We start from the raw sequence: 56,318 nt of genomic DNA, 5'->3' as shown, positions 1-56,318 counted from the left end.
GTGTTCGATACTTCCTGGGTGCAGCCAACCTTCGTCGAGGATTGGCGTGCCACCGTTGTTGACGGTCATTCGGTAGTCGAGGCAGGCCAGCCACAGCGGTCGCATGGTCAGGATCCGGGGGAGTCGCTGGAGTTCGTCGTCGGTGAGCTGGACGTGCTCGCGGTAGCCGCGCACGACGGCGTCGATGTTGCCCGGGTTGCCTTCAGCGGTGGTTCGGATGAGCCAGGCGAGTGCAGGGAGTCGCGGTCCTCGCCCGGAGCCGGCCCAGCCTACGATCGCGAAATCGCCGGGATGACCGACGGCGGCCCAGAGATGATAGTTACTGTGAGTGAGTGCCTCGGGCAGTCCTTCGGCGTCGTCGGCGTTCTCGATCTGATCGCGCAGCCAGTCGAACTTCTCCCGGCCGGCGGCGCTCACTTTGTCCTCGACAGCAACGAGAAAGCTCATCGCCGCGGCCAGATCCTGTTTCGGTCGACCCACGTAGAAGCCGCCGTCGGCTTCCTCGGCACCGCCGTCTCTGGCGATCGCGCCGTCGGCCCGGGGGAGTGCGTGCAGTCGGCCGAGCAGGCTGCCCAGTTCCTGGGCGATCTCGGCGTGTTTGCTGTTGCCGTGCTCGCCACCCGGGCGCCCACCTTCGATGAACTGGGTCACGATCACGCCGCTGTCCTCGAACAGAGATACCGGATCAGCGTGAGCGATCCGTTCAGCGGGGAAGTCGTGCGCAGCCAGGAAGCGCAGGATCTCTGCGTCGCCTTCGACCCGGGCGAGCTGATCGGCCGGCGACGAGAACACGCGGGCGATCCATGGCGGACCGTCCTCCCGACGGACAAACAAGGTCGACGGGTAGTGGCCGGGCCACGAGCCGTTGGGCCTGGTGGCCGGGTCGTCGTCGATGGGCGCCAGCGAGCTGATCTGGATGCCGTACCGCGTCTCGAGATGGTTCTTGAGGTCGGCGTGCTCGAACGGGCGGGTCCGGGCGAACGGCGATCGATTGATCTGCTCCAGATCAGCCAGTGCTTGCGTATACCGCTGACCGGTCTGGCGGGCGCGGTCGCGGACGGCGCGTTTGAAGCTTCCTTGCTTGGTCATGACAAGCCTCCTCGACATGTCTTCGCCCCCCAGCGACGTGACATTCGATCCAGGCCTGGACACCAACGGTTGGCCTTGAGGGCGGATTCCCCTTCGCCATCTCGAAGACCCGGCTGGGGCAGATCTACAGAGGCTGGGCGTCGGCCGACGCCAGAACCTCATCCTAGGAGAGGGGCCGATTCCGTACTAGTTGACATAATGTCAGTTATCGGACATTCAGGGAGAAGGCTCAGGAGAGCGGCCAGGAGCTGTCTTCCAGGCTGATGATCAGCTCGGCGCCGTACGACGAGTTCTGTCAGCGGCTCTCAGAGCGTCCTGCTGTGGGAGCCGTCCCGAGGTTCGTCGTAGCTGGGCCGTCTGGAGGGCCCGGGACTCGGCGGCGGGACGGCGAAATGACGATGACCATCGAAGTTGATGCATTTATCCCCCGAAGACAGCCCGGCGGCCGGCGCCGGTTCTGTCATGCATAATCACCATTATGCAGCAGGTTTCAGCCGAGATTGTTGCCTGATGCAAGGAAGCTGACCAGGGGAGTCGGGCACCGATCGCAAACTGTCGGTGGCGGCCGGTACAACTCCCCCATGAAGGTTCTCGCAGCTCAGTCGGCGTTCTTCGCTGCCCGGCGTCCTCGCAAGGACTCCCCCCACACCACCGACGCCTACCGCCGCGACCTGGCCGGCATCACCACGTTGCTCTGCGCCCACCTCGACATCGAGGCCGAGCACCTCGAGGTCGACGACCTCACCGCCCATGCTCTACGGGCCGCGTTCGGTGCGTTCGCCGACAGCCACGCCAAGAGTTCCGTGCTCCGCGCTTGGTCCACCTGGAACCAGTTCCTCACCTTCTGCGTGTCCGACAGCCTCCTGGCCGGCAACCCGATGGGGGCAGTGGCCAGACCCAAAACCCCTCCCCTCTCCCCCAAGCCTCTCCGCGGCGAGGACACCCCGGAAGTCCTACTCCGCTCGGTCGCCGACGGTGCCCGACAATCGCGTGACCCCTGGCCGGAGCGTGACGTCCTCGTCATCGCGCTCGGTCTCGTCGCCGGGCTGAGATCCGGCGAGATGCGCACCCTGACAGCGGATTCGCTGGCCGGCCGCGCCGGCGAGATGCGCCTGCACGTGCACGGCAAAGGCAGCCGCGACCGCTCGATCCCGGTCGAGCCGATCATGGCCAAGATCATTGAGACGTACGTCGATTCGTGCGTACAACGCTTTCCACGCAAGCGATTCGGCCGCTCCACCAAGCTCCTGCTGGACCGCACCGGCGAGCCGATCGGTCGTGGCGGCCTCGAGTATCTCGTGAAGTCCTGCTACCGCTGGGCCGGTCTGCACGATCGTGTCCCAGCCGGCGCGAATCTCCACGCTCTGCGCCACACGTTCGCCACCAGGCTCGCCGAGGACGGCGCGACCGCCTCCGAGATCATGCGGCTGCTCGGCCACGCCAGCCTCGCCACCAGCCAGAACTACATCGAGGCCACCGGCCGAGAGCAACGTGCTGCGGCCGCAAGCAACCGCACCTACCGCTCGCTCGACCAAGCAATCGGTGAGAATGAAGCGTGATCAGACAAGACTTCCTCGCCGTCGGTAGGTCCGCGGCGCAGCTGCTGCGCGAGCCGGCGGTCATCGAGGCATGGTCGAAGCCGAGCGCGCTGGAGGAGTTCACTGTGAGCGGTCTGGCGGGTCACCTGGCCTTCCAGGTTCTCGCGATCCCGGAGATCGTCGCGTCACCGATCCCGACCGAGCCGACGATCTCGGTGCTCGACCACTACGCCAGGGTCGAGTGGATCGACGCCGGCCTGGACGACGAGATCAGCCTGCGGATCAGGTCCGGTGGCGATCTCGTCGCGGCGGACGGTCCCGTAGTACTGGCGGATCGGCTGGATGCGGCGCTCGACCAGCTCACCGCCGAGTTGCCGCAGATCGCCGACCGTCCGGTCCGGATCTCGTTGTGGGGGCCGTGGTCGCTGATGCTCGACGACATGTTGCTGACCAGGCTGATGGAGCTGGCCGTGCACTCCGACGATCTGGCCGTCAGTGTGGGGCTGCCGACGCCGGAGCTGCCGCCGAGCGCGGTGGAGACGGTGGTGGGTCTGCTGACGCGACTCTCCGTCCGGCGGCACGGTGCGAGCGCAGTACTGCGTACGCTGTCCCGGGCGGAGCGGGCACCGCGGACGATCACCGCCTTCTGACCCGCGCCGTCCATCTGTGCTGTGAGGAGCTCCGATGTACCGAAGGCTTGTCATCAAGTTGTCCGGCCAGGCGATCGCGGGATCGGCCGAGTTCGGCTTCAACAGCGACAGCCTGACGCATCTGGCGCGTGAGGTGATCGCCGTGCACGAGACCGGCGTCCAGGTGGCGGTGGTCGTCGGCGGCGGGAACGTGTTCCGCGGCAACCGGGCCGAGGACTGGGGTATCGACCGGGTCGAGGCCGACAACATCGGCATGCTCGGCACCGTCATCAACGCGGTGTTGCTGCGCGGCCGGCTGTCGGCGCTCGGTGCGAAGAACGTCCGGCTGATGACCGCGATCCCGATCAACAACCTGGCCGAGCCGTACATCCGGCTGCGCGCGCTGCGCCATCTGGAGAAGGGCGGCATCGTCTTGCTGGCTTGCGGAAACGGCCAGCCGTTCCACACCACCGACTATCCGTCGGTCCAGCGCGCGATCGAGCTGAGCGCGGACGCGCTGCTGGTGGCGAAGAACGGCACCGACGGCGTGTACGACGCCGATCCGAACCAGGTCGCCACGGCCCGCCGTTTCGACCGCCTCAGCTACCAAGAGGTCATCGACAAGGGCCTGGGCGTGATGGACCAGAGCGCGTTCATCCTCGCCCGCGACCACGCACTCCCCCTGCACGTCTTCGACATCGACCACGACGGCGCCGCCGCGGCGATCAGCTCCGGCGCCCACATCGGCACTCTCATCGCTTGACCTCAAAGAGCACGGACCTGGAGCTCCGTCGACAGCGGTAGGTCCGATACCGACGAGCCGACGCGGAGCGTGAAGGTGCCGGGCTCGGTGGTCCAGGTGTTGTCCCAGTACTCGAAGGTATGGGCGTGCAGGGGGACGGTGATCTCGCTGGTTTCGCCTGCCTCCAGGCGGACGACGGCGAAGCCGGCCAGCCAGCGGATCGGGCGATCCACCGTGCTTTCGGGGCGTTCGGCGTACACCTGGATCACATGTTTGCCGGATCGCCGGCCGGTGTTGTGGACGGTCACCGTGACAGAGGTCGCGGAGGCGCGGAGGTTGGACAGCGACCAGGTGGTGTAGCCGAGGCCGTGCCCGAAGGCGAAGGCCGGTTCGGTCCCGGCGCGGAGCCAGGCGCGGTACCCGATGTGGACGCCTTCGTCGTACCTGACCGTGCCGTCCCGCGGAGTGACATCGATGACCGGTACGTCGGACTCCTCGCGCGGCCATGTCGTCGGGAGCCTGCCACCGGGCTCGACGACGCCCAGCAGGACGTCGGCCAGTGCGTTGCCGTACTCCTGGCCGCCGAAGTAGGTGACCAGGAGTGCGGCGACTTCGTCACGCCAGGGCATCAGGACAGGCGAGCCTGCGTTGACGACCACGACAGTCCGTGGGTTCGCTGCGGCAACGGCTCGTACCAGCTCGTCCTGATGGCCGGGGAGCGCGAGGGTGGTCCGGTCGTGGCCTTCGGACTCGACCTTGGAGTTGGTGCCGACCACCACGACCGCTACGTCCGCGGCCCGGGCGGCCGCGACGGCCTCGTCGATCAGCGCCTGCGGGTCCGAGCGGTCCGGCTCGACGCCGACGGTGATGCTCAGGGCGTTGCCGAGACCGCCTTCCGATCGCTGCAACTCCAGTTCCACGCGGACGTCGACCGGACGGCCGGCGATCACGTCGAGCGGGGTGGAGATGGATGGCGGTGACAGCAGCGCGGCGCCGAGGTCCGCCCCGACCGGTACGGCGGTGTCCTCGCGGAGAAGCTTGCCGTCGGCATAGATGCGGCCGCGGCCGACCGAGGCGAACCCGAGCAGCACAGCCCCGGACTCCCCCGGCGTGTACGTCGTACGGAACTCGAAGACCGACGTGTCGCCGACCGGCGCGTTCCCGCCGAGATAGACGAGCGCGCTGGAGAAACGATCCTCGGCGAACAGCTCGGAGCCGTCCTCGGCCAGGAAGCGGGTCCGGGCGCCGGGCTCGCCGGTCTCTGGGTTGGTCATCGTCGACAACGGCAGCTCCGCGACACCTTCTTGCACCACCGCGCCGATCGAGTAGGTCACCTCGGTATCCGGAAGGGCCGCACGGAGTCCGTCGAGCGGTGAGACCACTGACGCCGGGATGACGGTCGCGCTGCCGCCGCCCTGGGTCCGCGCGTCCCGTGCGTTGTGCCCGATCACCGCGATCCGCCGGAGAGTGCTCGCGTTCCAGGGCAGCTCATCGGAGTTGAGCAGCAGAACCGATCCTTCGGCCGCCGCCGAGCGCGCGAAGGCGACGGTGTCGACCTCCGGAACCGCCGCCGGCTTCTCGAACCCTTCGAGGGCGCCGACCCGGGCCGCGAGCGCGAGCAGCCGCAGCACCTTCCGGTCGATCGCCTTCTCCTCGACTTCGCCCGACCGCACGGCCTCGACCAAGGCATCCCCCCAGGCCCCGATCGGGCCCGGCATCGCCAGGTCCTGCGAGTGTTTCGCGCTTTCCACGCTGCGTACGGCGGTCCAGTCGCTGACGACGACGCCGTCGAAGCCCCACTCGCTGTTCAGCGGAGTCTCGAGCAGTTCGTTCTCCGACGCGGTCGCGCCGTTGATCGAGTTGTAGGCGCTCATCACCAGCCACGCCTCGGCCTCGGTGACCGCCTGCTCGAAGGCGAGCAGGTACACCTCGTGCAGTGCGCGCTGGCTGACCACGACGTCCGCGGTGAAGCGGTCGGTCTCGAAGTCGTTCGCGACGTAGTGCTTCGGGGTGGCACCGACGCCGAGCTCCTGCACGCCGGCCACGTAGGCGGCGGCCAGGCCGGCGGTCAGTACAGGATCCTCGCTGAACGCCTCGAAGTGACGCCCGCCGAGGGGCGACCGGTGCAGGTTGATCGTCGGACCGAGGACGACGTCCACCCCTTTGCGGCGGGCTTCGAGTGCGGACACCACGCCGTACCGGTGCGCGATGGCAAGGTCCCAGGACGACGAGAGCGCGGTCGCGGACGGGAGGTTGAGCGATGGGTCGCGCTCGTCCCAGACCGGGCCGCGGACACCGCTGGGACCGTCGGACAGAACCATCGACCGCAGCCCGATGCCGGGCAGCGGGTGGGTCGACCAGAAGTCCTGGCCGGTGAGGAGCTGGACCTTCTGCTCGAGTGTGAGGCGACCGAGGAGATCGGTGAAGTCAGCGGGAGTCGGGCTCATGGGTGTCACTGTAGGCGTGAAAACCGAGTGATGCTAGGTTTTGGGACATGGCACAAAGAGGGCCGTACGCGAAGGGCGTCGCCAAGCGCGAGGAGATCCTGACCGTGGCGCTCGAGGTGATCGCCCGGCAGGGCTATCGCAAGACGTCGACGCGCGAGCTGGCCGGCGCCGTCGGGCTGAGCGAGGCGGGCCTGCTGCACTACTTCGGGTCGAAGGAGAAGCTCTTCGAGGAGGTCCTGCGGGCGCGGGACGAAGCGGACACGACGCGCCTGGGCGACGAGTCCGACGCGGTCGGCAAACTCGGCGCCATCGTGCGGCACAACGCCGACGTTCCGGGTCTCGTCCAGTTGTACTCGACGTTCTCGGCGGAGGCCGGCGATCGGCAGCATGGCGCGCACGAGTACTTCGTGGAGCGTTATCAACGGCTGCGCGAGGCGCTGGCCGAAGGCATTCGGGACCGGCAGACGCGCGGAACGATCAGCACGGCAGCAGATCCGGAGAAGATCGCCACCCTCCTGATCGCCTTGTCCGACGGCCTGCAGATCCAGTCCCAGTTCCGGCTGCCGGACGAGCCGGCAGACCTGTTGGACCATCTGATCGAGCTGTTGCACCCCACGCCACGCAGCTGACAGCCGCCTGCACGCGGAAAACCGATTGCTGCACCGGAGCGGTCTCTGCTGTACTCCGGGTTGCGGCACCTCAGCCAAGTAGTTCTCACCAAGGAGCGCACGGAATGCGACCTCACTTCATGTTCACCCAGGAAGGCCATACCTCCTCTTCAAGGGACATGAAGCTGCGTGCGAACACTGAACTTGGGAATCCTGGCGCATGTCGACGCCGGTAAGACCAGCCTGACCGAGCGGCTCCTCTACGCCGCCGGGGTCATCGACGAGGTCGGCAGCGTCGACGACGGCAGCACCCAGACCGACTCGCTCGCGCTGGAACGCCGGCGCGGGATCACGATCAAGTCCGCGGTCGTGTCGTTCGCGATCGACGACGTCACGGTCAACCTGATCGACACTCCCGGCCACCCGGATTTCATCGCCGAGGTGGAACGGGCGCTCAGCGTGCTCGACGGCGCGGTGCTGGTCATCTCGGCGGTCGAGGGCGTCCAGGCGCAGACGCGCGTCCTGATGCGGACCCTGCAACGGCTCCGGATCCCGACCCTGATCTTCGTCAACAAGCTCGACCGCCGCGGCGCCCGGGCGCCCGAGTTGCTGAAGAGCATCGGGGAACGGTTGTCGGCCGGTGTCATCGCGATGGGAGCGGCGACCGGTCTGGGCAGCCCGGGCGCCGGCTTCACGCAGTACGGACAGGCCGATCCCGACTTCTTGCAGATGTTGATCGAGGTACTTGCCGTCAATGACGATCAACTGTTGACGGCCTTCGTCGAGAACGAGCATGCGCTGTCGTACGACGTCCTGCGAGGCAAGCTGGTCGAGCAGACGCGGCGGGCGCTCGTGCATCCGGTGTACTTCGGATCGGCGATCACCGGCGCCGGGATCGACGAACTGCTCGCGGCGATCCGCGAACTGCTGCCCGCGGCCGAGGGTGACGTCGACGGACCTGTGTCGGGGTCGGTGTTCAAGGTCGAGCGTGGACGGGCCGGGGAGAAGATCGCGTTCGTGCGGATGTTCTCCGGTGCGATCCGGACCCGGGATCGCCTGCGGTTCCACGGCGACCGGGAGTCGAAGGTGACGTCGATCAGCGTGTTCGACGGTGGTTCCGTGCTGACCCGGCCGGAGGTCACCGCTGGGCAGATCGGCAAGCTGTGGGGACTCGGCGAGATCCAGATCGGTGATGTGATCGGGGTCGAGGGCAGCAGCGCCGAGAGCGGCTACTTCGCTCCCCCGACGCTGGAGACGGTGATCGCGCCGGTGCGGCCGTCGGACAAGGGCAATCTGCAGGTGGCGCTGTCTCAGCTCGCTGAGCAGGATCCGTTGATCAACCTGCGGCAGGACGACATCCGCCAGGAGACCTTCGTGTCCCTGTACGGCGAGGTACAGAAGGAGGTCATCCAGGCGACGCTGGCCGGCGAGTTCGGGATCGACGTCACGTTCCGGGAGACGACGACGATCTGCATCGAGCGGCTGGACGGGATCGGGACCGCGGTCGAGTTCAACAAGCAGGACCCGAACCCGTTCCTCGCGACCGTCGGGCTGCGGGTCGAGCCGGCGCCGGTCAACGAAGGGGTCAGCTTCCGGCTCGAGGTCGAGTTGGGCTCGATGCCGTACGCGTTCATCAAGGCGGTCGAGGAGACCGTTCACGACACGCTGCGGCAGGGCATCCACGGCTGGCAGATCCCGGACGTGCAGGTGGTGATGACCCACTCGGGCTACTCGGCGCGGCAGAGTCACGCGCATGCGGTCTTCGACAAGAGCATGTCGAGCACGGCCGGCGACTTCCGCAATCTCACGCCGCTGGTCTTGATGACGGCGCTGCGGGAGGCCGGTACGACGGTGTACGAGCCGATGCATCACTTCCAGTTGGAGATCCCGACGGACACGGCTCGCGGCGTACTGGCAGCGCTGGCTCGGCTCCGGGCGATCCCGCAGGTGCCGGCGTTGGGCGCTGAGACCTCTGTCCTGGAAGGGGAAATCCCGGCAGCTGCTGTCTACCAACTGGAGCAGCAGTTGCCCGGGCTGTCCCGTGGCGAGGGTGTGCTGGAGTCGTCGTTCGAGCGGTATCAGCCCGTCACGGGTCCGATTCCCAACCGTCCACGCACCGACAACGATCCGCTCAACCGTCGCGACTACCTGCTGCACGTCCTCCGGCGAGTGTGACCAAGGCCTTCTCGACCTCGGCGAGGCGGAGGTCTCGTACCTCGCGGAGGCTGAAGGCGCCGCCGCGGTGGGGGCTGAGGACGACGTTCGGGAGTTCGTGGAAAGGCTCGGCCGATGCTGCTACTCCGGTGGCGGCGTCGGCCGAGGACGCCTCGGTCCACCAGACGTCGAGGCCGGCGGCGATCTCGCCGGTCAGCAGGCGGTTGTAGAGCGCCTTCTCATCGACCAGGGTGGCGCGTGCGACGTTCACCACCACACTTGGCGTTGGCAACCCGTCGATCACCTCGGCACTGAGCAGCCCGGCTGTCCTTGGTGTCGCGGGTGCAGCCAGTACGACGACCCGCGCGCGGCTGGCGAGAGTGGCGAACTCGTCCGTCGGGTGCACGAGCACGTCGCCATCGGCGTACGGCGAACTGGTACTCCCCCGGATCGCATGCACCTCCATGTCGAGCGCAACCAGCGACCGCGCCACCCGCCGGCCGACCTCGCCGTACCCGACGACCACCGCCGGATGCTCGGCCAGAATCATCGTCGGCGTCGGAGGTACGAACCGGGGCGTCCAGTCACCGACACGCATCGCCTGATCCGCCGGGACCAGAGCACGGGCGGCGGCCAGCACCAACCCAAGCGCGAGCTCAGCCGTCGGCCCGGCCGTGTGGTGAACAGTCCGCACCGCGATCTCCGGGTGAGCACGCAGCAGCTCGGAGGTGGTCGCAGGCACTCCCGCGAACGGAATCACCAACGTACGCAACCGCTTCGATGCCGTCAGCAACTGAAGACTGGGCCGCCCCGCCACCAGCACGTCGTACGCCGCCCCCTCCGGCGGCACGTCGCCATCGCTGAACCACCACTCCGGATGCACCGCCGCCAACCGAGCAGCAGCATCGTCATCCAGTGCGTCCACCCCATGCACCCAGAAGTCGCTCACCGGCGCAAACTACCAACCCCACCCCTCCGGGGTCGGTAGTATGCAGCAGCCGCTCCCGGCGGTGGAGTCACGTCAGCGGGCCGCCCTGGAGCCGCTGGTGGCGGAGTTGGCTCAGCGGTTCTTGGCCAGATAGGACTCGAGGGCGTCTGCGGCGCCGGGTGCGCCGCCTGCGGTGTGGATGTGAGCGGCCATTTCGGCGAGGTTCTTGCGGATGGTCTCGTCGGTGCTGATCTTGTCGACGGTGGCTCGCAAGGCGTCGGGGGTTACGTCGTTGGGGAGGCGGTGGCCTAGGGCTAGCTCGATGACTCGGTTGGCGTTGGCGGATTGTTCGGCGGTCTGGGGGTAGGTTGCCAAGGGCACCTGGTTGAGGAGGGACTCCATCACGGAGTTCATTCCGGCGTGGGAGAGGAAGACGTCCGCGTGTTGCAGGACGAGCGGCTGGGGGAAGTACGGGCGGATGTCGAAGTTGGGTGGGATCTCGCCCAGGTCAGCCAGGTTGACCTCGTTGCCGATTGCCATTGCTACGTTCCAGTTGGTGTTGCCGAAGGCTTTGGCGCAGGTGGTGAAGAAGTCGGGGCGGTCGTTGACGGCGGTACCGAGTGAGATGAAGAGCAGCGGTGAGCCGGGTGAAGTCCAGTCGGAGACGGCGGTACGGGCGCCGATCGCGGGTCCGGCGAAGTGGAAGCGGCCGTCGAAGGTCTCCCCCGACAGCTGGAACTCGCGTGGGATGAAGACCAGGTTCATCGGCGCGATCGCACCCGCGGTGGCGACCGTCTCGAGTGGTACGTCGAAGTCCTTCGCGTACTGCGCTCGTGCGGCCAGGAACTCCTGGAACTTCGGATGCGTCGGGTCGAAGTCGGCCGGCACCAGCGCCTGCGTGAGGTTGAAGTGCTCGTTCCCGGCGAAGTTCGCGACCGTGGACGCTTCCAGCAGCCCGAGCTTGGCGGCGAGGGCTGGGCCGATGAACGTCATCATGTCGTAGACGAACAGGTCCGGCCGGTCGTCGACCAGCCACTTCTCAACCGCCGGCGTCACTCGTCGCGCGCTGTTCACGAAGCTGGACAGCATCCTGGCGAGGTCCTCGGTCGTCTGCCCGGTCCGGGCGACCTTGATCGCCTTCGGCTCCCAATCCAGCTCCACCAACTCGGCCCCGGCCGCTCTGACCGCGTCGCCGAACGCTGGTCCGGTCGCATAAGTCACTCGATGCCCGCGCCGGACAAGCTCGGCGACCAAGGGAAGAGTCGGGTTGATGTGCCCCGCGGCCGGGATGGTCAGGAACGCGATGTGCTCAGCCATTAGACCCACATCGTCTCCACCGCACGCCCCGACCTCCAACCCTTTTACCCGATCAGGCAGTACTACGTACCCGGATCAAGGTCGACGGCCAGCGTCACCGACTTCGGCGCGAACCCCCGGCTCTCGTACAGCCGCAGCGCCGCAGCATTCTCCGAGTACGCCGTGACGTGCATCCGCGCGGCTCCACGCCCCTTGGCCCACTCGACAAACGCATCCACCAATCGCCCGCCAACCCCTTGCCCTCGTTGGTCGCTGCGTACGTACATGCTCACCAGCTCAGCCTTGCTCCCGACCCACATATCCGACGCCTCGGCGAACATCCCGACCAGATGCCCGACGACTGCATCGCCGGCTGGCTTGGTTGCGTCGGGCTACTTCTCGGTGAGGTTGACTCCAGTGGCATCGGGCTACTGCTTGGTGCCGATGACCGCGGTGGCGTAGAGCTCTTCGGAGGTGGTGATGCGGGGGGTGAGGCCGGACTCGGTGAGGAGGGCGGCTGCGATGGGGGCTTGGGCTTCGGTTGTTTCAGTCAGCATGGTGCCTCCGGGGGCCAGCCAGGTGAAGGCTCCGGCGGCTACCTGGCGGAGGATTTCCAGGCCGTCGGTGCCGCCGTCGAGGGTGGTGCGGGGTTCGTGGAGGCGGGCTTCGGCGGGAAGGAAGGGGATTTCGTTGGTGGGGACGTAGGGAACGTTGGAGAGCAGGACGTTGATGCGGCCGCGCAACGCGGGTGGCAGGGCGGCGTACAGGTTGCCTTGGGTGACGTGGCCGCCGAGGGGTTCGACGTTGCGGCGGGCGCAGGCGACTGCCAACGGGTCCAGGTCGGCGGCGTACAAGGTGATGTCGGGTTGACCCGCGTGGACGGCGACGCCGAGGGCGCCCGAGCCGCAGCAGAGGTCTACGACGAGCGAGCCTGGGTGGGTGAGCTGGAGGGCTTCGGCGACCAGGTGTTCGGTGCGGCGGCGTGGGACGAAGACGCCGGGGTCGAGCAGGATGCGCAGGCCGCAGAAGTCCGCGTAGCCGACGATGTGTTCGATGGGCAGCCCGGCGACGCGTTGCTCGACCATGTGGGCGAGCTCGGCGTCGTCGCGGGCTGCCGCGATCAGCAGGTCCGCCTCGTCCTCGGCGAAGACGCAGCCGGCGGCGCGGAGGGCGCTGACGATCGTTGAAGTAGTGATGCGGTCAGATTACTGGAACGCGTCGACCCCGGTCAGCTCGGCGGACAACGTCCACAGCCGGGCGGCCGACGCAGGATCGACGGCATACGGCCGTACTCCGGGCGCATCGTCCGTCGACAACTCGGCGACCTCGCAGTCCTCACAGAAGACCCCGCCCTGACCATCGAGCTGCGGCGATGTAGCCGCCCACACGGACGTCGACGCGCCGCCCTCTGGAGTCTTGAACAGATCCGGCCGCGCCAGGTTGCCCTCTTCGTCGATCCACCCGAACCCGACCATCTCCTCCCGCTGCAGGTGCCGCTGCAACGGCGTCAGGATCCCACCCGGGTGCACCGCGAAGGCCCGTACGCCGGAATCCTTGCCCAAGGCATCGAGCTGCACCGCGAAGAGCGAGTTGGCCGTCTTGGCCTGCCCGTACGCCGCCCACTTCTCGTACCCCTGGGTGAACTGCGGGTCGTCCCACCGGATGTCCGACCGCCGATGACCCGACGACGACAACGACACCACCCGCGCACCACCGTCAGCGGCGAGTGCCGGCCACAGCTGGTTGGTCAGCGCGTAGTGCCCGAGGTGGTTGGTGGCGAACTGCGATTCCCAGCCCGGCCCGACCCGCGTCTCCGGGTTGGCCATCACGGCCGCGTTGTTGATCTGGATGTCGATCGACCGGCTGGAGTCGAGAAAGCCCGCGGCGAAGGCCTGCACACTGGCCAAGTCGGCCAGATCCAGCTCACAGACCTCGACACCGGAGATCTCAGCGAGCGCTTCGCGAGCCGCGTCCGGCCGCCGAGCCGGTACGACGACCTCGGCGCCCGCCTTCGCCAGCGCGCGGGTCGTTTCGATCCCGATGCCGGAGTAGCCGCCGGTGACGAGCGCGAGTTTGCCGCTGAGGTCGATGCCTGCGAGGACCTCGTCCGCCTTGGTGCCGTGCCCGAAGCCCGAGCCGATCTTGTGCTGTGGGGTGGTCATGGAACCGACAGTACGAACTAGAGCCGACTCTAGGTCAAGCTCGACTGTCAGGCATCCAGATGTGGATCTGCCTTCAGTGACTCGGCGAGGCGCTGGAGGGCTGGATTCGGGCTGTCCGGACTCCACGCCGCGTGCAGCGTCACCGAGTGCGCGTCCGCCGCGTCCAGCTCGCGGTACCGCACCCCCTGCACGCCCATCGCCATGATCGACCGCGGGATCAGCGCGCACCCCAGCCCGGCCCGCACCAGCGCGAGCATCGTCGGTACCTGCGACGCGAGCTGGCTGACGGCGTACCGGTTCATCCCGATCATCGCGGCGCAGATGTCGTGCAGGTACTGCGACCCTTCGGGGCTGTAGCCGATGTAGTCGTCCGTCACGTCGGCCAGCGAGACAGCGCTCTGTCCGTCGGCCAGCTTGTGATCGGCCGGTACGGCGAGCACGAGATCCTCCGAATGCACCAGCACCGAGTCGAACTGCGCCGGAATCGGCGGCCGGACGATGCCCAGATCGATCTCCAGATTCGCCAGCGCCTCGAACTGATCCGGACTCACCAGCTCGGTCAGCTCCGCCGTCACCGCCGGGGTCCGCTTGCTCACCATCGTCAGGAAGTCGGCCAGTACGGCGTACGCCCCGATCGCCGTGAACGCGATCCGCAGCGTCCCGGTCTGCCCGTCGGCCGCGCGCCGAGCCGCATCGGGCGCGACCTCGAGCAACGCGAGCACCCGCCGCGAGTGCTCGAGGAAGACCTGGCCGGCCGCCGTGAGCCGCACTCCCCTGCCGGTCCGATCGAACAGGCTGACGCCCAAAGAGCGCTCCAGCCCCTGGATCTGCCGGGTCAGCGGCGGCTGGGTCAGGTTGAGCCGCTGGGCCGCGCGACCGAAATGCTGCTCCTCGGCGACCGCGACGAATCCACGCAACTGCTGCAGGGACAGATCCATGGCGATGCCCTCACGGTATCGGTCGATGCGGAAATGGGTTTGGACGAGCATAACGGAAAGCCCTTACCGTCGGGTCAACGAGATCCGACCTGAGGAGTCAGCTTGTCCACACTTGCCGTGGTGATGACGCCCGACCGCGCCGACGACGTCTGCAGCCCACAGACCCGGGAGCTGCTCAACCAGCGGTTCGACGTCAGCTGGGCCGGTTCCGACCTGAGCCCCGAGGTGGTCGCCGAGCTCGCCGCCGGGAGCGACGTGCTCCTGACCAGCTGGGGCACGCCGCATCTCGACAAGGCGCTCTGGGCGGACGGCAACGGACCGAAGGTGGTCGCGCACGCGGCCGGCTCGGTCAAGAAGCTCGTCGACCCGGCGATCCTCGGCCAGGGCGTCGCCGTCTTCTCCGCCGGCACCCGGATCGCCTGGTCGGTCGGCGAGTACTGCCTCGCCTCGATGCTCACGCTGGCCCGCCGGCTCCCCCAGGTCGACCAGGCACTCCGCGCCGGCGGCTGGAAACAACCGCAGCTCAGAGGTGGCGAGCTCGCCGGCCAGCAGGTCGGCATCCTCGGCGCCAGCTCGACCGCCCGCGCGCTGATCACGCTGCTCAAGCCGTTCGGTTGCGACGTCGTCGTCTACGACCCGTACCTGACCAGCGAGCGCGCGCAGCAACTCGGCGTACGGGTGGTCGAGCTGGAGGAGGCGTTGCACTCCCGGTTCGTCTCCATCCATGTGCCGGATGTGCCGGAGACGCGTGGGCTGGTGACGCGGAAGCTGATCGAGCAACTGCCGGACGGCGCGATCGTCGTCAACTCTTCTCGCGGACCGGCCGTCGACCAGCCGGCGTTGCTGGAGCACTGCCTCGACGGGCGGCTGTTCGCGGCGCTCGATGTGTACGATCCGGAGCCGCCGAAGTTCGGACCCGATGTGCTCGCGGCGTCGAACCTGCTGCTGACCCCGCACATCGCGGGCGACACGGTCGAAGGGCATCTCGCCTTGGCGGGCTACGTCGTCGAGGACGTCATCAGGTGGCTCGAGGACGGCGTTCGCGGGCCGGGCTTCGTGGATCCCGCGGTCTGGGCGATCGCGGCATGAGCAGGATCAGGTCGGTCGAGGTCTTCCCGGTCGCGGTGCCGTTCGCGCGGCAGTTCGTGCTGGGCAGCGGTGCGGTCGGTTCGCCCGACAAGACGCAGGACCAGGCGGCGGCAGTGGTTTTCGTGAAGCTCACGACCGAGGACGGGGTGGTCGGTTGGGGTGAGCAGAGAGCGCTGCCCAGCTGGAGTTACGAGACGGCGGAGACGATCGCGGTGGTGATCAAGCGTCATCTCGAGCCGATTCTGCTGGAGCTGACGCCGTTCGACGTCGAGTTGTTTCACCAGCGGGTGACGAAGCGGTTGAGTCCTGCGGTCTCGAACGGCTTTCCGTTCGCGCGGGCAGCGGTCGACCTTGCCATGCACGATGCTGCGGGGAAGCTGGCCGGCGTACCGGTGCATGCGTTGCTCGGCGGGAAACTGCATGACGAGATTCCGCTCTGCTCGGCGATCGGCGTCGGGGCTCCGGACGTCGTGCGGGAGCACGCTCAGCAGTCGTCGGACTATTCGGCGTACAAGGTGAAGATCGGGGGCGACCTGGACTCGGACGCGGCCGCGATCGAGACGGTCGCGGAAGTGGCCGGCGCCAAGCCGCTGTGGCTTGACGCCAACCAGTCGTACCGGCCGAGTGCGCTCAAACAACTCCTCGACCGGACCAGCCATGTCCGGACGATTCATTGCGTCGAGCAACCGGTACCGAGTACCGACACCCTCGCCATGCATCGGCTGCGCGAGCTGATCGACCTGCCGATCGCGATCGACGAGGGCAGCTTCACCGCGCAGGACCTGGCCCGGGCGGTCCGCCTCGACGCCGCTGACCTGGTCGTCGTGAAGATCTGCAAAGCAGGCGGCCTGCGGAACGCGCTGAAGACCGCTCAGGTCGCGCTCTCCAACGGCATCGAGATCCTCGCCAGCGGCCTGACCGACTGCGGCATCGGCTTCGCGGCCGCCCTGCATCTGTTCAGCCAGCTCGAGCTGGCACTGCCCGCGGAGCTGAACGGTCCCGAGCTGCTGGAGGACCTGTACGTCGAGGGGCTCACCATCACCAAGGCCGTCGCAACGGTCCCCACCGCGCCCGGTCTGGGCGTCCAGGTCGACGAGGAGCGCATCCGCGCCGAGTCGATCACCCTGCTCTTCACCTAGAGGAGTACAGCAATGTCCCCTGAGCTGTCCCGCCGCAGCTTCCTGAAATACACGGGCGCCGCGGTCGCCGCATCCGGAGTACTCACAGCCTGTTCATCAACGCCCAAGAACGCGGCCACCTGGTCGATGTGGTCCAGCAGTCCCGCCGAACGCAAGGTCTGGAACGCCTTCAGTCAGTACGTCGAGCAGCAACTGAGGGTCGAGTCGATCCCGACCCTCACCCCGTCCGGCCCCTACCCGACCAAGCTCGACCTCCAACTCGTCAGCGGTACCGCGAGCCTGGTCACCGCACTCAACGGCACCCTGATCCCGACGTACGCCTCCCGCGGCGCCCACCGGCCGCTCGACGACCTGATCGCCGCCGACGCCGACTTCAAGACCGACGACTTCTACCCGCTGAGCCGGAAGATCTCGTCCTTCAACGGCAAGACCTACGCGATCGGCTTCGACGTCGCGCCGACGGTCCTGTACTACAACAAGACGATCCTGACCAAGGCCGGGATCGAGCTGCCGTCGAAGACCGAGCCGATGACGTGGGAGACCTTCCGCGATCTCGCCAAGGAGCTGACGAAGCCACCGGACCAGTACGGCTTCACCTGCGCGCCGGCGATCGACGATCTGGTCTCGTGGATCTACTGCGCCGGCGGCAACGTGATGAACGACGACCAGTCGGTCAGCACGCTCAACCGGCCGGAGGCAATGCAGGCGATCCAGTTCGTGATCGACCTGTTCGTCAAGGACCAGGTGACGCCGCCGATCAGCAACCTGGTGACCGAGAGCTCGCTGGCCAACTTCATGGAGGGCAACGTCGCCTTCATGCAGAACGGACCGTGGCAGGTGGTCAACGTCCGGAAGGCGAAGTTCGACTGGGACGTCATCCCGTTCCCGGCGGGGGCTGCCGGCAGTACGCCGAGAGTCTCCGGCTCGTCCTTCGCGATCCCCTCCGGTGTCAAAGGCAAGGATCTCGAGCTGGCCTGGCGACTGCTCAAGACCCTGACCAGCACCGGAGCCCTCGACATCTACGCGAAGGCCGGCCGCAACAACCCAGCCCGCCTGTCCGCGGGCAGCGCGTTCAAGCCGCCGCCCGACAACCTCGGAGTCGTGCAGGACATCCTCGCCGGCAAGGTGGCCGGCGGGCACGCGTTCGACGTGACGACCAACTGGAACCAGGTCAAGCAGCTGCTCGGTCAGGACCTGCCGCGAACGTTCCTCGGCCAGGTGTCCGTGCCGGACGCCATCGACGGGCTGACGCCGCGTCTCGACGTACTGATGAAGCAGCACCAGGACAACATCCGCCAAGCCGAAGCCCGGAAGGGGTGATCCCGGATGGCTGTCGACACCCTGCCGGCAAGACTTCCCAGCAAGCCGAAACCTTCACCGACCGGACCGACGCCACGCTGGCGGAACAAGGAGACGCTGGCCGCCTGGCTGTTCATCCTGCCCAGCCTGATCGGCTTCCTGATCTTCACCGCCGGGCCGGTGGTCGCGGCCGGAGTGATCTCGTTGCTGAACTGGAACCTGTTCAGCAGCCCGACCTGGGCCGGCCTGAAGAACTTCACCCGGCTCGGCCCTGACCCGACCTTCTGGTCGGCGCTGGGAAACACGGCGTACTTCACCTTGGTGAGCGTTCCGTTGACGATCCTGGTGAGTCTCGGGCTGGCCTTGCTGCTCAACCAGGGGCTGCGCCGGATCGCCGTCTTCCGATCACTGCTGCTGTTGCCGTATGCAACGATCACGGTGGCGGTCGCGTTCGTCTGGATCTGGCTCTACATCCCCCACGGTGGCCTGGTGAACACCGTGCTGGGATGGTTCGGCATCGACGGGCCGGCCTGGCTGATCAGCGACCACTGGGCGATGCCCGCGCTGATCGCGATGAGTGTCTGGAAGAGCTTCGGCTTCGGCATGGTCGTCTTCCTGGCCGGCCTGCAGGCGATCCCGCAGCAGCTCTACGAGGCGGCCAGGGTCGACGGCAGTTCGGCCTGGCAGAGCTTCCGCAGCGTCACGCTGCCGATGCTGTCGCCGGCGCTGTTCTTCGTGATCGTGACCTCGATCATCGGCTCGTTCCAGGTCTTCGACCAGGCGCTCATCATGACGAACGGCGGGCCGGGATCGCGCACCACGACGCTCGTCATGTACATCTACCGGACCGGCTTCGAGAACTACGACCAGGGGTACGCCGCGGCGCAGTCGCTGGTCCTGTTCGGGTTCATCGTCGTCATCACCGCGGCACAGTTCGTGCTGCAGCGGAGGCTCGTCCACTATGACAACTAACGCCCTGACCCCGCTGCTCAAGAACCCGGTGGCGACTCGCAAGCTGGTCGTGTTCGCCTGCTACCTGGTCACCGCTCTGACGCTGGTACCGGTCGTGATGATGGTGCTGGTCGCGTTCCAGTCCGATGCGGAGTCGATGGCTGCGCAGCCGTCGTTCTGGCCGAGCAGTTGGCATCCGGAGAATCTGAAGCGGGCCTTCGAGCTGGTCCCGCTCGGCCGGTACCTGCTCAACACGATCATCTTCGCGGCCGGTACGACGCTGCTGGAGACCGTGACGGCCGCGCTGGCGGCGTACGCGTTCGCCCGGCTGAACTTTCCCGGCCGGAACTGGCTGTTCGGGATCTACCTGGCGACGCTGATGATCCCGTCGCAGGTGACGCTGATCCCGCAGTTCATCCTGGTCGCGAAGCTGCACGGCATCGACACCTGGCCGGGGATGATCCTGCCGCACGCGTTCACCGCGCTCGGCGTCTTCCTGCTGCGGCAGTTCTTCCTCGGCATCCCGCGCGACTACGAGGAGGCCGCCCGGCTGGACGGCGCCAATCGGTGGCAGGCGTTCACCCGGGTGATCGTGCCGCTGGCGGTGCCGGCGATCGCGACGCTCGCGGTGTTCAAGTTCATCGGTCAGTGGAACAACCTCCTGTGGCCGCTTGTCATCTCCAACAGCGACTCCACCCGTACGGCGGCCGTCGGGCTGCAGGTCTTCCAGGACACCAACGGCACGCAGTGGAACCTGCTGTTGATGGCCGCGACCATCACCACCGTCCCGTTGATCGTGCTCTTCTTCCTCACCCAACGCTGGTTCGTCCGAGGCATCACCATGAGCGGGCTCGGAGGCCGCTGAAAACATGACCTATACCTGGTCCGTCTTCACCAAACCCTGGTCCGGCCTGCCCGGCGACGAGCTGGGCAAGCTCGTCGCCGGCCTCGGCTTCACCGGCGCCGAGATCCCCGTCCGCGACACCGCCTTCGTCACCCCGGCCACCGCCGAATCCGACTTGCCACCCTTCGTCGAGCAACTCCGCGCCGAGGGCGTCGAGCCGATCAGCATCGCCAGCGACCTCTCGGAGAGCGCGTTCTCGGCAGCGGCCAAGGCGGGTGTCCCCATGATTCGCATCATGGCCCCCGTTGGCCCCGACGGTTATGCAGCTTCGGTACGCCGGATCCGCCAACAACTCGAGGACGCGGCGGCCCTCGTGACGCAGTACGGCGTACAGGTCGGTGTGCAGCAACACCATGGCAACTTCGTCACCTCGTCCCTCGGCGTCCTGCACTTGCTGGACGGCCTGCCCGCCGAGTTCAAAGTCGTGTGGGACGCGGCCCACGACGCTCTCGCCGGCGACGACCCCGCCATCACGCTCCCCCTGGTCAAGCACCGCCTCGGCATCGTCAACCTCAAGAACGCGAAGTACCTCCGGACCGGCGAATGCTGGAAGACGTGGTTCGGCCAAGCCGGCGAAGGCCTGGCCGACTGGTCAGCCGTCTTCGCCAACCTCCACGACTACACCGGCCCGATCTGCCTCACCGGTCAGTACTCCGACCCGTCCGTGCCGGTGGAAGAGCGGCTCAGAATCGATCTGCGCACCGCTGTCACATCTGCCGCGGCCGCTGCGTCAGGGGAGTATGACTGAACGGATGAAGAACCCGGCGATGATCCTGCCGGACGCGATGACCGGGATCCAGAACATCTACAAGGCGACGTACAAGGGCGGTGTCCCCGCCACGACGATGGAGCTGGTCCACTTGCGGGCCAGCCAGATCAACGGGTGCTCGGCCTGCATCTTCGGCGGGATCGACAGTGCGAAGAAGCACGGTGAGACCGATGAGCGGTTGCATCAGGTGGTGGCCTGGAGGGAGTCGAACCTGTTCACCGACGCTGAGCGCGCCGCCTTGGCGATGACCGAGGCGGCGACCCGGCTGGCCGACCGGCCCGACGCGGTCACGGACGAGATCTGGGACGCCGCGACCGACCACTTCGACGAGCAGCAGCTGGCCGCGATCGTACTGATGATCGGGCTGACGAACCTGTTCAACCGGCTCAACACCACCGTCCGCGCGCAGGCCGGAGCCACCTGGAGCTGACGACCATCCAGGCGCCGGCCTGAGAACCGCACGGGCCTTGAGCCTGGCGACTACACGGATGCCCTGGACCTGCGGGTCGGCTGCAGTGCGGCCCGCAGGGCGGGGGCGATGATCCGGCGGACGTCCGCGTCCGACATGGTTGCCGCCGGGCGCAGCGGGTTGAGGTAGCGGGTGAAGATCAGGCCGCCGATCACTGCGACGGCGGCGGTGGCGCGATCGGTGGCGTCGGGTCCGCGGAGAAATTCAGCAATCCGGCCGTGGATCTCCCGTTCGAGGAATTCCTGCAGGACCTGCATCACGTCCGCGTCCTGCGGCGCCATCCGGGTCAGCTCGGCCAGCGGCTCGGCGTCGGCCCACATCTCCAGTACGGCCTCCAGCAACCGGTCGGCGAAGCCCGGCTGGTCGCCTTCGAGTGCGCGTACCATCGCGGCGGACTTCCCGCACCGGAACTGCATCGCCTCGCCGAACAGGCCTTGTTTCGAACCGAAGTGATAGCTGATCAGCGCCGAATCCACCTCGGCCGCCGCGGCGACCTTGCGGACCGTCGTGCCGCGATAGCCGTGCTCGAGGAACAGGTCGTAGGCAACAGAGCTGATCCGGTCCTTGGTGGCCGGGTTGCCCCGCGGCCGCCCACGCGATTTATTCATCAGCGTTGAATATCCCTGCCCGTCAGGCGCACTGTCAAGCACGTCACCGGATCGCCCGGCGACAGTGAGGGAGCAGCATGCGCATCGTCGTTTTCGGGGCAGCAGGATCGACCGGCCGGATCCTGGTCGGGCAGGCACTGGCGGCCGGTCATGAAGTCGTCGCCGCGGTCAGACGGCCGGAGTCGGTCCCACCCAGGGCTGGGCTCGAAGTCGTACGAGCTGATGTGACGGACGCGGCGTCGGTTCGTACTGCGATCGCGGGGGCCGACGCGGTCTATTCGGTTGTCGGTGGCAAGCCGTCGCGGAAGCCGGTGGAGCTCTACTCGACGGCGGCGCGGAACCTCGTGGCCGCGATGCACGAGACCGGTGTGAAGCGGCTGTTCGTGATCAGCTCGGTGGTGCTCGAACCGGGGTGGCGACCGAGCAATGCCTTCTTCTTCAACAACGTTCTCGACCCGCTGGTGAATCGCGTGGTGGCGCGGACGACGCACGAGGACATGCGCCGGATGGAGCGGATCGTCCGGGACAGCGGGCTGGACTGGACGATCGCGCGGCCGAGCGGGTTGTTCGGCAACGGTGAGGTGACGGCGTACGAAGTACAGGAAGACCAGGCCGACGGGCTGTTCACCGCGCGTGAGGATCTCGCGGCGAGTCTGCTCGCGCAGATGGACAGCGACGCGTACGTCGGGCGCGCGATGGCCGTCATCACGACCGCGGTGAAGCCGAACGTGGCCAAGCTGATCTGGCGAGAGGCCATCATGTCCTCATGAAGTACATGCTGTTGATCTATGGGAACACCGATACCTGGGACGCGCTGGACGCGGACGGGATCGAGGCGGTGTACGACGTACATCGCGCGATCCTGGCCGAGACCCGGGCCAGCGGCGAACTGCTGGCCTCCGACGGGCTGACCAGTGACCATGCGCGAGTGGTCCGGGTCACGGACGGCATGGCGGCGGTCACCGACGGGCCGTTCACGGAGGCCAAGGAGGTGCTGGCCGGCTACTACCTGCTCGACTGCACGCTCGAGCGCGCGACGGAACTCGCCGCGAGGCTTCCGGAAGCCCGCTACTCCCCGATCGAGGTCCGTGCGCTGACGGAACCGATCAAGGAATAGCTTCCGGCGTTCCAGCGACTTGCCGGTCTCAGCTCGGCGTTGACCTGAGACCGGCGAGCCACTGATGCGGCCGGCGTCCCCAGCCGCAGGCTGGGGTTCATCCGGTCTTGTCAGCCCAGCTCGTTCAGCTGGGGTGGCTCGGCGCGAGGGTGACCCCACCTGAGGCGGGTTGATCACCCATCCCCCGGCCACCCCGGACGAACAGTGTCGCGCCCGGCTTGGGCGCCGGAGCACCCTCGTCGAGACGCAGGGTGGTGGTGAGACCGTTACTGAGCCTCAGCACCGCCACGCGGCGCGGTTGCCCGGACAGGATCGACGAGTTCACCTCGTGGACGCCGGTACAGACCGCCGGTTGAACCGCAGCCCGGCCGAGTTGCGAAGTACCGTGACTCCTCACACCACGGCACTGCTCGGCGAGCTCTTTCAACGCTGACACACATCCCCCTCTCATTGTTCCCCCGAGGAACAGTTGTTGACGGGACAACTGCAGTCCTGCGGTTTCTGCCGCTGATGACGGAGCAGCAGTTGCCACAATTCCGGGCCTGACGGGGCACGGAAGTGATCCCGGAAGCCTTGCTCACAGTGACGGTCTTTTCAAGGGATGGCGCGGCGAATCCCGCCTGCCGGAACTGTTGTCTCGCGAACCAGGGCCCACTGAAACCACTGACAACGATTCCAACGGCGATCGCCTTGGAAAAAAGGGGGAAAGTAGGTCAGCGCGCCGTACTCGCGCGGGTGATGATCCGGTGCGGAATCATCACCCGCCGAGGGGTTGCGTCCTTGTCCGACATCCGTTCGGCGAGCAGGTCCAGCGCCGATTCGACGAACAGCCGGCGGTCGAAATCGACCGTCGTGAGCGGTGGAACCGTGTACCGGCTTTCGCCGATGTTGTCGAAACCGGCGACCGCGCAGTCACCCGGTACGGCGACGCCCGCCGTCCACAGTGCCGACAATGCGCCGACCGCGATCGTGTCGGTGAAGCAGAAGAATGCGTCCGGCAATTCATGACTGTCGATGTAGCGCCCGACGACCGCGGCCGCACCCTCCGGGCTCCAGCGGTCGAGACCGATCTCGAGCTCGCGGTCCGGCCCGATGCCGGCTTCGGCGAGGATCTCGCGATAGCCCTGGGTCCGCAGGCGCGCGGCCGCCGTACCGGGAGCATCGGTCGAGCCGCCGATCCGGCCGGTGCCACTGGAACCGCTGGGGATCTCCGGGGTGCCGACGGCCGCGATCCGCCGGAAGCCCTGGTCGAGCAGATGCCGGGTCATGTCGCGCGCGGCAGCAACGTTGTCGATCGCAACTTGGCTGACCATGTCCTGATCGACATCACCGATCAGCACGACCGCCGGCAGCGGACCGGCCGTCATCACCGCGCTGTCGTCGAGGTTGACCGGGTTGAGGATCAGCCCGTCGACCAGATGCGCGCGTGCCTTGGAGAGCAGTTCGAACTCGCGCTTCGGTTCGGCGGCCGTTTCCTCGATCTGCACACCCCAGCCGCGCCGGTGGGCCAGCTCGACGACCAGGTGGGTGACTTCCGCGGAGTACGGCCGGAGGAGGTCCGGCAGTGCCAGCCCGATCATCCCGGACCGGCCGTTCCGCAACCCGCGGGCGCTCATGTTGGGCACGTAGTCGAGCTCGACCAGCGCCTGCTCGACCCGCTCGCGCGTCTCCGGCCGGACGAACACGACACCGTTGATCACGTTCGACACCGTCTTGGGTGAGACCCCGGCCAGCTTGGCGACATCCTTGACCGTGGCACGCATGGCCCCATTGTCACCGACGTCCCGCGATTCCGTGCGATGCCTACGTTGTCAGCACGCCGGGGCGGCGCGGCTCAGCGCGTCGTGAGCGCGCCGCCGTTGCTGTGCAGGGTCTGGCCGGTGATGTATCGCGCGGCCGGCGAGGCGAGGAAGTGGATCGCGGCCGCGATGTCGGTGACCTCACCCTGCCGCTTCACCATCGTTGCCGTGAGCAACCGTTCGCGCCGCTGGGGGGTGAGCCGGTCCTGGAAGAACTCGGTGCCGGCGGTGAAGCCCGGCGCGACCACGTTCGAGGTGATCCCGCGCGGACCCAGCTCGGCGGCGACGTCCTGGTTCCAGGTCGCCAGCGCCGACTTCGCCGCGCCGTACGAACCCGCGCCACGGGTGCCGGCGATCGAGCCGAGGTGGACGACCGCTCCCCCGTCGGCCAGCCGGGGCGTGAGCGCAGTCGTCATCAAGACGGCGGTCAGCACGTTGGCGTCGAAGTTGGCGATCCAGTTGCTCTTCAGGACCGCGAGATCCTGCTCGTCGCCGGGCGCACCGAAGTCGGTGTTGCCGCCGGCATTGTTGACGAGCACATCCACCTCCCCCGGCAGCTCGAGGACCAGCCGGCGTACCTGCTCCGGATCGGTTCCGTCGCAGACGAACGCCTGCGCGCCGAGCTCCGCCGCGGCCTTCTCCAGTACGCCGGCCCGCCGCCCCGTGATCACCACCTGATCGCCGTCCGCGCGGAACCGCTTCGCCGCCGCCTTGCCGATTCCGGTCCCGCCGCCGGTCACCACGATCGTCCTGGCCACGCCACGCTCCATCGTTTAGGTCTAAATGTTTAGACCTAAACGTAGCATGGGTGCGTGGACGCCTACCCTCTCGATACGCCGAGCCCTTACCCGCCGGCCGCCATCGCCGCGGCCTGGCAGCGCGAGCGGCCGGGCACCCCGACCGATTCGATCGGCATCGTCACTCCCCTGTGGCGGCTGGCCAAGCTCTTCGCCGACGACCGGCGCCGGCTGCTCGCCGACCTCGGGGTCGACGGAGCCACCCTCGACCTGCTCAGCGTGCTGCGCCGCGCCGGTACGCCGTACGAGCTCACCACCCGCCAACTCACCGAGCGCACCCTCGTGACGGCCGGCGCGATCTCCCAGCGCGTCGGCCGGGCCGAGCGCTCAGGACTCGTTGAGCGCCGCACGGCGACCGACGGCTCCCGAGCCGTCGTCGTCTCCCTCACCGCCGCCGGTCACGCCCTCGTCGAGCAGACCGTCGAGCAGGTTCTCACCCGCGAGTCCGAGCTGATCTCATCCCTCACCGCCGCCGAACGAGACCTCTTGGCCGGCAAACTCCAGTCGCTGCTCGACGACGTGACTGGCCGAGTGAAGTCAGATCCGGGCAAGACGGCGGGCGGCCGTTGACAGCTCGGCCGCATCCGCGGCCGCGGCGAAGTTGAAACGCAGCCACGAGCCCGCCTTCTCGGTGGCGAAGTAACGGCGACTGCCGCTGACCACGACCCCGAGCCGCTGGGCCTCTGCCGCGGCGGCCGTCTCGTCGAGGTCCGATGGCAGCCGTACCCACAGATGGAGCCCGCCAGTCGGCGGGCTGACTACCGACCACTCTGGTTGTGCCTCGGCGAGCGCCGTGACGAGGGCGCGGGACCGCAATCGGAGCGCGATGGCCAGGCCGCGCAGATGGCGATCCCAGCCGGGCGAGCCGACAAGTTCGAGGGCTGCCTCCTGCAGAGGTCGGGGGACGAAGAAGTCGTCGACCTGGCGGATCGCCCGTAGGCGTTCGAGGACAGGGCCTCGGGCAACCAGCGCGCCGATGCGGAGACTCGGTGCGGCGGGCTTGGTCAGGGAGGTAAGGTAGACGACCGTACCGTCACGGTCGTCGGCCAGCAGCGGCTTCGGTGTTGATGCGCCATGACCCAGCAGCCGGGCGAAGTCGTCTTCCAGGATGAATGCGCCCGCAGCGCGGGCTACCTCCACGACGCGTCGCCGGCGGTCTGCGGCGAGCACTGTGCCGGTTGGGTTCTGGTACGTCGGCTGGCAGTACAGCAGCCGGGCGCCCGACCGTGCGAACGCCTCTTCGAGCAGGTCGGGGCGGAGGCCGTGCTGGTCGATCGGTACCGGCATCGGGCTGAGACCGGCCGCGCGCGCGGCCGCCAGCGCGCCTGGATAGCTCGGCGACTCGACCAGGACAGGGCTGCCCGGCCCGGCGATCGCGCGGAATGCGATGGAGAGCGCGCTCTGACCGCCGGCAGTGATCAGTACGTCGTCCGCGGTCACCCCGGCGCCGGCCAGCCGGGCGAAGACCGTGCGCAGTGGGGTCAGCCCGTTGGCGGGAGCGCGATCCCACGCGTCCGGGCGGCGGGCCGCTCGAGCCAGGGCGGCACTCAGCGCGCGGGTGGGCTGGAGAGATGGATGCAGGTAGCCGCCGTCGAGGCGGATCGCGCTGTCCGGGATCGGGCCTGACGAGTCGCCGAGCGCTCGGGCGTCGACGCTGCGGTCGGCGAGCGTGACGGTCTGCCAGCCGGTGTCGATGGCGACCTCGGGCTGCTGCGGCCTGGGCGCGACGTACGTTCCGCTGCCGGGGCGGGTGACGACGACCCCTTCGGCCGCGAGCTGGGCGATGGCCCGGGACACCGTCCCCGGGCCGACGTGATGGCGCTCGATCAGCTCGCGGCTGCTCGGCAACTTGTCCCCCGGCACCAGCTGCTGGACGACCGTCCGGAGCACTCCAACGAGCTCCTCGGAAGTGCTACTGTCGTTCATGAAGGCACAGAGTAGCGCTACTGCCCCGAACTGGGAATCACTACCCGCCCTGCGAGCGGACACCCCCGGCGCCGGGAACGTGATCCACTTCAACAACGCCGGCTGCGGACTGCTCCCCCGGCCCGTCCTCCAGGCGATGCACGACCACCTCGACCTCGAGGCGCAGATCGGCGGCTACGAGGCGTCCGCCGCCCGGTCCGTCCAGGTCCGCGAGTTCTACACCGGGCTGGCTGCCCTGATCGGCGCCGGCCCGGACAACATCGCGTTCTCCGGCAGCGCGACCCACGCCTATGCGACGGCGCTGTCGGCGATCCCGTTCGGGCCGGGCGACATCATCCTGACCACCCGCAACGACTTCGTCTCCAACCAGATCGCGTTCCTGTCCCTGCGCCGGCGCTTCGGCGTCGAGATCATGCACGCACCAGACCTGCCCACCGGCGGCGTCGACGTGGAGGCGATGGCGCGCTTGATGAAGGAACACCGGCCCCGGTTGGTCGCGGCCACCCACATCCCGACCAACTCAGGGCTGGTCCAGCCGGTCGCCGAGATCGGGCGACACTGTCGCGAGCTCGACCTGCTCTACCTCGTCGACGCCTGCCAGTCGGTCGGTCAGTACCCGATCGATGTCGAGGAGATCGGCTGCGACCTGCTCACCGGGACCTGCCGCAAGTTCCTGCGGGGTCCGCGTGGGTCGGGTTTCCTCTTCGTCTCGGACCGGGTCCTGCGCGCCGGCTACGAGCCGTTGTTCATCGACATGCACGGAGCCGACTGGAGTGCGGCCGGCGAGTACCGGCCGAGTGAGACCGCGTCCCGGTTCGAGGAATGGGAGTTTCCCTACGCCACCGTCCTCGGTTGTGCGGCCGCCGTTCGGTACGCCCGTGGCGTTGGCCTGGAGTTGATCTCACGACGGACGCCCTACCTGGCCGGGTTGTTGCGGGATGGGTTGGATGAGCTTTCCGGCGTACGGGCGCTTGATCAGGGCGAACAGCTGGGGGCCTTGGTCACCATCGAGGTCGAGGGATGGGAAGCCGTGGAGTTCAAGGCGGCGATGGATGCCCGGGGCATCAACTCGGCGCTGAGCTACCGGCGGCTCGCCCAGTTCGACTTCGGCGACAAGGACGTCGACTGGTGTCTGCGGTTGTCGCCGCACTACTACAACACCGAGGACGAGGTCGCCCGCGTGGTGGCTGCCGTCGCCGACCTCCGAGCGGGCCGATGACGACGCTTGCCGAACCGCCGACGTTGTGGCGCAACGGGGACTTCGTCTGGTTCTGGTTCGGCGAGAGCATCTCGTTGCTCGGCACGCAGGTCACGACGCTGGCCCTGCCGCTGACGGCAATCCACGCCTTCGGCGCGACGGACAGCCAGGTCGGCGTACTCCGCTTCCTCCAGCTGGCGCCGTACCTCGGCTTCGCGCTGGTCTTCGGCGTCTGGGTCGATCGCGCCCGGCGCCGGCGCGTGATGCTCGGCGCGAACCTGATCCGGATGGTCCTGCTGGCACTGATCCCGATCCTGCACTGGCTCGACCTGCTCACCCTGCCGTCCCTGCTGGCGATGGCGTGCGCGATCGGCGTCGCGTCCGTGCTGTACGACGTGAGCTGGATGGCCTACGTCCCAGCCTTGGTGAAAGACCCGCGCCAGTACGTCGACGCGAGCTCCAAGCTGGCGATCAGCTCATCCGCCTCGGACGTCGCCGGTCCGGGACTCGCCGGCCTCTTGATCGGGTGGCTCACCGCACCGGTCGCCCTGATCGTCGACGCCGTCTCCTACGCACTCTCCATCGTCTCGCTGCTCCTCATCCGCCGTCCCGAACCGCGCCCGGATCCAGCGGCCCGCCGGCGGCTGAGCGTCGAACTCCGCGACGGATTGCGCTGGTCCTCGGTACGCCGGTCCTGCGTGCGCTCGCCGTCGCCGGCTTGTGCTGCAACTTCTCGATGATCACCGTCTGGACGATGTTCCTGCTCTACGCGACGAACGACCTGGGACTCGGATCCACCACCCTCGGCCTGATCTTCGCGACCGCCTCGGCCGGTGGACTGATCGGCGCGAGCCTCGCTCGGCGAATCGTCGCCCGTTTCCCGGTCGGGCGCGTCTATCTGGTCGCCCAGTCGTTGTTGCTGCTCGGGCCGGGCCTGATCGTGATCACGCCCGGCCCACAGGTGGCCCTGTTCGTGCTGTCGTTCTTCGTCAGCTATCTCGGTCTCGGCGTCGCCGGGGTCATCATCGTCAGCCTCCGGCAGAGCACGACCCCGCAGGCGATGATGGGCCGGATGACGGCTGTCTTCCGCACCCTCTTGTTCGGTGGCGGAGCACTGGGCGGGCTGACTGCTGGGTTGCTCGCGGCAGCGATCGGTGCTCGGGGTGCGTTGATCGCTGCCGCGATCGGGTCGGCTGCGGTGGTACCGGCGCTGTTGCTGTCACCGGTCATCCGGTTGCGTCGGTTGCCCACGCAGTGAGGGTCAGCCGACGGTGGCGGCCTCCGTGGTGGCGATTTCGGGGGTCGCACCGGAACGGCGGGTGGGGATGAGGGCGGCGATGAAGAAGGCGACCAGAGCCGCGGCCGAACCGATGGCGAGGATGACCCGGAAGCCGTCCTTGGAGGGGACGCTGACCGGGCCGAGGCTGATCGTGAGGTGAGCCAGGATGACACCGGCGACGGCGCTCGAGATCGACGTACCGATCGAGCGGCTGAGCGTGTTGAGGCTGTTCGCGGCGGCCGTCTCCGAGACCGGGACGGCGCCCATGATGAGGGCCGGCATCGCGCCGTACGCGAACCCGATACCGGCGCCGATCACGGCCGAGACGATGATCAGGTGCCAGACGGCGCCCATCGCGACGATGCCGAGTCCGTAGCCGGCCGCGACGATGAGCGCGCCGATCATCAGCGTCACCTTCGGTCCACGGGCCTTCGAGACCGATGCCGAGATCGGGGCGGTCGCCATCATCACCAGACCGGACGGACCCATCACCAGGCCGGCGGTCAGCATCGACTGGCCGAGGCCGTAGCCGGTTGCCTTGGGCAACTGCAGGAGGGTCGGCAGGACCAGCGACATGGCGAACATCGCGAAGCCGAAGACCGCCGACGCGACGTTGGTCAGCAGCACTTGCGGCCGGGCGGTCGTCCGCAGGTCGACGAGTGGCTGCGGCGAGCGCAGCTCGAACCAGCCCCAGACCAGGAACACCACAACGGCCGCGCCGAGCAGGCCGAGCGTCGAGGCAGAGCCCCAGCCCCAGTCGGCACCCTTGGAGATCGCGAGCAGCAGGCAGATCAGTCCGGCTGAGAGCCCGGCCGCGCCCACCAGGTCGAAGCGACCGCCGGTACGGACCGCGGACTCAGGTACGAACGTCAGCACCAGCGCAAGCACGATGACACCGAGCCCTGCCGAGGTCCAGAAGAGCACATGCCAGTCCGCCCGATCGGCAATGAAAGCCGCGGCCGGCAGACCGAGCGCACCGCCGACGCCGAGCGAGGCGCTCATCTGCGCCGTCGCTGAGCCGAGCCGGTCGGCCGGCAACTCGTCACGCATGATGCTGATGCCGAGCGGGATCACCGCGGAGGCCATCCCCTGCATGACGCGGCCGATGAGCATCGGTGTGAGCGAGTCGCTCAAGGCGGCGATGACCGAGCCGGTGATGAGCAGGCCGAGGCTGACCAGCAGCATGCGGCGCTTGCCGTACATATCGCCCAAGCGGCCGACCACCGGTACTGCGACTGCGGCGGCGAGCAGCGTGGCGGTGATGACCCACGCCGTACCGGACGCCTTGGCGTGCAGCAGCTTGGGGAGTTCGGGGATCAGCGGGATGACGAGGGTCTGCATCAGCGAGACCACGATGCCGCCGAAGGCGAGCACCGCCACGACGGCTGCGGGCTTCGGCGGACGGGACACCTCGGCCGGATCGGCAGGGGCAATGGGCACGAGGGCCTCCGGTTGGGCGAAAGCGACGGAAACAACGTTGACGACGTTAAGTCAGTCAGTTGACTTAAGCAAGTGAGCTGACAGACTGGACCGGAGGACGAGACGAGAGGTGCATCCATGACGGCGGCCGAGAAGACCGCGCGGGCCGACCGGGCCGGCGCCACCCGTGACGTGATCCTGGCGACCGCCGAGCGGCTGTTCGCCGAGCACGGCGTGTTCGGGGTCTCCAACCGGCAGATCAGCGAGGCGGCCGGGCAGGGCAACAACGCCGCGGTCGGCTACCACTTCGGCACCAAGACGGACCTGGTCCGCGCGATCGTGCGCCGGCACACCGACCAGATCGAGCAGCTCCGGGTGCGGATGCTGGCCGAGCTCGGCCCTGAGCCGGACGTCCGCGACTGGCTCGGGGTGCTGATCCGCCCGCAAGCTGAGCACCTCGCCGAGATCGGCCCGCCGACCTGGTTCGCGCGGTTCAGCGCGCAGCTGATGACGGATCCCGGGCTGCGCCAGATCATGGTCGAGGAGTCGCTGACCTCACCGTCGCTGCAACAGATCATCGACGGGCTCCGGGGCGGCCTGCCCGACCTCCCTCCCCCGGTACGCCGTGAGCGCGGCGACATGGCCCGGCTCCTGATGGTGCATCTGCTGGCCGAGTACGAACGCGATCTCGACGCCGGTACGCCGGTCGCGCGGGCGTCCTGGCAGGAGACGGCGGCCGGGCTGATCGACGCCCTGGTCGGCCTGTGGACCGCACCGGTGACGAGCTAACCCGGCACTAGTACCTTCAACCGCCGATAGCACCTTGCGGGCAACGCGTGCGCTCGGCGGCGGAGCGTAGTACGGGAAAAGTCTCTACAGGCGGCTCAATGAGAGACTGGAATGCATGCCTGCCACGATTTCGCCTGACATTTCAGCCCTCGAAGCCGCCGACAGCCACGACGTCATCCAGGTCCGCGGAGCCCGGGAGAACAACCTCGGCGGGGTCTCCGTCGACATCCCGAAGCGCCGGCTGACCGTCTTCACCGGAGTCTCCGGCTCCGGCAAGTCCTCCCTCGTCTTCGACACCATCGCCGCCGAGTCCCAGCGGCTGATCAACGAGACCTACACGGCCTTCGTGCAGAACTTCATGCCGAGCCTGGCCCGCCCGGACGTCGACGCGCTGCGCAACCTGAGCGCCGCGATCATCGTCGACCAGGAACGGATCGGCGCCAACGCCCGCTCGACGGTCGGCACCGCGACCGACGCGCACACGATGCTGCGGATCCTGTTCAGCCGCCTCGGCAGGCCGTACGCCGGACCGCCGTCGGCGTTCAGCTTCAACCGGGCCGAAGGGATGTGCCCGACCTGCGAAGGACTCGGCAAGGCGTCCGAGATCGACCTGGACGAGTTCGTCGACCGGTCGCTGAGCCTGAACCAGGGCGCGGTGAAGGTGCCCGGGTACGGCGTCGGCACCTGGTACTGGCAGCTGATGGCCAAGTCCGGACTGTTCGATCCGGACCTGCCGTTGAAGGACTATCCGGCCGAGGGGTGGGAGCAGTTCCTGTACCAGCCGGCCACGAAGGTGAAGATCGGAACCAGCAATCTGACCTTCGAAGGCCTGGTCAGCAAGGTGAGACGCAACCTGCTCGCCAAGGACCGCGAGTCGATGCAGAACCACGTCCGGGTGTTCGCGGACCGGGCGGTGAAGCTGGTCCGCTGTCCGTCCTGCGACGGTGCGCGGCTGAACGCGGCAGCCCTCGCGGTGCGGATCGACGGGGTCGGGATCGCCGACTGCTCGCGGATGCAGATCAGCGAGCTGGCGCAGTTCGTTGGCGGGATCAAGGACCCGACAGTCGGGCCGATGCTCGAAGGGCTGCGCGGGACGCTGGAGTCGATGGCCGACATCGGACTCGGGTATCTCAGTCTGGATCGGGAGTCGTCGACGCTGTCGGGTGGCGAGGCACAGCGGGTGAAGCTGGTCCGGCATCTCGGGTCGTCGCTCACCGATGTCACCTATGTCTTCGACGAGCCGACGGTCGGCCTGCATCCGCATGACATCCAGCGGATGAACGAGTTGCTGCTCCAGCTGCGCGGCAAGGGCAACACGGTGCTGGTCGTCGAGCACAAGCCGGAGACGATCCAGATCGCCGACTACGTGGTCGATCTCGGGCCGGGCGCCGGCCAGGCCGGTGGGCGGCTTTGCTACGCCGGTGATCTGAAGGGGTTGAGGAAGTCCGGGACACTGACCGGGCGGTATCTCGATCACCGGGTCGGTCTGCGCGATCAGGTCCGGCAGCCGACCGGGCAACTGCGGATCGAGGGCGCATCGCTGCACAACCTGCAGAACGTGAGCGTCGACATCCCGCTCGGCGTGCTGACCGTGGTCACCGGGGTGGCCGGTTCGGGGAAGAGCTCGCTGATCCACGGGTCGCTGGCCGGGCGCGATGGGGTGATCGTCGCCGGGCAGGATCCGATCAGGGGGTCGCGAAGGAGCAACCCGGCGACGTACACGGGTCTGCTGGATCCCATCCGGGCAGAGTTCGCGAAGGCGAACAAGGTGAAGCCGGGGCTGTTCAGCGCCAACTCGGTCGGCGCCTGCCCGACCTGCAAGGGACTCGGCGTCGTCTACACCGACCTGGCGATGATGGCCGAGGTCGCGTCACTCTGCGAGGACTGCAACGGCGCCCGCTTCACCCCAGAGGTACTCGGCTATCTGTTGCGTGGCAAGAACATCAGCCAGGTCCTCAACATGTCCGCGACCGAGGCCCGCTCCTTCTTCGACAAGGGTCCTGCCCGAGCGATCCTCGACCGTCTGGTAGCCGTCGGCCTCGGCTATCTGGGCCTAGGGCAACCACTCACGACCCTGTCCGGTGGCGAACGCCAGCGCCTCAAGCTGGCGATCCACATGGGCCGCAACGGCACCACCTACATCCTTGACGAACCCACCACCGGCCTACACCTGGCCGACGTCGATCAACTCCTGACGCTCCTCGACCAACTGGTCGACGAAGGCAACACCGTTATCGTCATCGAGCACCACCAGGCAGTCATGGCCCACGCCGACTGGCTGATCGACCTGGGCCCAGGCGCCGGCCACGACGGCGGCCAGATCGTCTTCACCGGCATCCCTGCCGACCTGATCGAAAGCAGCGCCTCGCTGACCGCAGAACACCTCCGCCTGTACGTCGGTGCGCCGGCAACCGCCGACGTGTAAACGCGAACGGGCCCGGCGGACGAATCCGCCGGGCCCCTTCAGCAGCTGACTAGCTGCAGGTGTAGATGGTGGCGTTGTCGAGCCACCAGTTGCCGGGGACCAGGTCGGAGAAGTCTCCGCCGTGGCCGTTCCAGCGGAACTTCAGCAGCTTGCCGCTGAACTGCGAGACGTCCAGCCGGCTGGTCTCCCAGCCGCCCGAGTTGGCGTGCCACGAAGCCGGCTGGTCCGGGAAGTTCGGGTCCACGGTCGGACCGTTCTTCCACGGCAGGGCCGAGGTGTCGTGCCAGGTGGCGCCGTTGTCGTCGGAGTAGTCCAGCGATCCGGTGCCGGTCGGCAGCCAGAAGATGAAGAAGACGTTGTAGAAGTTGTACGCGTGCGTGAAGCGCAGGTACGTCTTGTCGTTCTTGATCTTCATCGCACTCTTGGTCTGCACGGTGATCGACGACGCCGGGTCGGTGATCTGACCGTACAGCGAGTCGTCGCCGTCGGAGGAGTACGAGGTGTCGACCTGGGCGGTCGGGTCACCCTGCTGCTTGCCGAGCACCCAGCCCGGGCTGTGCGTGACGACGCCGTCCGGGTCTTGTTTGAAGGAGGTCGTGATCAGGTTCTTGACCTTCTCCGCGGCGGTGTCGCAGACCGGAGCCTTGGCCGGCTTGGCGATGCCCGGCGCCTGGTCCAGCTCGGTGGCCAGGATCGCCTTGTTGACCTCGGCGCAGTCCGCGTTCGTCATGTTCGCGACATGGTGCTTCTGCAGCACGTTGCAGGTGGCGCGAAGGGCCTCGGCCAGGTCGCTGTAGTCAGCTCCGCTGGTCAGTACCTTCTGGGTCTCGTGCCACAGCGACTCGGACTTCGGCAGGCCGATGCCGGCCGGGGTCTGACCGTTGAACGAGCCGCCGTCGGCGATCAGGAACGCGGTCTTGTTGCCGACGCCGGAGTTGAAGTGCACGCCGCCGTTGTCCTGGAAGTACGTGTCGTCGAAGAAGTTCGGGCTGGACATCTTGTCCGGGTCGCCGAACTGCGGCGGGTTCTTCATCGAGCGGATCGCGCCGAGGCTCGAGCCCTCGCCCATCAGCCAGCGGTTGGCCGGGGTGTCGTCGGCGGACCCGTTGGTCAGGTCGACGAACTCGCCCATGATGTCGGACAGCGACTCGTTGATCGCGCCGGACTCCCACAGGTAGGCCAGGCCGGCCGTGTGCTGGGTGACACCGTGGGTCAGCTCGTGACCGGTGATGTCGTCGGTGCTGACGCCTTCGCCGAAGGCCATCTGCTCGCCGTTCCAGAACGCGTTGGCGAACGGGCAGGAGCCGCTGACGCAGACCCGGACGGTGCCACGGATGGCCTTGCCGAGTCCGTCGCCGTAGTCGGCGCCGATCAGGTTCGTCAGGTCGGTGCCGAGCCCGGCGTACAGGTTCGAGGTGTCACCGAAGAAGTCGAAGACCTGGTTGACGTCGCCGACCGAGGAGACCGGGCCGCCCTCGACCCGGGTCGGCGCGAAGACGCCGCCACCGCAGCGGGCGTCCTCGTTACCGGTGACGATGTTGGTGTGGTTCGCGTCGCAGACGACGCGGTTGATGTGCTCGGCCAGGTCCCAGGCCAGCAGCGCCTTGCCCGCCGACGCGTGCACCATCGCCTGCCAGCGGACGTCACCCTGGCCGGTCACCTCGTACAGGTAGACCGGGATGGCGACCGAGCCGGGCTGACGGGTGACCAGGCTCAGGTCGAACCAGCGCGGGCCGACCAGCTTGGCGGTCAGGGTCGAGCCGTCGACCTTGGCGCGGGTGGCGACCGCCTGCACCGCGGCGCCCTGCGCCGTGGCCTTGGCGGCGTCGACCGCGTCGGCGGCAGGGAACTTCCCGTACGTCGCGAGCGAGACCTCGCCGTTGGCGGACTCCAGCGCGCCGGTCTTGTCCAGGTTGGTGATGATCTCGCCACCGTAGACCTGAACGCCGTCGATGGTCTGCTGGAACTTCACCTGTGAACCGAACTCGTCGAGCGAGCTCGACTGCGCCACCAGGTCGGCCGGGCGGGCACCGAAATACGGCGCGACCGAGGCGACCTGCGCCTTGGCGACGGCGACCGCGTCGGGCTTGCTGGTGGCGGACCGGCCGGCCTTGGCGCCGACCGAGGCCGGAGCCTTCAACGGGGTGGCCGGCCGGATCGAGTGGGCGCGGCCGGTCTCGTCGCGCTTGGAGACCAGCCCGTTGCCGCCGGCCTTCGGAGCCGCGATGGTGCGGATCTCCGGGCTCTGGGCGACCGTGGTGCTGTCGGACGACGGGACGGGGGCGCTGTTGGCCAGCCCCGGTGCCGTCAGGCTGATGGAGACTGCGCCGACCGCGAGGCCGGCGAGCCAGGTACGAGCTTTCAAGATGTTCCTCCCCTTGCAGTTCTCACGCTGAGCGGGCGTGAGGGCTGCAATCTGTCATCCGCCCAATCCCCTGCGCGACCGCACGTGATCCATCTCACACCCAACCGTTTCGGGGTCTCACGGACGGTCACTACAGCGTTGGAACGTCCGCTCAGCGGACCCTACGCAGAGTGCTGGCACAGGTGCGTCGCGGCACCAGAAGGTCAGTACCAGAAGGAGGAAATCGGCATGGTTCCGGGAACTTCCGGCCCGCTCGAGAGACCTCGGAACGGGCCCGCCGAGCAGGCCGGAAGGCGGGTCAGGTGAGTTGGTCGTCGACCAGGTTCGCGTACCCGGTATGGCCGGTGGTGTTCGGGTGGTAGGACTCGCTGATCGGGTTCGACAGTCCGTTGATCCATTCCGGGCTGCCGCAGACTGCGTGCCCGATGAACGCCGAGGTCGGGTTCACGAAGCTGTATCCGGCCGCACTGGCCGCCGCGGCGATCTTCGAGTTGAGCAGGTCGGCGGTCGCGTTGAGCTTGGTCATCTCGTCGCCGCTGAAGAAGGTGCCGGCGTTGCAGTCGGTCCCGTTGAACAGTCGCGGGTAGCCGACGATGATCACCTTCGCCGTCGTCGCCCGGCTGCGCACCGTCGCGTACAGGGTGTTGAGCCGGCCGGGGATGGTGTTGTTGATGGTCGCCTGCGCGGTGGCGATCGCCCCGTTGCAGTCGCCGAGCCAGGACGGCTTGGCGCATTCGGTGATCACCGACGAGAAGCCGGCGTCGTTGCCGCCGACCTGCAGGGTCACCCAGCGGACGCCGCTGTTGAGTGGTCCGAGCTGGTTGGCGGTGACGTCGGCGACCCGGGCGCCGGAGCAGGCGACGAAGGTGAGCGCAGCGCCGACCCGGGCCGCGTCGAGGTACGGATAGGCCTTGGTCGAGCGCTGGCAGGAACCGCTGTCGGCGATGTAGGTGCGGGTGCCGACGCCGGAGGCGTACGAGTCGCCGAGGGCGACGTAGACGGGGGCCGCTGCGTGCGCGGCGGTGGGGGTGAGCAGCGCAGTACCGAGGACTGCGGCTCCGATGAGTGCGGCGAGTTTCTTCATGGGCGGACCGCCTTCTGGTGTGGAGGGAAACCGAGGCAGGGTGAACTCAGAGTCACCATCCTCTACCAGTGAGTAACGCGCAATACCTCGGTAAGAAATTCACCGGAGCGTGCCGTTCCCGGTAACCACCGTCCACCCCTCGGTGGAACTTCGCCGCCGCCCGGATGGAGATTCGCCGTGATCGCGCCCGGGCAGGCGAAACCGCTGCCACGGTGAAGGCATGGTGACCCGACGAAGCTTCCTGACCTCGACCATCGCCCTGACCACGAGCGCGACCGCCCTGGCCGCGACGATGCCGGCGGCAACGGCCGCGCGAGCTGCCTCGACCTCTACCTCACCCTCACCCGACCTCACCTTGAGGTTGCCGGCCCCGACCGGACCTCATCGGCTCGGTGTCAGAACCCTCCACCTCATCGACAGGGGCAGAGTTGATCCGTGGAACGGGAGTCCCGATCGCGAGCTGATGCTGACCGTCTTCTACCCGGCCCGGTCCACGCGCGGCTATCGCCGAGCACCGCAGATGACCGCGAGAGCCGCGGAGAGCTTCAAAGGCTTCGCCGCGTACTACCACCACCTGCCCGCCGGCGTGGACTGGTCGGCAACCCTCACCCACTCGTACGCCGATGCGCCCCCCGCACCCGGAAGCCGCCCGGTCCTCCTCTACTCCCCCGGCGGCACCGACCCCCGAACCCTCGGCACCGGCCTCGCCGAAGACCTCGCCAGCCACGGCTACGTCGTCGTGACCATCGACCATCCCGGTGAGACCAGCGAGGTCGACATCCCGGGCAGCGAGCTGCGCACGATCCAGATCCCGCCGACCACCCCGACCGATCCGGTTCTGTCCCGCCTGATGATGTCGACGCGGTTCGCCGACGTCCGCTTCGTCCTCTCGCAGCTCAAGGCCCTCGGCCTTCCCCTCGACCTGCGCCGGATCGGTATCTACGGCCATTCCGCCGGCGGCTCGACCGCGGCCCAGGGCTTGTACGAGAACCGCGCCATCAAGTCGGCCGTCAACCTCGAGGGCTACCTCGACTTCTTGCCGCTCCAGCCGGGCGAGCCCGACGAGCTCTACCCGATCGCCCAGCACGGCAGCGATCGCCCGCTGCTCCTCGCGGGCACTGACGGTTTCCGCGACGCACGGTTCGACAGCTCGTGGTCGGCGCTACTCGCCCACCGCGGCCCGGTACGGCGTACCGAAGTCGCCCACGCCAACCACTGGGTCTTCACCGACCTCGGCGCGCTCGCACCTCAACTCCAAGCCGCCGGACTGATGACAGCCGAAGACCGCACCAGCCAAGTCGGTGCGGTCGACCCGGCGATCTCGGTCCCACTGATCCGCCGTACGGTCCGGTCGTTCTTCGACCGCACCCTCAAGCGCTGACCCGCTGGAACTCGCGTACGTCCCGCGGCGTCGTACGGGGCCTCGCCACATCGACAGCTAGTGCTCCGGGCCGGGAACGGACAGCGGATCGAAGCCGTAGGGCAGCTCCAGCCGGTGGGCCGTCATCAGTTCCGTGTCGCCCAGCAGCTCGCGGGTCTTGCCGTCGGCGACGATCCGGCCGCCGTCCATCAGCAGACTGCCTTCGCACAGCTGGAGGGCGTACGGCAGATCGTGGGTGATCATCAGCAAGGTGACGTCGAGGCCGGAGAGGATGTCCGCGAGCTCACGGCGGCTGGCCGGATCGAGATTGCTCGACGGCTCGTCCAGAACCAGTACCTCGGGACGCATCGCCAGCACCGTGGCGACGGCGACCCGCCGCCGCTGACCGTAGGACAAATGGTGCGGAGCGATGTTCGCGTGGTCCTGCATGCCGACCTGGACCAGCGCCTCGTGGACGCGCTCCTCGAGCTCCGACCCGCGCAGCCCCAGGTTGGCCGGACCGAACGCGACATCGTCACGGACCGTCGGCATGAACAACTGGTCGTCGGGATCCTGGAAGACCAGGCCGACCTTCCGCCGTACTTCGGGCAGGTGCTCCCGGTGCAGATCCGTCCCACCGATCTGGATCCGCCCGCTGCCGCTGCCACCCGCGACCGAGCCGAGGATGCCGTTGAGGTGCAGGACGAGCGTCGTCTTGCCCGCGCCGTTCGGACCGAGCAACGCCACCCGCTCGCCGCGCTGAATGGTGAAGTCGACGCCGTACAGAGCCTGCCGCCCATCGGGATAGGCGAAGACCAGACGCTCGACATGGATCGACGGACTGCTCACAAGCCGGCCACCCTAGCCGCCACCGCGATCAGCACCGCGAGCAGGGAGATGGCGAGCCCCTCGGCCCACTGGTTGCGCGCGGCACCCGAGGCGGCCAACTGCGGCATCCGGCCGGTGTACCCACGCGACTGCATGGCCAGGTGGACCCGCTCGCCACGCTCGAAGCTGCGCACGAACAGCGCCCCTACTCCCCCGGCGACCGCCTTCAAGTGACCGACGCGGCCACCGGCGTACCCGCGGGACTCCCGGGCGATCCGCATCCGGTGCAGGTCGTCCGAGACAACGCTCAGGTACCGGACCATGAACGACAGGATCGCGACGAGCGTCGACGGCAACCGCAACCGCTCGAGGCCAGCGAGCAGCTCGCGTGGCGCGGTCGAGGCCGACAGCACGATCGCGGCGATCACGCCGAGGGTGCCCTTGGCCAGGACGTTCCAGGAGCCGAGTACGCCGGACTCCGAGACCGACACGCCGAGTACGTCGACTTGGGGGCCGGTGGCAACGAACGGGAGGACCAGGGCGAAGACGATGAAGGGCGTCTCGACCGCTAGCCGTCTCAGCACCGTCGTGACCGGCAACTTCGCCAGGGCGACCGCGCCGGCCAGCAGGGCGGCGTACAGGGCGAACGCCCAGAAGACTCCGGCCGGGGTGGAGACGACGGCGAGCACGAAGACGAACAGCGCGACGATCTTCACCTGCGCGGGCAGGCGGTGGATCCGGCTGTCGACGGCGACCAGCAGCCCGTCTCCGGCGGAACCGCTCACTGACCGGCCGGCCAGGTCGTCCAACCGGTCCAGTCGGTCAGCTCGGCGAGGATGAAGGTCTGGTCGTCGTTGGGCATCAGACGGCCTTGTCCGCGCGAGCCGACGACCGCAGCGAGGCGATCTTCGCGATCGCGAGGCCGACGACGATCGTCACCAGTACGCCGATGATGCCGGCCAGCGCGCCGGACACCTGCGAGTTGGCGATCCCGTTCACGCCGTAGTCGGCGAGAGGGCTGCCGGCCACCGCGGAGCTCTTGGCCGCGCCCTCGAAGCCGAGCTTGGCGCCGACGAACTCCAGCCCGTCGGGATGCGCGCTCGCGAACAGGCTGACCACACCCGCGACCAGCAGGGTGGCCGCGATTCCGACCCCGTACGACCGGCCGGCCGGCCGGGCCGCGATCGGCCTGTCCGGCGACACGGTCGAACTGTTGCCATCGGCATCGACCAGGACGAGGTCGGCCTGCAGATGGCGAGCCGCGTAGACCAGATCCGGCCTGGTCGCGACGACGGCGCTGAGCACGGCAGCGGTGATCACCGCCTCACCGAGGCCGACCAGGATGTGCCAGCCGACCATCGCCGTGGCGAGCTTGCCGAGCGGGATGTCGACCGCGCCGCCGATCGCGTAGAGGCCGGTGAAGCACAGCGCCGCGACGGGCACGGAGACGAGCGCGCCGACGGTCGTGGCCGGTACGACGCTGCCGACGCGCTTGGGCAGGGCCTTCAGGAGTGCTCGCGTCACGAAGTACCCGACGAGAACGGTGACGAGGCCCATCAAGGTGATGTTGGTGCCGAGCGCGGTCAGGCCGCCGTCGGCGAAGAGCAGTCCCTGCACGAGCAGCACGGTCGACATCACCAGCACCGCCGACCACGGCCCGACCAGGGCCGCGGCTAGCGCACCGCCGAGCAGGTGGCCGCTGGTCCCGGCACCGACCGGGAAGTTGACCATCTGGACGGCGAAGACGAACGCGGCGGTCAGCCCGGCCAGCGCCGGACCCGTCTCACGGATCTCCCGGTTGGCGCGCTGGAGGCTGAAGCCGACGGCACCGGCGGCGATCAGGCCGGTGGCGATGGAGGTGGGCGCGTCGAAGAACCCGTCAGGAACATGCATGAGCACATTCTTGATCTACTTGCGACCCGATCGCAAGAAGAGGCTTACAGATCCGCGAGTGCGGACTCGATCGCCCGGTGGATCGTCGGGTATGCGTAGATCATCTGTCGCAGACAGTGAACCGGAACTCGTGCATGCACGGCCAGCGCCAGCGTCCCGAGCACCTCGCCACCGGTCGGCCCGGCACTGGTCGCGCCGACCAGGATGCCCTTCTCATTGTCCATGATCAGCTTGATGAATCCCTCGTTGCCCGCCTTGTGGATCCAGCCCCGGGTCGAAGCCGGTACCTGGGTCAGGCCGGTCCGCACGTCGAGCCCCTGGTCGCGCGCCTGCTGCTCGGTCAGCCCGACCGCGCCGATCTCCGGATCGAGGAAGGTCACCCGCGGCATCGCGTGATAGCTGGCCTTGGGCGCGTCCTGCGCGCCGAGGATGTCCAGGACGGCGACGTTGGCCTGGTACATCGCGTTGTGGGTGAACACCCCGACCCCGGTCACGTCACCGATCGCCCACACGCCGTCACCGGCCCGCACGTGCTCGTCGACCTCGATCCGGCGCGCGGCCGGATCCAGCCCGACCTGGTCGAGGCCGAGGTCCCCGATGTCCACCCGGCGCCCCGTTGCCACGAGCAACTTCTCGCCCGACACCGTACTGCCGTCGGCCAGCATCACGGTGAAGGCGTCATCGCCGTAGCTGACCGACTTGGCGTGCTGACCGGTCCGGAAGGCCACCCCATCGCGTTCCAGCGCGAACCTGGCCAGCTCGCTCGACTCGGGCTCCTCCATCGCCAGCACCCGGTCGGAGCCCTCGATCACGGTGATCTGTACGCCGAACCGCGCGAGCGCCTGCGTCAGCTCCAGCCCGATCGCGCCGCCGCCGAGCACCAGCAACGTCGCCGGCAGCGTCTCGAGCCGGATCACGTCCTGGTTGGTCCAGAACGGCGTACCGGCGAGGCCTTCGACCGGTGGGACGACCGGGACCGTGCCGGTGGCGACGATGATGCCGCGGCTCGCCTCGAACTCGCGGTCGCCCGAGACCACGCGGCCCGGGCCGGTGATGGTGCCCTTGCCGCGGACGAAGGTGACGCCCTTGCCGACCAGCCGGTCGACGGCGACCTTGTCGTTCCAGTTGTCGGTCGCCTCGTCGCGGATCCGCTTGGCGACCGGTGCCCAGTCGGGCGTGACGGTCGCGGTACCGGCCATCCCGTCGACGCGGCGGGTCTCGGCGATCAGGTCGCCGGCCCGGATCATCATCTTGCTGGGGATGCAGCCGTAGTACGGGCACTCGCCACCGACCAGCCGCGGCTCGATCCCGACCACGTTCAGCCCCGCCTGCGCCAGCCGCCCCGAAGCCTCCTCGCCACCGACGCCCAGCCCGATCACGACCACATCCACCTGTTCAGCCATGCCGCCAAATCTCGCAGACCCCGCCACCTTCGCCAAGCCTTCCGCTCGCGTGTCATCGGACGGTAAGTAGCTGATCGCTGTCCGGGATTCAGGCGCTGTTCATCGGCGAACCTGCCGTCATCCTTCTGCGGCTAGCGCTGTCTGCAGATTGCCTGGCAGTGGGTGCGGCAGCTTCGTCGCGTGAACCGGGGCGAGTCCGTCGAAGGTCAGTGCCAGGTAGCGGCGCCATGCATCCGGATGGGCGCCGAGTACGGGCGCTGCAGTCTGCTGGATGCCGCCTAGCAACAGCACGATGTCCGTGCCGGTTACATCGTCGCGGATGGCACCCTCCTCCCGAGCCCGAGCAGTCAGCACCTCCACCAGCCCGGCGAACCGCTCGATCGCGGCCCTGACCTCGGCATTCTGCAGCGACGGCTTCCCAACCACCTCGCAGAACGCCTGGTCGGCAGCGAGCGCTTCGACGCCGGCGGTCATCAGCTCCCGGAGCGCTTCGCCCGGGTCAGCCGCATCCCGCAGGCCGTCAGCAGTCTCGATCAACCGGTCCAGGAGCTCGAGCATGATCGCGGCGAGCAGGTCGTCCTTGCTGGCGAAGTGCCGGAAGACCGTCCCCTTCGCGACCCCCGCCCGCTGAGCGATCTCCCCGATCGACACCTCGACGCCCGACTCCGCGAACGCCGAACGGGCCGCGTCGACCAGCAGGCCGCGGTTGCGCACCATGTCCGCCCTCATGGTGTGAACTCTACCACCTAACATGACCGCCCGGTCAGGTTGTGCCTAGACTGAACATGACCACCCGGTCACTTTCTACCGCCAAGGAGACCCCATGAACCTCGAAGGCAAGATCGTCCTCGTCACCGGAGCCTCATCCGGCATCGGCCAGGCGACCGCCCTCGCGCTGTCCCAGGCCGGCGCCAAGGTGGCAGTCGGCGCCCGCCGGGCCGACCGGCTCAAGCTCCTCGCCGAGGACGCTCCCGGCGAGATCCTGACCCTCGACCTGGACGTCACCGACCAGCAGTCGATCCAGAACGCGGTCGCGGCGACGGTCGGCCACTTCGGCCGGCTCGACGCGCTCGTCAACAACGCCGGCATCATGCTCAGCGGCATGATCCTGGGCGCCGACACCACCGAGTGGTCGCGCATGGTCGACACCAACCTGCTCGGCTCGATGTACGCCGTACATGCCGCACTGCCTCACCTGCTCGAATCCAAGGGAACTGTCGTCCAGGTGTCGTCGACCTCGGGCCGGATCGCCTCGGCGGCCGGGGCTGCCTACTCAGCCACGAAGTTCGGCATCACCGGCTTCATCGAGTCGCTGCGGCAGGAGGTCACCACGCAGGGCGTGCGGGTGGTCGTCGTCGAGCCCGGGTTCGTCTCCACCGAACTGGCCGGCCACATCACCGACCCGGCGATGCAGGCGATGGCGAAGACGATGGCCGACTCGATCCGGACCCTGCAGCCCGACGACATCGCGGCGGCCGTCGTCTACGCCTTGAACCAACCTGACCACGTCTCCGTCAACGAACTCCTGATCCGGCCGACTGATCAGCTGCAGTGAACCCCGCGAACCGGACCGCGCCGCGGATGCCGTTGCCACCGTTCGCGGCGGACATGAACAGGCCCGCGTCGAGGCTGGCGCCGGCGGGGACTGTCACTGATCCGACCGGCTGCCAGGTGGTTCCGTCGGTGCTGCACGAGCCTGCGATCGTGTCGCCACTACGGCTGAGGCGGACCCAGGCCGGGGCGGCGATGCCGGGCAGTTGCGCGAAGTCCAAAGATGCACATGAGTCAAGACTTCAAACAGTTTTGTACAAAGCATCACCTAACGATAGATTTGCGGTCTGTCATTAGCCTGCGAGGAGGCCTCGATGTTCGTGATCGCTCACCTCAGTGATCCCCATCTGGATGGAACGGTTGTCGCACGCGATCGCCTGCGCAGTGTCGTGAACTACCTGCGCGCGTTCTCGCGTCCCGTCGACGTGGTGCTGGTGACCGGCGATCTCGCCGACCACGGGCTTCCGGCGGAGTACGCCGATGTCGCAGCCGAGTTGGCGCTCGACGTACCGGTGCTGATGCTGCCGGGCAACCACGATGTGAGCGCGCCGTTGCGAGCCGGGCTGCCGGTCGAGTCGCCTGGTGAGGGGCATCCGGTTCATCAGGTGCAGGACGTCGGCACGGCCCGTTTCGTGCTGCTCGACACGTCGGTGCCGGGTGAGGACCACGGGTTGCTCAGCGCGGAATCACTCGAGTGGCTGGCGGGAGTACTGGCCGAGCCTGTCGACGGACCGTTGTTCGTCGCCTTCCATCACCCGCCGAACAAGCTCCAGCACCCGGTACTTGACCAGTGGATCCTCCAGGACGCCGAGCCGTTCGCCGCCGTACTCCGCGGCAAGCCGATCACCGCGATCCTCACCGGCCACGTCCACAACGGCGTCTCGACCACCTTCGCCGGCCACCCGTTGCTGGTTGCCCCCGGCATCAGATCGACCGCCCCACTCCCCTTCGAGCCGGCCGCGGCCAACGGTCTGGTCGACGTCGAGGCCCCACCCGGCCTGGCGCTCCACCTCGTGGCCGACGGTCAACCTCTGGTCACCGTCTACCGAGCCATAACCTCAAGCTGACGTCGAGACCAGGCCGTCCCACGACCACCGCGGGACGGTCAGGTCTTGCGGCACCGCGTCCTTGGACCCGTGATACCGCGCCATGCTGACGTTCGTCGCCCACGCGAAGTACTCGTAGAGCACCGACCGGACCGGGTCGGTGAGACCGACATCGGTCAACGCCTGGTCGAAGCAGGCGATCGCCAGCCGATCCATCTCTTCGTGCGGTCCGTTGCCACTGTGCATCCAGACGACGGCGCTCTCGGTGCCGTAGGAACTGGTGAACGCGGGTGGACCGCCAAGCGCCTCCACCCAATAGGCAGCGAGCCGCTCGGTGTGCTGCGGATGAAAGCCATGACTGAACGCGTGACTGACAACCTCGTCAGCCATCACCCGCTCGTGCCACGCCGCAGCCAGCCGGAGCAGACCGTCATCACCACCAGCGGCTTCATACACAGTCTCCATGCCCAGAGACTGGCACCGCCGCACGCCGGCGGCAAGGCTGCCGCCCTGGGCGACCTGACCGCCGGCGACGAGGCGCCGAGCAACGCGAAGGCCCCGGACCAGTGGTCCGGGGCCTTCGTCAGAGCGAGAATCAGAAGTTGATCATGTGGCCTTCGAGGCCGTGGAAGGCCTCTTGCAGCGCCTCGCTCAGGGTCGGGTGGGCGTGCACGTTGCGGGCCAGTTCCTTGGTGGTCAGGTCCCACTTCTGGGCCAGGGTCAGCTCCGGGAGGAGCTCGGTGACCTCGGGGCCGATCAGGTGAGCGCCGAGCAGTTCGCCGTACTTCGCGTCGGCGATCACCTTGACGAAACCGTTCGGGTCGCCGAGGCCGTGCGCCTTGCCGTTGGCCGTGAAGGGGAACTTCGCGACCTTGACGTCGAAGCCCTCCAGCCGGGCCTGCTCCTCGGTCCAGCCGAAGCTGGCGATCTGCGGCTGGCAGAAGGTCGCCCGCGGGATCATCACGTAGTCGAGCTCCATCGTCTCGACCCCGGCGATGGTCTCGGCCGCGATCACGGCCTGCGCCTCGGCGGCGTGGGCCAGCATCAGCTTCGCGTTCACGTCGCCGATGGCGAAGATGTTCGGCACGTTGGTCCGCAGGAATCCGTCGACGCCGATCGCGCCGCGCTCGGTCAGCGCGACCCCGATCTTGTCCAGGCCGTAGCCGTCGACGCGCGGCTGGAAGCCGATCGCCTGCAGCACCTTGTCGGCCTCGAGCGTCTGCTGCGCGCCGTCCTTGCCGGTGACGGTCACCTTCACCTTGTCGCCGGAGTCGTCGATCGAGTCGACCCGGGTGCCGGTGAGCACGTCGACACCGAGCTTCTTGTACGCCTTCGCGAGCTCCTTGGAGACCTCGATGTCCTCCAGCGGGACCATCCGGTCGAGGAACTCGACGATCGTCACCTTCACGCCGTAGTTGGCCAGCACGTAGGCGAACTCGACGCCGATCGCGCCGGCGCCGGCGATCACGATGCTGCCCGGCAGCTCCTCGGTGAGGATCTGCTCCTCGTACGTGACGACCCGGTCGCTCAGCTGGGTGCCCGGCAGCAGCTTGGTGGTGGCGCCGGTGGCGATGATGCAGTTGTCGAAGGTGACCGTCTCGGAGTTGCCGTCGTTCAGCGCGACGTCCAGGGTGTTGGCGTCGACGAACGAGCCCCATCCGTCGAACTCGGTGATGTTGTTCTTCTTCATCAGGAAGTGCACGCCCTTGACGCGGCCGTCGGCCACCTTGCGGCTGCGCTGCACGGCCGTCGGGAAGTCGAAGCTGACCTCGCCGCTGATGCCGAAGGTCTTCGCCTCCTTGCGGAAGATGTGCGCCAGCTCGGCGTTGCGCAGCAGCGCCTTGGACGGGATGCAGCCCACGTTCAGGCAGACACCGCCCCAGTACTTCTTCTCGATGATGGCGGTTTTGAGCCCGAGCTGGGCGGCGCGGATCGCCGCGACATACCCACCCGGTCCGGCGCCGAGGACAACAACGTCAAAGTGCGAGGCCATGACTGAAATCCTAGTCGCTGGCACCAGCCGATCCCGCCTCGGGCCGGGCCGGGATGCCACGGCGTGACGACGGTCACCATCGGGCAGCGTGTCCTGCCTCATCGTCACGGACGGTGACCTGGGGTTCCGTCAGGACCGTCGGACGCCTACGCTGGGGCACGCACGGGGGATGTCCTCCTTCCGTGCGCGCGTGAGGCGCCCTGTGGCAGGGATACGGAAAACGAGGACTGGGGGCTCGATGCTGGGCAACGGCCGGAGACTGCGGCTCGCCGCACTCGGCGCGGTGATGGCCGTGGTGGCGCTGCCGACGTATGCCGCGTTCGCCGACCAGACCCCGCCTCCCCCGGCCTCCGTGACGGATGTGAACCGGTCGCTGGAGCAGCTGCAGGCCGAGGCCGCCGAGATCCAGCTGGACGTCGCCAAGGCCACCGTCGCCTACACGAACGCGCTGAAGACCGCGCAGACCGCCGAGGCCGCGGCCAAGAAGGCAGAGGCCTTCGCCAACAACACCAAGAACAAGTCGCAGGACGAGCGCCGCCGCCTCGGCCTGCTGACCGCCCAGGCATACCAGCTCGGCATCCCGACGGTCCTGGGCACCGAGTCGATGCTCTGGTCGCTCGCACCGGTCGCGGAGAATCTGCAGGAGATCGCCGACCGCCAGACCGCCATCCGGCAACTCGGCAGCACCCAGGTCGCGCAGTACAACGCAGCCACAGCAGCAGAGTCCACAGCCGGTACTGCGGCCGCTGACGCGGCAGCCAAGCGTGCCGTGGCCGACCAGGCCAACAAGAAGGCCACCGAGCTCGGCAAGACCGTCCGCGAGAAGGCAGCCAGCGCAGCGATGGCCATGGAAGGCCAACTCGCCGACCTGGCCGGCGCGACCGAGCTGTCCAAGCAGCTGCAGGCCACTCGCAACCAGCAGGCACTCGCCAACTGGCAGACGTACCTGGCCGAGTTGACCGCCGCCAAGGTCAAGGCGCCGACCGCTGCCAGCATCAGGAGCCCGTTCGACCTTCCGAACGGCCTGCTGCAGTACAAGGTCGCCAAGGCGCCGGTGCCCGGCGTCGCGGCTGTAGTGAGCAGTGGACGCCCGCTGCGGGTGCTGTCGGCCGAGACGATCCGCGCGGTCAACCAGGCCTTCTCACTGATGGGCAAGCCGTACGGAGTCGGCGGGACCGGCCCGGACAAGTACGGATGTCTCGGCGCGGCCCGAGCCGCCTGGCAGCCGTACACGACCCTCGCCGGGCTCGCGACCAGCGTCTACGCGAACTACCAGAAGGTGCCGGCCAGCCAGATCCAGCCCGGCGACATCCTGCTGATGGGCAGCCGGTCCGTCGGCCTCTTCCACGTCGGTATCGCCCTCGACAACGCCGAGATGATCGCCGCCGACGAGGCCAAGGGCTCGGTAGCCGTCAGCTCGATCCCCGACAGCATGTACGCCGCGCTGCGGCCGACTCTCGGCAAGCCGCTGAAGGCTCAGGTCGCCCCGGCCACCACGCCGGCCGCAGCGACCTTCCGCTGCGGCAACACGGCCACCACGGTCGACGTCGGCACCGGCGGCTGGACCTGGCCGCTCGCAGAGGGCACGTACGAGATCGGGACGCCGTTCGGTCAGGCGGGCGCGCTGTGGTCCAGTGGCTTCCACACCGGTCAGGACTTCGTGGCGCCGGTCGGGACGAACGTCCGGGCGGTCACCGCAGGTACCGTCCGGATCGAGCACCCGGCCTGGGCCGGCAACCTGGTTCGCATCGATCACGGCAACGGGCTCGAGACGCTCTACGCGCACCTGAGTCGCATCGACGTCGCTGACGGCACACACGTGACCGCCGGACAGCAGATCGGTGCCGTTGGCACCGAAGGCAACTCGACCGGGCCGCACCTGCACTTCGAAGTGCGGCTCGGTGGAGACGCGGTGAACCCGATGCCGTTCCTCGCCACCGGCGGCACGAGCACCGGCTGGGGCGGCTACAGCAACGGCCTGATCCCGCAGTCGCAGCTCTGCGGCCTCGGCGGTGGGCACATGCTCCGCTGCGACGCCGCAGCGGCGTACCAGCAACTGTCCAGCGCGTTCCGGCAGGCGTTCGGCAAGAACCTCTGCATCACCGACTCCTACCGCTCCTACTCGGCCCAGGTCGACCTGTACGGCCGCAAGCCGTCGCTGGCCGCCCTGCCCGGCACGTCCAACCACGGCTGGGGCGTAGCCGTGGACCTCTGCGGCGGCATCGACAAGTTCGGCACGGCGCAGTACGAGTGGATGAGCGCCCACGCCTCCGGGTACGGCTGGGTCCACCCGGACTGGGCGCGACAGGGCGGTAACCGCGAAGAGCCCTGGCACTGGGAGTTCGGCAAACCACGCAGTGCGTAGTCGTCTCCTCCCTTGGCTCCGCAAACACCGCTGGTCGACTGCTGCCTGCTCCGTACTGCTCGTGGCGATCCTCGGAGTCGTGGCAACGCCGTACCTGTCTGCCTTCGCCACAGCCGACGGTTGGCAGGGCTACGGCAACGGCAAGATGCCGGCCGACAAGCTCTGCCGCGTCGCGCCCGGACAGAAGCTGCGGTGCGACGCGGCAGCGGCGTACGGGGAGCTGGCTGCGGCCTACCAAGCTGACTTCCACAAGGAGTTGTGCATCACCGACTCCTATCGGCCGTACCGCGCGCAGGTCGACCTGCTGCGCCGCAAGCCGACGCTGGCTGCCTTTCCTGGTACGTCGAACCACGGCTGGGGGCTGGCCGTCGACCTGTGTGACGGCATCAACGACTTCGGGACTCCGCAGTACAGGTGGATGAGCGTGCATGCGGCGGCCTACGGATGGGTGCACCCGGGGTGGGCGCGCGAAGGGGGCTCGCGGCAAGAGCCGTGGCATTGGGAATTCGCCGGGGATTCGCTCCGGTGAGCACGTAGGCTGGGGGTGTGGCCGAGCAGACCAGTCCCGACCGCACGGACGACAACATCACGCTGGACGCCCAGGATGACCGGTGGGAGTGGCGGCGGAAGATCCGTGCGAACCCGCGCAAGCTCCTGATCTACCGGATCGGGATCGGGGTGCTGGGCGGGATTCTGATCATCGCGGCGCCGTTGACCGGATGGTTGCCGGGGCCGGGCGGGATTCCGTTGTTCATCGCGGGTCTGGCGGTGCTGGCCAGTGAGTTCGAGTGGGCGCAGCGGCTGCTCTACCGGGTCAAGGACTGGGTCAAGGCGCTCACCACCTGGACCGGCAAGCAGCCGGCCTGGCTCAAGGCGCTCGGCACGGTCGCGCTGTTCGTCTGCGTACTGGTCGCGATCTGGCTCTACCTGGCGGTGCTCGGCGTACCGGGCTGGCTGCCGGACTCGTGGGAGTCGTTCCTGCACAAGCTGCCGCTGCTCGAGTAGCACGCTTGCCTTCACATCAGTGTGAGGGTTTGAGAATGGCGGCATGACCCGCCCGAAGTCGCCTGCCGCCACCTTGGCCGTGCTGTCGGTCGCCCAGTTCCTGATCGCGCTCGACTACTCGATCATCTACATCGCGCTGCCGAGCATCGCGACCGAGCTGAGCCTCGAGCCGGCGCTCGCCCAGTGGGTGATCAGCGCGTACGCCGTCCTGTTCGCCGGCTTCCTCGTCGTCGGCGGCCGGCTCACGGACCGGCTCGGCGCCAAGCGGCTGTTCGTCGCGGCGATCATCGGCTTCGGACTGGCCAGCGCGGTCGGCGGCATCGCCCAGGACGGCACAGTGCTGCTAGCGGCCCGCGGTGCTCAGGGCCTCTTCGCAGCACTCCTCCAACCGGCGGTCATCGGCTTGATCGGTACTACGTTCGCCGCCGGCCCGGCCCGTAGTCGAGCATTGGCCGTCTGGGGCTCGGTCGGCGCGTCAGGTCTGGCCGCCGGGGCAATCCTCGGAGGCGTCCTCACCAGCGCATCCTGGCGACTCACCTTCCTGGTGAACGTCCCGCTCACCCTGCTGGCAGCTCTCGGCGCCGTCATCTGGATCCACACTCCATCGAGTCGCATAGCGTCCCGCGTCCCACTGATCGCCTCCGCTCTCGGCACTGCGACAGTGCTGGCGCTGGTGATCGGCCTGACGCTCGGCACCGCCCACCCGACGGCTGCAGCGGTCAGCCTTGTCCTTGCGGTCGCCCTGTTCGCCACCTTCGTCCGCAATGAGAGCAGGTCTCGCAACGCCCTCATCGAGCGAGCACTGCGGAACACCAAGTCCCTGAAGGCCGGGGCAGCGGCCACTGCTCTCTACATGGCCAGCGTTGGCTCCGAGTTCTATGTGTTGACGCTGCTGCTGCAATCCCAGAAGGCCTACACGCCGCTCCAAGCAGGCCTGGCGTTCCTGCCTCTCGCTGTGCTCGTCACAATCGGCAACACCGCGGCCGAGCGGTCCGTACGCCGCTACGGCCCGGCCGTGGTCCTCGCAGCAGGCTTCACCATCGCCGCCGCCGGTCTGCTCTGGCTAGCCGTCGCCCTAGAAGGCTCGTACGCCGGAAGCCTGCTACCCGGCCTACTGCTCAGCGGCTTCGGCCACGGCATCATCTACACCTGCATGTTCATCATCGGCACCCACGACGTACGGCAGGAACAACAAGGGACCGCAGGCGCGCTGCTGACGACCTCGCAGTACCTCGCGGGAGCACTGACGATCGCCGTGCTGACACTGGTCCTCACGGACTCCCCCGGCCCGACAGAGTTCCGCACAGCCTTCCTGCTGACCACCGCGGCCGCGGCAGCAGGCGCCCTACTGGCGCTGCGCCGCTACCTCGTAGTCGCGGATGACGAAGTCGCTACTGACCTTCTCCCCGACCCGCAGCATCTGATTGAGCAGGAACGGTGTCCCAAGTAGCCGGTTGCGGGCAGCGATGCCGAAGCGAGTCTTGGGCGCCAGGAACTTCCCCGTCCGGCCACCACCGCTCTGGCAGGCCCGGACCGGCTTGCGCAGTTGGCTCTCGTACGCAGCGAAGGCCGCTGCATACGAACCACCGGCCGCCTCCAACTCACCAGCGAGCACATAAGCCGCGACGATCGCGGTACCGGTCCCCATGCCGCCCACTGTCGCGCCGTAGCCGGCGTCTCCGACCAGCGCGACCCGGCCATCCGACCAGCGGTCCACGTCCACCCGGCTGATCGAGTCGAAGTACAGGTCGGTGCAATCGTCCAGCCCGTCGAGCAGCGCCGGCACCTTCCAGCCGATCCCGGCGTAGGTGGAGCGCAGAATGTCCTTCTGCTGTTGGGGATTCCGGCGATCGTAGGTCAGCTCAGGTGAGGCGAAGACGAACATCGTGCCCGCCTTGGCCGGGTCCCGGTGGTCCATCCCGACACTCGCCAGCCGTCCCGGCACGTTGTACATCAACCCGTCCCGCTCGATCCCGAACGAGTTCGGCAGATCCCACCCGGCGATGTAGTAGCCGCCATGCGTCACCAGGCCGCCGCCGAACACCAGCCGCCGCACGACGGAGTACATCCCGTCAGCCCCGAACACCAGGTCGTACGTCGACGTCGCACCGCTCTCGAACGTCACGTCCACCCCGCCACCGTGCTGCTCCAGCGACGCGATCGAGTCACCGAACCTGTACTCCGCCGCAGAGCGACTGCGCTCGTACAGCACGTGCGTCAGGTCGGACCGAAGCACCTCCAACTCTCCCCCGGCGAACTCCGGCGGCAGCCGCAGCAACTGCCGGTCGGCAGAGTCGACGAACCGCATCGCCGTGCCACCCGTCTGCCGGGCGCGCAGATCCTCCAGGACCCCCATCCGCTCGAGCACGACCTTGTTCGCGCTCCCCCGGAAATCGACGGCATAACCGCCCTGGCGCAACGCCGGCGCCAACTCGACCACCGTCACCTCATGGCCGTACCGCCCGAGCCAGTACGCCAGCGCTGGCCCCGCGACACTCGCCCCCGAGATCAGAACCTTCATCCCGCACCCCTGTTCCTTGAACTGTTTCCGCCGGACACTGTTTCGATAATGTGTATGGTAGACACAGTTCACGAAGCACCACAAGCCGGGAGTCGCCGCGATGATCAACCTGCTCTGGGGGGACCCGCCGCCGCCAACCCGCGGCCCCAAGCCGGCGATGACCGTGGAGGGCATCACCAAGGCGGCGATCGCGATCGCCGACTCCGACGGCCTCGACGCCGTCTCGATGCAACGCGTCGCGGCCGACCTGTCGTTCACGAAGATGGCGCTCTACCGCTACGTCGGCGGCAAGGCCGAGCTGGTCTCCCTGATGACCGACCGCGCGATGGGCCTGCCACCACACCGCCCGCCGCAGCCGTGGCGCCAGGCCCTGATGGACTGGGCCCTCGACCTGTACGCCGGCTTCGCCCGCCACCCCTGGCTGTTGCTCTCCACCGTCGGCCGCCGAGCCCTGGGCCCTAACGAGCTCACCTGGATGGACTTCGGCGTCCGAGCACTCGCCGAGACCGGACTCAGCGGCGGCCAGCAACTCGACGCGCTGATGACGATTGCCGGGCAGGTGCGGACGATCGCGCACCAGACCCTCACCCTGCCGGGCGGCACGATCGGCATCTCCGAGGAGAACATCACCTCGGCGCTCACCGAGATCCTGGCGACGCAGCCCGACCGCTTCCCAGGCCTGACGGCCGCGATGCAGTCGCTGGCGGGCAGCGAGAACCAGGGCCTCGACTTCGGCCTCAACCGGATCCTGGACGGGCTCGAAGTACTGATCAAGCGCGGGTGAAGCGGGCGCGATAGGTGGTCGCGCTCAACCCGTAGTGGGACTTGAAGCGACGGGCGAAGTAGTTCTGGTCCGGCCAGCCGACCGCCTCACCGATCCGGTTGATCGGCTCGTCGGTGTGCAGCAGCCGGTCCGCCGCCAACTCGACGCGGTGGCGGGACAGGTACGCCATCGGCGGCAGCCCTGTCGACGACTTGAACAACCGGACCAGATAGCCGGGCACCAGATGTAGCTCGGCGGCCAGCTCGGTCAGCGTCCAGTGGTGGGCCGGATCGGACTCCATCAGCCGCATCGCCGTCAGTACAGCCGGATGCGCCGGCCTGGTCGAGCCGGCGAGCTCACCGGCCAGGGCGCGAGCCAGGCAGCTCAGGAACAGCGACAGCCGGCCAATGACGTCGCCGCGATGCAGGTCGAGCGGCCGGGCGCGCAGATCCTCCAGATGCTCCAGCTGACTGATGCACTCCTCCATCGGAATCTCATCGAGGTGTCCCGTCAGCACTCCGCGCCGGCGGGCCGAGTTCGGGCCGGTCCAGAGCAGGTAGCCGAGCAGTGCGTCCTCGCGCGTCCAGGCCAGCTCGTGCTGCAGCAGGTCGGCAGAGAAGATGCAGTTGAACAGGTCGAGCCCTTCGCACTTGTCGTACCCGTGCCAGACCCCCGGCCGCAGCAGCAACACATCGCCCGGGCAGAGCTGCTGATAGCCGGCCGGGCTGTGATGCAAACCGGTGCCGCCGGTCACGACGGCCACTTCGAAGAAGCTGTGCGTGTGGACCGCGTGCGCGCCCTCGTGCACGTAGTGGCCCGAGTAGGCGTAGGCGCCGTCGACGAAGTACAGCAGCGTTCCGGCGTTCTCGATCGGCGGACCGGTCATGCTCCAACATACGAGCCGAGGTGCATTTCGTGCTACCTCCGGTGCACTCCGGACTATCGGCTGACCACAGCGCGTCGCAGGATCGATGAAACATCGAATGAATCGTTTCACGCGTTGGGAGCACAATGACCCGTCCTGCTGCCGCACCCGTGTCCATCCGCTTCGAGCACCGCACCGGCACCGGTCCGGTCATCGGCCTCGGTACCGGCTCGCCCCGCCTGTCCTGGCAGGTTCCGTCCGCAGCCGAGAACTACCACCAGGTCGCCTACGAGATAGAGATCGCCGGCGAAGTCCACACCGTCCAGTCCGCAGAGCAGGTGCTGGTCCCCTGGCCCGGTACGCCGCTGTCCTCCCGCCAGAACGCGGCCGTGCGGGTCAGAGTCAGCGACGGCGTCGAATGGAGCGACTGGAGCGAGCCTGCAGTCGTCGAGGCGGGCTTGCTCAGTCCAGACGACTGGACAGCGCGCTTCGTCAGCCCGCGCGAGCTCGGCGCGCATGGCCGACCCGCGCCGATCGTCAGCGGCTCCACCACGCTGCCGGACGGCATAGTCAGTGCGCGCCTCTTCGCCACAGCACACGGCGTCTACCTGCCCTCGCTCAACGGCAGCCGAGTCGGCGACGAGGAGCTGGCGCCTGGCTGGACGGCGTACCAGTACCGGCTGCGCTACCAGTCCTACGACGTCACCGACCTCGTACGACCCGGCGAGAACACCCTGGACTTCCTGCTGGGCAACGGCTGGTACCGCG

55 protein-coding genes (2 of these 55 cut by a window edge) are annotated in these 56,318 nt (G+C 68.0%); 29 read left to right on the top strand and 26 right to left on the bottom strand.

Going from position 1 to position 56,318, the window contains the following annotated elements; translation table 11 throughout:
* Nucleotides 1-1,089, bottom strand: partial view of a phosphotransferase enzyme family protein gene (locus tag ABD768_RS02480; protein WP_344836826.1) — the 5' portion only. The gene continues 42 nt to the left of window position 1, outside the view; only the first 1,089 of its 1,131 coding nucleotides appear in the window; the start codon lies at nt 1,087-1,089; its stop codon lies beyond the left edge, outside the window.
* Between the two features lie 581 nt (nt 1,090-1,670).
* Between ABD768_RS02480 and ABD768_RS02475 the strand changes: the two genes are divergently transcribed.
* Genes ABD768_RS02475 through pyrH form a run of 3 tightly spaced genes read left to right on the top strand, consistent with a single transcriptional unit; the run spans nt 1,671 to nt 4,019 of the window.
* On the top strand, nt 1,671-2,648 hold the full coding sequence (locus tag ABD768_RS02475; protein ID WP_344836824.1) for a tyrosine-type recombinase/integrase: 978 nt from the start codon (nt 1,671-1,673) through the stop codon (nt 2,646-2,648).
* Complete coding sequence (locus ABD768_RS02470; RefSeq protein ID WP_344836822.1) at nt 2,645-3,277, top strand: maleylpyruvate isomerase N-terminal domain-containing protein; 633 nt, start codon at nt 2,645-2,647, stop codon at nt 3,275-3,277. The genes ABD768_RS02475 and ABD768_RS02470 overlap by 4 nt, the downstream gene beginning before the upstream one ends.
* Before the next feature lie 34 nt (nt 3,278-3,311).
* Nucleotides 3,312-4,019: a UMP kinase gene (gene pyrH / locus ABD768_RS02465; protein ID WP_344836820.1), complete on the top strand. Its 708-nt coding sequence runs from the start codon at nt 3,312-3,314 to the stop codon at nt 4,017-4,019.
* Between the two features lie 2 nt (nt 4,020-4,021).
* Here pyrH and ABD768_RS02460 read toward each other — a convergent pair whose 3' ends face one another.
* On the bottom strand, nt 4,022-6,445 hold the full coding sequence (locus ABD768_RS02460) for a glycoside hydrolase family 3 protein (RefSeq protein ID WP_344836817.1): 2,424 nt from the start codon (nt 6,443-6,445) through the stop codon (nt 4,022-4,024).
* A gap of 47 nt (nt 6,446-6,492) precedes the next feature.
* Here ABD768_RS02460 and ABD768_RS02455 point away from each other — a divergent pair, with 47 nt between their 5' ends.
* Entirely contained in the window at nt 6,493-7,074 is a 582-nt protein-coding gene (locus ABD768_RS02455) for a TetR/AcrR family transcriptional regulator (RefSeq protein WP_344836814.1), read from the top strand.
* A gap of 168 nt (nt 7,075-7,242) precedes the next feature.
* The gene (locus tag ABD768_RS02450) at nt 7,243-9,228 is read left to right on the top strand and encodes a GTP-binding protein (RefSeq protein ID WP_344836811.1); all 1,986 of its coding nucleotides are present in this window, start codon (nt 7,243-7,245) and stop codon (nt 9,226-9,228) included.
* Here ABD768_RS02450 and ABD768_RS02445 read toward each other — a convergent pair.
* The 6 genes from ABD768_RS02445 to ABD768_RS02420 all read right to left on the bottom strand — a co-directional run bounded on the left by ABD768_RS02445 (nt 9,185) and on the right by ABD768_RS02420 (nt 14,531).
* On the bottom strand, nt 9,185-10,156 hold the full coding sequence (locus ABD768_RS02445) for an NAD(P)-dependent oxidoreductase (protein WP_344836808.1): 972 nt from the start codon (nt 10,154-10,156) through the stop codon (nt 9,185-9,187). The two genes, ABD768_RS02450 and ABD768_RS02445, sit on opposite strands and share 44 nt — an antisense overlap.
* A gap of 111 nt (nt 10,157-10,267) precedes the next feature.
* Nucleotides 10,268-11,452, bottom strand: a complete 1,185-nt coding sequence (locus ABD768_RS02440; protein ID WP_344836806.1) for a macrolide family glycosyltransferase — start codon at nt 11,450-11,452, stop codon at nt 10,268-10,270.
* 62 nt (nt 11,453-11,514) lie between these two features.
* Complete coding sequence (locus ABD768_RS02435) at nt 11,515-11,781, bottom strand: GNAT family N-acetyltransferase (protein WP_343979501.1); 267 nt, start codon at nt 11,779-11,781, stop codon at nt 11,515-11,517.
* A gap of 78 nt (nt 11,782-11,859) precedes the next feature.
* Nucleotides 11,860-12,612, bottom strand: a complete 753-nt coding sequence (locus tag ABD768_RS02430) for a putative protein N(5)-glutamine methyltransferase (RefSeq protein ID WP_344838648.1) — start codon at nt 12,610-12,612, stop codon at nt 11,860-11,862.
* A gap of 24 nt (nt 12,613-12,636) precedes the next feature.
* Nucleotides 12,637-13,593: an SDR family NAD(P)-dependent oxidoreductase gene (locus ABD768_RS02425; RefSeq protein WP_344836802.1), complete on the bottom strand. Its 957-nt coding sequence runs from the start codon at nt 13,591-13,593 to the stop codon at nt 12,637-12,639.
* Nucleotides 13,594-13,640: 47 nt separating this feature from the next.
* Nucleotides 13,641-14,531: a LysR family transcriptional regulator gene (locus tag ABD768_RS02420; RefSeq protein ID WP_344836799.1), complete on the bottom strand. Its 891-nt coding sequence runs from the start codon at nt 14,529-14,531 to the stop codon at nt 13,641-13,643.
* Between the two features lie 102 nt (nt 14,532-14,633).
* Here ABD768_RS02420 and ABD768_RS02415 point away from each other — a divergent pair, with 102 nt between their 5' ends.
* The 7 genes from ABD768_RS02415 to ABD768_RS02385 are packed head-to-tail and all read left to right on the top strand — an operon-like array spanning nt 14,634 to nt 21,112.
* Nucleotides 14,634-15,620 (top strand): hydroxyacid dehydrogenase, encoded by a 987-nt coding sequence (locus ABD768_RS02415; RefSeq protein WP_344836797.1) that lies wholly within the window; start codon nt 14,634-14,636, stop codon nt 15,618-15,620.
* Nucleotides 15,617-16,759 (top strand): mandelate racemase/muconate lactonizing enzyme family protein, encoded by a 1,143-nt coding sequence (locus tag ABD768_RS02410; protein ID WP_344836794.1) that lies wholly within the window; start codon nt 15,617-15,619, stop codon nt 16,757-16,759. Before ABD768_RS02415 ends, ABD768_RS02410 begins: the two co-directional genes overlap by 4 nt.
* A 12-nt stretch (nt 16,760-16,771) precedes the next feature.
* Nucleotides 16,772-18,079, top strand: coding sequence for an extracellular solute-binding protein (locus ABD768_RS02405; protein ID WP_344836791.1), 1,308 nt, complete (start codon nt 16,772-16,774; stop codon nt 18,077-18,079).
* A 6-nt stretch (nt 18,080-18,085) separates the two neighbouring features.
* Nucleotides 18,086-19,030 carry a carbohydrate ABC transporter permease gene (locus ABD768_RS02400; protein WP_343979343.1) on the top strand — a complete coding sequence of 315 codons (945 nt, stop codon included), beginning with the start codon at nt 18,086-18,088 and terminating at the stop codon, nt 19,028-19,030.
* Nucleotides 19,020-19,874, top strand: a complete 855-nt coding sequence (locus ABD768_RS02395; RefSeq protein WP_343979346.1) for a carbohydrate ABC transporter permease — start codon at nt 19,020-19,022, stop codon at nt 19,872-19,874. Before ABD768_RS02400 ends, ABD768_RS02395 begins: the two co-directional genes overlap by 11 nt.
* Before the next feature lie 4 nt (nt 19,875-19,878).
* A complete protein-coding gene (locus ABD768_RS02390; RefSeq protein ID WP_344836787.1) occupies nt 19,879-20,661 on the top strand; it encodes a sugar phosphate isomerase/epimerase family protein in 783 nt (260 codons plus the stop codon).
* On the top strand, nt 20,654-21,112 hold the full coding sequence (locus tag ABD768_RS02385) for a carboxymuconolactone decarboxylase family protein (protein ID WP_344836784.1): 459 nt from the start codon (nt 20,654-20,656) through the stop codon (nt 21,110-21,112). Before ABD768_RS02390 ends, ABD768_RS02385 begins: the two co-directional genes overlap by 8 nt.
* A gap of 50 nt (nt 21,113-21,162) precedes the next feature.
* Here the strand turns inward: ABD768_RS02385 and ABD768_RS02380 are convergent, their stop codons facing one another.
* On the bottom strand, nt 21,163-21,759 hold the full coding sequence (locus ABD768_RS02380) for a TetR/AcrR family transcriptional regulator (protein WP_343979356.1): 597 nt from the start codon (nt 21,757-21,759) through the stop codon (nt 21,163-21,165).
* A gap of 77 nt (nt 21,760-21,836) precedes the next feature.
* Here ABD768_RS02380 and ABD768_RS02375 point away from each other — a divergent pair, with 77 nt between their 5' ends.
* Both ABD768_RS02375 and ABD768_RS02370 read left to right on the top strand, forming a co-directional pair.
* Nucleotides 21,837-22,529 (top strand): NAD(P)-dependent oxidoreductase, encoded by a 693-nt coding sequence (locus tag ABD768_RS02375; protein WP_344836781.1) that lies wholly within the window; start codon nt 21,837-21,839, stop codon nt 22,527-22,529.
* On the top strand, nt 22,526-22,876 hold the full coding sequence (locus tag ABD768_RS02370) for a YciI family protein (protein ID WP_344836778.1): 351 nt from the start codon (nt 22,526-22,528) through the stop codon (nt 22,874-22,876). Before ABD768_RS02375 ends, ABD768_RS02370 begins: the two co-directional genes overlap by 4 nt.
* Nucleotides 22,877-23,000: 124 nt before the next feature.
* On the opposite strand, the gene ABD768_RS02365 is transcribed toward ABD768_RS02370, so the two are convergent.
* From ABD768_RS02365 to ABD768_RS02355, 3 genes are all read right to left on the bottom strand, one after another.
* Nucleotides 23,001-23,312 (bottom strand): hypothetical protein, encoded by a 312-nt coding sequence (locus ABD768_RS02365; protein WP_343979364.1) that lies wholly within the window; start codon nt 23,310-23,312, stop codon nt 23,001-23,003.
* A gap of 277 nt (nt 23,313-23,589) precedes the next feature.
* Entirely contained in the window at nt 23,590-24,639 is a 1,050-nt protein-coding gene (locus ABD768_RS02360; protein WP_343979368.1) for a LacI family DNA-binding transcriptional regulator, read from the bottom strand.
* A gap of 71 nt (nt 24,640-24,710) precedes the next feature.
* Nucleotides 24,711-25,433 carry an SDR family NAD(P)-dependent oxidoreductase gene (locus ABD768_RS02355; RefSeq protein ID WP_344836774.1) on the bottom strand — a complete coding sequence of 241 codons (723 nt, stop codon included), beginning with the start codon at nt 25,431-25,433 and terminating at the stop codon, nt 24,711-24,713.
* 54 nt (nt 25,434-25,487) lie between these two features.
* On the opposite strand from ABD768_RS02355, the gene ABD768_RS02350 reads away from it, so the two are divergent.
* Nucleotides 25,488-26,042 (top strand): MarR family winged helix-turn-helix transcriptional regulator, encoded by a 555-nt coding sequence (locus tag ABD768_RS02350; RefSeq protein WP_343979373.1) that lies wholly within the window; start codon nt 25,488-25,490, stop codon nt 26,040-26,042.
* Here the strand turns inward: ABD768_RS02350 and ABD768_RS02345 are convergent.
* A complete protein-coding gene (locus ABD768_RS02345; RefSeq protein WP_344836770.1) occupies nt 26,010-27,398 on the bottom strand; it encodes an aminotransferase-like domain-containing protein in 1,389 nt (462 codons plus the stop codon). The genes ABD768_RS02350 and ABD768_RS02345 overlap by 33 nt on opposite strands.
* Here ABD768_RS02345 and ABD768_RS02340 point away from each other — a divergent pair.
* Genes ABD768_RS02340 through ABD768_RS02330 form a run of 3 tightly spaced genes read left to right on the top strand, consistent with a single transcriptional unit; the run spans nt 27,397 to nt 29,854 of the window.
* A complete protein-coding gene (locus tag ABD768_RS02340; RefSeq protein WP_344836767.1) occupies nt 27,397-28,617 on the top strand; it encodes an aminotransferase class V-fold PLP-dependent enzyme in 1,221 nt (406 codons plus the stop codon). The two genes, ABD768_RS02345 and ABD768_RS02340, sit on opposite strands and share 2 nt — an antisense overlap.
* On the top strand, nt 28,614-29,336 hold the full coding sequence (locus ABD768_RS02335; protein ID WP_344836764.1) for an MFS transporter: 723 nt from the start codon (nt 28,614-28,616) through the stop codon (nt 29,334-29,336). The genes ABD768_RS02340 and ABD768_RS02335 overlap by 4 nt, the downstream gene beginning before the upstream one ends.
* A complete protein-coding gene (locus tag ABD768_RS02330) occupies nt 29,333-29,854 on the top strand; it encodes an MFS transporter (RefSeq protein WP_344836761.1) in 522 nt (173 codons plus the stop codon). Before ABD768_RS02335 ends, ABD768_RS02330 begins: the two co-directional genes overlap by 4 nt.
* A gap of 3 nt (nt 29,855-29,857) precedes the next feature.
* Here ABD768_RS02330 and ABD768_RS02325 read toward each other — a convergent pair whose 3' ends face one another.
* Entirely contained in the window at nt 29,858-31,315 is a 1,458-nt protein-coding gene (locus ABD768_RS02325; RefSeq protein ID WP_344836758.1) for an MFS transporter, read from the bottom strand.
* Nucleotides 31,316-31,432: 117 nt separating this feature from the next.
* On the opposite strand from ABD768_RS02325, the gene ABD768_RS02320 reads away from it, so the two are divergent.
* Together ABD768_RS02320 and ABD768_RS02315 are read left to right on the top strand one after the other, a co-directional pair.
* Nucleotides 31,433-32,083 (top strand): TetR/AcrR family transcriptional regulator, encoded by a 651-nt coding sequence (locus ABD768_RS02320; RefSeq protein ID WP_344836755.1) that lies wholly within the window; start codon nt 31,433-31,435, stop codon nt 32,081-32,083.
* Between the two features lie 115 nt (nt 32,084-32,198).
* Nucleotides 32,199-34,508 carry an excinuclease ABC subunit UvrA gene (locus ABD768_RS02315; RefSeq protein WP_344836753.1) on the top strand — a complete coding sequence of 770 codons (2,310 nt, stop codon included), beginning with the start codon at nt 32,199-32,201 and terminating at the stop codon, nt 34,506-34,508.
* A gap of 49 nt (nt 34,509-34,557) precedes the next feature.
* Here ABD768_RS02315 and ABD768_RS02310 read toward each other — a convergent pair whose 3' ends face one another.
* Nucleotides 34,558-36,873, bottom strand: coding sequence for a M4 family metallopeptidase (locus ABD768_RS02310; protein ID WP_344836751.1), 2,316 nt, complete (start codon nt 36,871-36,873; stop codon nt 34,558-34,560).
* Nucleotides 36,874-37,171: 298 nt separating this feature from the next.
* A complete protein-coding gene (locus ABD768_RS02305; RefSeq protein WP_343979396.1) occupies nt 37,172-37,957 on the bottom strand; it encodes an SGNH/GDSL hydrolase family protein in 786 nt (261 codons plus the stop codon).
* Nucleotides 37,958-38,177: 220 nt separating this feature from the next.
* Here ABD768_RS02305 and ABD768_RS02300 point away from each other — a divergent pair, with 220 nt between their 5' ends.
* Complete coding sequence (locus ABD768_RS02300) at nt 38,178-39,338, top strand: alpha/beta hydrolase family protein (RefSeq protein WP_344836747.1); 1,161 nt, start codon at nt 38,178-38,180, stop codon at nt 39,336-39,338.
* Between the two features lie 57 nt (nt 39,339-39,395).
* Here the strand turns inward: ABD768_RS02300 and ABD768_RS02295 are convergent, their stop codons facing one another.
* From ABD768_RS02295 to ABD768_RS02275, 5 genes are all read right to left on the bottom strand, one after another.
* The gene (locus tag ABD768_RS02295) at nt 39,396-40,166 is read right to left on the bottom strand and encodes an energy-coupling factor ABC transporter ATP-binding protein (protein WP_344836744.1); all 771 of its coding nucleotides are present in this window, start codon (nt 40,164-40,166) and stop codon (nt 39,396-39,398) included.
* Complete coding sequence (gene cbiQ / locus ABD768_RS02290) at nt 40,163-40,954, bottom strand: cobalt ECF transporter T component CbiQ (RefSeq protein WP_344836741.1); 792 nt, start codon at nt 40,952-40,954, stop codon at nt 40,163-40,165. The genes ABD768_RS02295 and cbiQ overlap by 4 nt, the downstream gene beginning before the upstream one ends.
* 52 nt (nt 40,955-41,006) lie before the next feature.
* Nucleotides 41,007-42,038, bottom strand: a complete 1,032-nt coding sequence (locus tag ABD768_RS02285) for an energy-coupling factor ABC transporter permease (RefSeq protein ID WP_344836738.1) — start codon at nt 42,036-42,038, stop codon at nt 41,007-41,009.
* Nucleotides 42,039-42,082: 44 nt separating this feature from the next.
* A complete protein-coding gene (locus ABD768_RS02280) occupies nt 42,083-43,441 on the bottom strand; it encodes a dihydrolipoyl dehydrogenase family protein (RefSeq protein ID WP_344836736.1) in 1,359 nt (452 codons plus the stop codon).
* 117 nt (nt 43,442-43,558) lie between these two features.
* Nucleotides 43,559-44,170 carry a TetR/AcrR family transcriptional regulator gene (locus ABD768_RS02275; RefSeq protein WP_344836733.1) on the bottom strand — a complete coding sequence of 204 codons (612 nt, stop codon included), beginning with the start codon at nt 44,168-44,170 and terminating at the stop codon, nt 43,559-43,561.
* A 94-nt stretch (nt 44,171-44,264) separates the two neighbouring features.
* Between ABD768_RS02275 and ABD768_RS02270 the strand changes: the two genes are divergently transcribed.
* The gene (locus tag ABD768_RS02270) at nt 44,265-44,996 is read left to right on the top strand and encodes an SDR family NAD(P)-dependent oxidoreductase (protein WP_344836730.1); all 732 of its coding nucleotides are present in this window, start codon (nt 44,265-44,267) and stop codon (nt 44,994-44,996) included.
* Here ABD768_RS02270 and ABD768_RS02265 read toward each other — a convergent pair.
* A complete protein-coding gene (locus tag ABD768_RS02265; protein WP_344836728.1) occupies nt 44,956-45,213 on the bottom strand; it encodes a DUF1349 domain-containing protein in 258 nt (85 codons plus the stop codon). The two genes, ABD768_RS02270 and ABD768_RS02265, sit on opposite strands and share 41 nt — an antisense overlap.
* A 93-nt stretch (nt 45,214-45,306) precedes the next feature.
* Between ABD768_RS02265 and ABD768_RS02260 the strand changes: the two genes are divergently transcribed.
* Entirely contained in the window at nt 45,307-46,059 is a 753-nt protein-coding gene (locus ABD768_RS02260) for a metallophosphoesterase (RefSeq protein WP_343979419.1), read from the top strand.
* Here the strand turns inward: ABD768_RS02260 and ABD768_RS02255 are convergent.
* Complete coding sequence (locus ABD768_RS02255) at nt 46,051-46,503, bottom strand: group II truncated hemoglobin (RefSeq protein WP_343979422.1); 453 nt, start codon at nt 46,501-46,503, stop codon at nt 46,051-46,053. The two genes, ABD768_RS02260 and ABD768_RS02255, sit on opposite strands and share 9 nt — an antisense overlap.
* Nucleotides 46,504-46,633: 130 nt before the next feature.
* Nucleotides 46,634-48,031, bottom strand: a complete 1,398-nt coding sequence (lpdA, locus tag ABD768_RS02250; protein ID WP_343979425.1) for a dihydrolipoyl dehydrogenase — start codon at nt 48,029-48,031, stop codon at nt 46,634-46,636.
* A gap of 238 nt (nt 48,032-48,269) precedes the next feature.
* Between lpdA and ABD768_RS02245 the strand changes: the two genes are divergently transcribed.
* The 4 genes from ABD768_RS02245 to ABD768_RS02230 are packed head-to-tail and all read left to right on the top strand — an operon-like array spanning nt 48,270 to nt 52,851.
* Nucleotides 48,270-50,396 (top strand): peptidoglycan DD-metalloendopeptidase family protein, encoded by a 2,127-nt coding sequence (locus ABD768_RS02245; RefSeq protein ID WP_344836724.1) that lies wholly within the window; start codon nt 48,270-48,272, stop codon nt 50,394-50,396.
* On the top strand, nt 50,389-50,925 hold the full coding sequence (locus ABD768_RS02240; RefSeq protein WP_344836721.1) for a M15 family metallopeptidase: 537 nt from the start codon (nt 50,389-50,391) through the stop codon (nt 50,923-50,925). The genes ABD768_RS02245 and ABD768_RS02240 overlap by 8 nt, the downstream gene beginning before the upstream one ends.
* A gap of 17 nt (nt 50,926-50,942) precedes the next feature.
* Nucleotides 50,943-51,401, top strand: coding sequence for a PGPGW domain-containing protein (locus ABD768_RS02235; RefSeq protein ID WP_344836719.1), 459 nt, complete (start codon nt 50,943-50,945; stop codon nt 51,399-51,401).
* Between the two features lie 43 nt (nt 51,402-51,444).
* Entirely contained in the window at nt 51,445-52,851 is a 1,407-nt protein-coding gene (locus tag ABD768_RS02230) for an MFS transporter (RefSeq protein ID WP_344836716.1), read from the top strand.
* Here ABD768_RS02230 and ABD768_RS02225 read toward each other — a convergent pair.
* Nucleotides 52,747-53,922, bottom strand: a complete 1,176-nt coding sequence (locus ABD768_RS02225) for an FAD-dependent monooxygenase (protein WP_344836713.1) — start codon at nt 53,920-53,922, stop codon at nt 52,747-52,749. The genes ABD768_RS02230 and ABD768_RS02225 overlap by 105 nt on opposite strands.
* A 100-nt stretch (nt 53,923-54,022) precedes the next feature.
* Between ABD768_RS02225 and ABD768_RS02220 the strand changes: the two genes are divergently transcribed.
* A complete protein-coding gene (locus tag ABD768_RS02220) occupies nt 54,023-54,706 on the top strand; it encodes a TetR/AcrR family transcriptional regulator (RefSeq protein ID WP_344836711.1) in 684 nt (227 codons plus the stop codon).
* Here the strand turns inward: ABD768_RS02220 and ABD768_RS02215 are convergent.
* Nucleotides 54,693-55,571 (bottom strand): helix-turn-helix transcriptional regulator, encoded by an 879-nt coding sequence (locus tag ABD768_RS02215; RefSeq protein WP_343979444.1) that lies wholly within the window; start codon nt 55,569-55,571, stop codon nt 54,693-54,695. The genes ABD768_RS02220 and ABD768_RS02215 overlap by 14 nt on opposite strands.
* A 125-nt stretch (nt 55,572-55,696) precedes the next feature.
* Here ABD768_RS02215 and ABD768_RS02210 point away from each other — a divergent pair, with 125 nt between their 5' ends.
* Nucleotides 55,697-56,318, top strand: the 5' portion of a protein-coding gene (locus ABD768_RS02210) for a family 78 glycoside hydrolase catalytic domain (RefSeq protein WP_344836708.1). It continues 2,159 nt past the right edge of the window; the window shows 622 of its 2,781 coding nt (coding positions 1-622); it begins with the start codon at nt 55,697-55,699; the stop codon falls past the right edge of the window.

Source organism: Kribbella ginsengisoli (assembly GCF_039537185.1).
GTDB classification, from domain to species: Bacteria; Actinomycetota; Actinomycetes; order Propionibacteriales; family Kribbellaceae; genus Kribbella; species Kribbella koreensis.
The sequence above is the reverse complement of the archived record's forward strand: the minus strand, read 5'-3'. Positions and strand labels throughout refer to the sequence as shown.

Bases quoted from the DNA above. Each gene is read 5' to 3' on its own strand.
- ABD768_RS02255 (WP_343979422.1), bottom strand. From the start codon at position 46,503: ATGGAGACTGTGTATGAAGCCGCTGGTGGTGATGACGGTCTGCTCCGG.
- ABD768_RS02405 (WP_344836791.1), top strand. From the start codon at position 16,772: ATGTCCCCTGAGCTGTCCCGCCGCAGCTTCCTGAAATACACGGGCGCC.
- ABD768_RS02270 (WP_344836730.1), top strand. From the start codon at position 44,265: ATGAACCTCGAAGGCAAGATCGTCCTCGTCACCGGAGCCTCATCCGGC.
- ABD768_RS02225 (WP_344836713.1), bottom strand. From the start codon at position 53,922: ATGAAGGTTCTGATCTCGGGGGCGAGTGTCGCGGGGCCAGCGCTGGCG.
- pyrH (WP_344836820.1), top strand. From the start codon at position 3,312: ATGTACCGAAGGCTTGTCATCAAGTTGTCCGGCCAGGCGATCGCGGGA.
- ABD768_RS02335 (WP_344836764.1), top strand. From the start codon at position 28,614: ATGACGACGCTTGCCGAACCGCCGACGTTGTGGCGCAACGGGGACTTC.
- ABD768_RS02460 (WP_344836817.1), bottom strand. From the start codon at position 6,445: ATGAGCCCGACTCCCGCTGACTTCACCGATCTCCTCGGTCGCCTCACA.
- ABD768_RS02330 (WP_344836761.1), top strand. From the start codon at position 29,333: ATGATCACCGTCTGGACGATGTTCCTGCTCTACGCGACGAACGACCTG.
- ABD768_RS02410 (WP_344836794.1), top strand. From the start codon at position 15,617: ATGAGCAGGATCAGGTCGGTCGAGGTCTTCCCGGTCGCGGTGCCGTTC.
- ABD768_RS02285 (WP_344836738.1), bottom strand. From the start codon at position 42,038: ATGCATGTTCCTGACGGGTTCTTCGACGCGCCCACCTCCATCGCCACC.
- ABD768_RS02230 (WP_344836716.1), top strand. From the start codon at position 51,445: ATGACCCGCCCGAAGTCGCCTGCCGCCACCTTGGCCGTGCTGTCGGTC.
- ABD768_RS02220 (WP_344836711.1), top strand. From the start codon at position 54,023: ATGATCAACCTGCTCTGGGGGGACCCGCCGCCGCCAACCCGCGGCCCC.
- lpdA (WP_343979425.1), bottom strand. From the start codon at position 48,031: ATGGCCTCGCACTTTGACGTTGTTGTCCTCGGCGCCGGACCGGGTGGG.
- ABD768_RS02385 (WP_344836784.1), top strand. From the start codon at position 20,654: ATGACTGAACGGATGAAGAACCCGGCGATGATCCTGCCGGACGCGATG.
- ABD768_RS02245 (WP_344836724.1), top strand. From the start codon at position 48,270: ATGCTGGGCAACGGCCGGAGACTGCGGCTCGCCGCACTCGGCGCGGTG.
- ABD768_RS02280 (WP_344836736.1), bottom strand. From the start codon at position 43,441: ATGGCTGAACAGGTGGATGTGGTCGTGATCGGGCTGGGCGTCGGTGGC.
- ABD768_RS02395 (WP_343979346.1), top strand. From the start codon at position 19,020: ATGACAACTAACGCCCTGACCCCGCTGCTCAAGAACCCGGTGGCGACT.
- ABD768_RS02390 (WP_344836787.1), top strand. From the start codon at position 19,879: ATGACCTATACCTGGTCCGTCTTCACCAAACCCTGGTCCGGCCTGCCC.
- ABD768_RS02400 (WP_343979343.1), top strand. From the start codon at position 18,086: ATGGCTGTCGACACCCTGCCGGCAAGACTTCCCAGCAAGCCGAAACCT.
- ABD768_RS02215 (WP_343979444.1), bottom strand. From the start codon at position 55,571: ATGACCGGTCCGCCGATCGAGAACGCCGGAACGCTGCTGTACTTCGTC.
- ABD768_RS02360 (WP_343979368.1), bottom strand. From the start codon at position 24,639: ATGCGTGCCACGGTCAAGGATGTCGCCAAGCTGGCCGGGGTCTCACCC.
- ABD768_RS02320 (WP_344836755.1), top strand. From the start codon at position 31,433: ATGACGGCGGCCGAGAAGACCGCGCGGGCCGACCGGGCCGGCGCCACC.
- ABD768_RS02420 (WP_344836799.1), bottom strand. From the start codon at position 14,531: ATGGATCTGTCCCTGCAGCAGTTGCGTGGATTCGTCGCGGTCGCCGAG.
- ABD768_RS02275 (WP_344836733.1), bottom strand. From the start codon at position 44,170: ATGAGGGCGGACATGGTGCGCAACCGCGGCCTGCTGGTCGACGCGGCC.
- ABD768_RS02260 (WP_343979419.1), top strand. From the start codon at position 45,307: ATGTTCGTGATCGCTCACCTCAGTGATCCCCATCTGGATGGAACGGTT.
- ABD768_RS02475 (WP_344836824.1), top strand. From the start codon at position 1,671: ATGAAGGTTCTCGCAGCTCAGTCGGCGTTCTTCGCTGCCCGGCGTCCT.
- ABD768_RS02375 (WP_344836781.1), top strand. From the start codon at position 21,837: ATGCGCATCGTCGTTTTCGGGGCAGCAGGATCGACCGGCCGGATCCTG.
- ABD768_RS02315 (WP_344836753.1), top strand. From the start codon at position 32,199: ATGCCTGCCACGATTTCGCCTGACATTTCAGCCCTCGAAGCCGCCGAC.
- ABD768_RS02305 (WP_343979396.1), bottom strand. From the start codon at position 37,957: ATGAAGAAACTCGCCGCACTCATCGGAGCCGCAGTCCTCGGTACTGCG.
- ABD768_RS02455 (WP_344836814.1), top strand. From the start codon at position 6,493: ATGGCACAAAGAGGGCCGTACGCGAAGGGCGTCGCCAAGCGCGAGGAG.
- ABD768_RS02425 (WP_344836802.1), bottom strand. From the start codon at position 13,593: ATGACCACCCCACAGCACAAGATCGGCTCGGGCTTCGGGCACGGCACC.
- ABD768_RS02370 (WP_344836778.1), top strand. From the start codon at position 22,526: ATGAAGTACATGCTGTTGATCTATGGGAACACCGATACCTGGGACGCG.
- ABD768_RS02380 (WP_343979356.1), bottom strand. From the start codon at position 21,759: ATGAATAAATCGCGTGGGCGGCCGCGGGGCAACCCGGCCACCAAGGAC.
- ABD768_RS02340 (WP_344836767.1), top strand. From the start codon at position 27,397: ATGAAGGCACAGAGTAGCGCTACTGCCCCGAACTGGGAATCACTACCC.
- ABD768_RS02300 (WP_344836747.1), top strand. From the start codon at position 38,178: ATGGTGACCCGACGAAGCTTCCTGACCTCGACCATCGCCCTGACCACG.
- ABD768_RS02345 (WP_344836770.1), bottom strand. From the start codon at position 27,398: ATGAACGACAGTAGCACTTCCGAGGAGCTCGTTGGAGTGCTCCGGACG.
- ABD768_RS02440 (WP_344836806.1), bottom strand. From the start codon at position 11,452: ATGGCTGAGCACATCGCGTTCCTGACCATCCCGGCCGCGGGGCACATC.